45 protein-coding genes (1 of these 45 running past the window's edge) are annotated in these 56,828 nt (G+C 73.3%); 21 read left to right on the top strand and 24 right to left on the bottom strand.

Annotation, left to right across the window (positions count from 1 at the left end; all coding sequences use genetic code 11):
- Both Q8791_RS25225 and Q8791_RS25220 read right to left on the bottom strand, forming a co-directional pair.
- Window positions 1–552: the 5' portion of an aminotransferase class V-fold PLP-dependent enzyme gene (locus Q8791_RS25225; protein ID WP_330094294.1), read on the bottom strand. The gene continues 504 nt to the left of window position 1, outside the view; 552 of the gene's 1,056 nt are visible here — the first part of the coding sequence; it begins with the start codon at window positions 550–552; the stop codon falls past the left edge of the window.
- Between the two features lie 120 nt (window positions 553–672).
- A complete protein-coding gene (locus Q8791_RS25220) occupies window positions 673–1,212 on the bottom strand; it encodes a MarR family winged helix-turn-helix transcriptional regulator (protein ID WP_330094293.1) in 540 nt (179 codons plus the stop codon).
- Between the two features lie 429 nt (window positions 1,213–1,641).
- Between Q8791_RS25220 and Q8791_RS25215 the strand changes: the two genes are divergently transcribed.
- The 6 genes from Q8791_RS25215 to Q8791_RS25190 all read left to right on the top strand — a co-directional run bounded on the left by Q8791_RS25215 (window position 1,642) and on the right by Q8791_RS25190 (window position 8,764).
- Window positions 1,642–2,604 (top strand): MBL fold metallo-hydrolase, encoded by a 963-nt coding sequence (locus Q8791_RS25215; RefSeq protein ID WP_330094292.1) that lies wholly within the window; start codon window positions 1,642–1,644, stop codon window positions 2,602–2,604.
- Between the two features lie 114 nt (window positions 2,605–2,718).
- On the top strand, window positions 2,719–4,440 hold the full coding sequence (locus Q8791_RS25210) for an FAD-dependent monooxygenase (protein ID WP_330094291.1): 1,722 nt from the start codon (window positions 2,719–2,721) through the stop codon (window positions 4,438–4,440).
- A 145-nt stretch (window positions 4,441–4,585) separates the two neighbouring features.
- Window positions 4,586–5,794 carry a homogentisate 1,2-dioxygenase gene (locus Q8791_RS25205; RefSeq protein ID WP_330094290.1) on the top strand — a complete coding sequence of 403 codons (1,209 nt, stop codon included), beginning with the start codon at window positions 4,586–4,588 and terminating at the stop codon, window positions 5,792–5,794.
- Complete coding sequence (locus Q8791_RS25200) at window positions 5,791–6,687, top strand: hypothetical protein (protein WP_330094289.1); 897 nt, start codon at window positions 5,791–5,793, stop codon at window positions 6,685–6,687. Before Q8791_RS25205 ends, Q8791_RS25200 begins: the two co-directional genes overlap by 4 nt.
- Window positions 6,688–6,784: 97 nt before the next feature.
- Complete coding sequence (fahA, locus tag Q8791_RS25195) at window positions 6,785–7,999, top strand: fumarylacetoacetase (RefSeq protein ID WP_330094288.1); 1,215 nt, start codon at window positions 6,785–6,787, stop codon at window positions 7,997–7,999.
- Window positions 8,000–8,125: 126 nt separating this feature from the next.
- Entirely contained in the window at window positions 8,126–8,764 is a 639-nt protein-coding gene (locus tag Q8791_RS25190) for an HAD-IA family hydrolase (RefSeq protein ID WP_330094287.1), read from the top strand.
- Window positions 8,765–8,840: 76 nt separating this feature from the next.
- Here Q8791_RS25190 and Q8791_RS25185 read toward each other — a convergent pair whose 3' ends face one another.
- The 5 genes from Q8791_RS25185 to Q8791_RS25165 form a co-directional block, all read right to left on the bottom strand.
- Window positions 8,841–10,187: an MFS transporter gene (locus Q8791_RS25185; RefSeq protein ID WP_330094286.1), complete on the bottom strand. Its 1,347-nt coding sequence runs from the start codon at window positions 10,185–10,187 to the stop codon at window positions 8,841–8,843.
- A 294-nt stretch (window positions 10,188–10,481) separates the two neighbouring features.
- Complete coding sequence (locus tag Q8791_RS25180; RefSeq protein ID WP_330094285.1) at window positions 10,482–11,138, bottom strand: nucleoside/nucleotide kinase family protein; 657 nt, start codon at window positions 11,136–11,138, stop codon at window positions 10,482–10,484.
- A gap of 10 nt (window positions 11,139–11,148) precedes the next feature.
- Window positions 11,149–11,850, bottom strand: a complete 702-nt coding sequence (locus Q8791_RS25175; protein ID WP_330094284.1) for a TetR/AcrR family transcriptional regulator — start codon at window positions 11,848–11,850, stop codon at window positions 11,149–11,151.
- A complete protein-coding gene (locus tag Q8791_RS25170) occupies window positions 11,813–12,502 on the bottom strand; it encodes a hypothetical protein (protein WP_330094283.1) in 690 nt (229 codons plus the stop codon). The genes Q8791_RS25175 and Q8791_RS25170 overlap by 38 nt, the downstream gene beginning before the upstream one ends.
- A 144-nt stretch (window positions 12,503–12,646) precedes the next feature.
- The gene (locus tag Q8791_RS25165) at window positions 12,647–13,183 is read right to left on the bottom strand and encodes an NUDIX hydrolase family protein (protein ID WP_330094282.1); all 537 of its coding nucleotides are present in this window, start codon (window positions 13,181–13,183) and stop codon (window positions 12,647–12,649) included.
- A gap of 451 nt (window positions 13,184–13,634) precedes the next feature.
- Here Q8791_RS25165 and Q8791_RS25160 point away from each other — a divergent pair, with 451 nt between their 5' ends.
- On the top strand, window positions 13,635–13,994 hold the full coding sequence (locus tag Q8791_RS25160; protein ID WP_330094281.1) for an STAS domain-containing protein: 360 nt from the start codon (window positions 13,635–13,637) through the stop codon (window positions 13,992–13,994).
- A 54-nt stretch (window positions 13,995–14,048) separates the two neighbouring features.
- Here the strand turns inward: Q8791_RS25160 and Q8791_RS25155 are convergent, their stop codons facing one another.
- Together Q8791_RS25155 and Q8791_RS25150 are read right to left on the bottom strand one after the other, a co-directional pair.
- Window positions 14,049–15,896 carry a PH domain-containing protein gene (locus tag Q8791_RS25155; RefSeq protein WP_330094280.1) on the bottom strand — a complete coding sequence of 616 codons (1,848 nt, stop codon included), beginning with the start codon at window positions 15,894–15,896 and terminating at the stop codon, window positions 14,049–14,051.
- Window positions 15,893–16,390: a PH domain-containing protein gene (locus Q8791_RS25150; RefSeq protein ID WP_330094279.1), complete on the bottom strand. Its 498-nt coding sequence runs from the start codon at window positions 16,388–16,390 to the stop codon at window positions 15,893–15,895. Before Q8791_RS25150 ends, Q8791_RS25155 begins: the two co-directional genes overlap by 4 nt.
- A gap of 105 nt (window positions 16,391–16,495) precedes the next feature.
- On the opposite strand from Q8791_RS25150, the gene Q8791_RS25145 reads away from it, so the two are divergent.
- Window positions 16,496–17,404, top strand: a complete 909-nt coding sequence (locus Q8791_RS25145) for an SPFH domain-containing protein (RefSeq protein ID WP_330094278.1) — start codon at window positions 16,496–16,498, stop codon at window positions 17,402–17,404.
- A 16-nt stretch (window positions 17,405–17,420) separates the two neighbouring features.
- The gene (locus Q8791_RS25140) at window positions 17,421–17,681 is read left to right on the top strand and encodes a hypothetical protein (protein ID WP_330094277.1); all 261 of its coding nucleotides are present in this window, start codon (window positions 17,421–17,423) and stop codon (window positions 17,679–17,681) included.
- A 62-nt stretch (window positions 17,682–17,743) separates the two neighbouring features.
- Here Q8791_RS25140 and Q8791_RS25135 read toward each other — a convergent pair whose 3' ends face one another.
- From Q8791_RS25135 to Q8791_RS25125, 3 genes are all read right to left on the bottom strand, one after another.
- A complete protein-coding gene (locus Q8791_RS25135; RefSeq protein ID WP_330094276.1) occupies window positions 17,744–18,367 on the bottom strand; it encodes a Uma2 family endonuclease in 624 nt (207 codons plus the stop codon).
- A 166-nt stretch (window positions 18,368–18,533) separates the two neighbouring features.
- Window positions 18,534–20,198 (bottom strand): FAD-binding dehydrogenase, encoded by a 1,665-nt coding sequence (locus tag Q8791_RS25130; RefSeq protein ID WP_330094275.1) that lies wholly within the window; start codon window positions 20,196–20,198, stop codon window positions 18,534–18,536.
- 220 nt (window positions 20,199–20,418) lie between these two features.
- Window positions 20,419–21,513, bottom strand: coding sequence for an alcohol dehydrogenase catalytic domain-containing protein (locus Q8791_RS25125; RefSeq protein ID WP_330094274.1), 1,095 nt, complete (start codon window positions 21,511–21,513; stop codon window positions 20,419–20,421).
- A gap of 211 nt (window positions 21,514–21,724) precedes the next feature.
- On the opposite strand from Q8791_RS25125, the gene ku reads away from it, so the two are divergent.
- The 3 genes from ku to Q8791_RS25110 all read left to right on the top strand — a co-directional run bounded on the left by ku (window position 21,725) and on the right by Q8791_RS25110 (window position 24,604).
- Window positions 21,725–22,702, top strand: a complete 978-nt coding sequence (ku, locus tag Q8791_RS25120; protein ID WP_330094273.1) for a non-homologous end joining protein Ku — start codon at window positions 21,725–21,727, stop codon at window positions 22,700–22,702.
- Between the two features lie 233 nt (window positions 22,703–22,935).
- A complete protein-coding gene (ddaH, locus tag Q8791_RS25115; protein ID WP_330094272.1) occupies window positions 22,936–23,772 on the top strand; it encodes a dimethylargininase in 837 nt (278 codons plus the stop codon).
- A 205-nt stretch (window positions 23,773–23,977) separates the two neighbouring features.
- Window positions 23,978–24,604, top strand: coding sequence for a TetR/AcrR family transcriptional regulator (locus tag Q8791_RS25110; RefSeq protein WP_330094271.1), 627 nt, complete (start codon window positions 23,978–23,980; stop codon window positions 24,602–24,604).
- 37 nt (window positions 24,605–24,641) lie between these two features.
- Here the strand turns inward: Q8791_RS25110 and Q8791_RS25105 are convergent, their stop codons facing one another.
- The 4 genes from Q8791_RS25105 to Q8791_RS25090 all read right to left on the bottom strand — a co-directional run bounded on the left by Q8791_RS25105 (window position 24,642) and on the right by Q8791_RS25090 (window position 30,398).
- A complete protein-coding gene (locus Q8791_RS25105; protein ID WP_330094270.1) occupies window positions 24,642–26,084 on the bottom strand; it encodes an aminobutyraldehyde dehydrogenase in 1,443 nt (480 codons plus the stop codon).
- 145 nt (window positions 26,085–26,229) lie between these two features.
- A complete protein-coding gene (locus tag Q8791_RS25100) occupies window positions 26,230–27,855 on the bottom strand; it encodes a thiamine pyrophosphate-binding protein (protein WP_330094269.1) in 1,626 nt (541 codons plus the stop codon).
- 4 nt (window positions 27,856–27,859) lie between these two features.
- Window positions 27,860–28,813 carry an agmatinase gene (gene speB, locus Q8791_RS25095; protein WP_330094268.1) on the bottom strand — a complete coding sequence of 318 codons (954 nt, stop codon included), beginning with the start codon at window positions 28,811–28,813 and terminating at the stop codon, window positions 27,860–27,862.
- A gap of 73 nt (window positions 28,814–28,886) precedes the next feature.
- The gene (locus Q8791_RS25090) at window positions 28,887–30,398 is read right to left on the bottom strand and encodes a sodium:solute symporter (protein WP_330094267.1); all 1,512 of its coding nucleotides are present in this window, start codon (window positions 30,396–30,398) and stop codon (window positions 28,887–28,889) included.
- 249 nt (window positions 30,399–30,647) lie between these two features.
- Between Q8791_RS25090 and Q8791_RS25085 the strand changes: the two genes are divergently transcribed.
- Window positions 30,648–32,249, top strand: coding sequence for a PucR family transcriptional regulator (locus Q8791_RS25085; RefSeq protein WP_330094266.1), 1,602 nt, complete (start codon window positions 30,648–30,650; stop codon window positions 32,247–32,249).
- Window positions 32,250–32,367: 118 nt separating this feature from the next.
- Here Q8791_RS25085 and Q8791_RS25080 read toward each other — a convergent pair whose 3' ends face one another.
- Together Q8791_RS25080 and Q8791_RS25075 are read right to left on the bottom strand one after the other, a co-directional pair.
- A complete protein-coding gene (locus Q8791_RS25080; RefSeq protein ID WP_330094265.1) occupies window positions 32,368–34,017 on the bottom strand; it encodes a type 1 periplasmic-binding domain-containing protein in 1,650 nt (549 codons plus the stop codon).
- A 12-nt stretch (window positions 34,018–34,029) separates the two neighbouring features.
- Complete coding sequence (locus Q8791_RS25075; RefSeq protein ID WP_330094264.1) at window positions 34,030–35,994, bottom strand: P-loop NTPase family protein; 1,965 nt, start codon at window positions 35,992–35,994, stop codon at window positions 34,030–34,032.
- A gap of 989 nt (window positions 35,995–36,983) precedes the next feature.
- Between Q8791_RS25075 and Q8791_RS25070 the strand changes: the two genes are divergently transcribed.
- From Q8791_RS25070 to Q8791_RS25055, 4 genes are all read left to right on the top strand, one after another.
- Window positions 36,984–38,513, top strand: a complete 1,530-nt coding sequence (locus Q8791_RS25070) for a fatty acyl-CoA synthetase (RefSeq protein WP_330094263.1) — start codon at window positions 36,984–36,986, stop codon at window positions 38,511–38,513.
- 871 nt (window positions 38,514–39,384) lie between these two features.
- Entirely contained in the window at window positions 39,385–39,867 is a 483-nt protein-coding gene (locus tag Q8791_RS25065; RefSeq protein ID WP_330094262.1) for a DUF4352 domain-containing protein, read from the top strand.
- Window positions 39,868–40,362: 495 nt separating this feature from the next.
- Complete coding sequence (locus tag Q8791_RS25060) at window positions 40,363–40,989, top strand: transcriptional regulator (RefSeq protein ID WP_330094261.1); 627 nt, start codon at window positions 40,363–40,365, stop codon at window positions 40,987–40,989.
- A complete protein-coding gene (locus Q8791_RS25055) occupies window positions 40,986–42,620 on the top strand; it encodes a pyruvate, phosphate dikinase (RefSeq protein WP_330094260.1) in 1,635 nt (544 codons plus the stop codon). Before Q8791_RS25060 ends, Q8791_RS25055 begins: the two co-directional genes overlap by 4 nt.
- Before the next feature lie 39 nt (window positions 42,621–42,659).
- On the opposite strand, the gene Q8791_RS25050 is transcribed toward Q8791_RS25055, so the two are convergent.
- The gene (locus Q8791_RS25050; RefSeq protein WP_330094259.1) at window positions 42,660–43,247 is read right to left on the bottom strand and encodes a histidine phosphatase family protein; all 588 of its coding nucleotides are present in this window, start codon (window positions 43,245–43,247) and stop codon (window positions 42,660–42,662) included.
- Between the two features lie 411 nt (window positions 43,248–43,658).
- On the opposite strand from Q8791_RS25050, the gene Q8791_RS25045 reads away from it, so the two are divergent.
- Window positions 43,659–44,276 (top strand): YHS domain protein, encoded by a 618-nt coding sequence (locus Q8791_RS25045; protein WP_330094258.1) that lies wholly within the window; start codon window positions 43,659–43,661, stop codon window positions 44,274–44,276.
- Here Q8791_RS25045 and Q8791_RS25040 read toward each other — a convergent pair.
- Complete coding sequence (locus Q8791_RS25040; protein ID WP_330094257.1) at window positions 44,179–47,517, bottom strand: ATP-binding protein; 3,339 nt, start codon at window positions 47,515–47,517, stop codon at window positions 44,179–44,181. The two genes, Q8791_RS25045 and Q8791_RS25040, sit on opposite strands and share 98 nt — an antisense overlap.
- A gap of 273 nt (window positions 47,518–47,790) precedes the next feature.
- Between Q8791_RS25040 and Q8791_RS25035 the strand changes: the two genes are divergently transcribed.
- Both Q8791_RS25035 and Q8791_RS25030 read left to right on the top strand, forming a co-directional pair.
- Window positions 47,791–48,960 (top strand): glycosyltransferase family protein, encoded by a 1,170-nt coding sequence (locus Q8791_RS25035; protein WP_330094256.1) that lies wholly within the window; start codon window positions 47,791–47,793, stop codon window positions 48,958–48,960.
- A gap of 10 nt (window positions 48,961–48,970) precedes the next feature.
- Entirely contained in the window at window positions 48,971–49,438 is a 468-nt protein-coding gene (locus Q8791_RS25030; RefSeq protein WP_330094255.1) for a GNAT family N-acetyltransferase, read from the top strand.
- A gap of 90 nt (window positions 49,439–49,528) precedes the next feature.
- Here the strand turns inward: Q8791_RS25030 and Q8791_RS25025 are convergent, their stop codons facing one another.
- The 4 genes from Q8791_RS25025 to Q8791_RS25010 form a co-directional block, all read right to left on the bottom strand.
- Window positions 49,529–50,161, bottom strand: a complete 633-nt coding sequence (locus Q8791_RS25025; protein WP_330094254.1) for an MBL fold metallo-hydrolase — start codon at window positions 50,159–50,161, stop codon at window positions 49,529–49,531.
- Window positions 50,158–51,243 carry an S-(hydroxymethyl)mycothiol dehydrogenase gene (locus Q8791_RS25020; protein ID WP_330094253.1) on the bottom strand — a complete coding sequence of 362 codons (1,086 nt, stop codon included), beginning with the start codon at window positions 51,241–51,243 and terminating at the stop codon, window positions 50,158–50,160. The genes Q8791_RS25025 and Q8791_RS25020 overlap by 4 nt, the downstream gene beginning before the upstream one ends.
- A gap of 103 nt (window positions 51,244–51,346) precedes the next feature.
- Complete coding sequence (locus Q8791_RS25015) at window positions 51,347–52,237, bottom strand: LysR family transcriptional regulator (RefSeq protein WP_330094252.1); 891 nt, start codon at window positions 52,235–52,237, stop codon at window positions 51,347–51,349.
- 345 nt (window positions 52,238–52,582) lie between these two features.
- Window positions 52,583–53,344: an SDR family oxidoreductase gene (locus Q8791_RS25010; RefSeq protein WP_330094251.1), complete on the bottom strand. Its 762-nt coding sequence runs from the start codon at window positions 53,342–53,344 to the stop codon at window positions 52,583–52,585.
- Window positions 53,345–53,452: 108 nt separating this feature from the next.
- On the opposite strand from Q8791_RS25010, the gene Q8791_RS25005 reads away from it, so the two are divergent.
- Complete coding sequence (locus tag Q8791_RS25005; RefSeq protein ID WP_330094250.1) at window positions 53,453–56,668, top strand: BTAD domain-containing putative transcriptional regulator; 3,216 nt, start codon at window positions 53,453–53,455, stop codon at window positions 56,666–56,668.
- Window positions 56,669–56,828 lie beyond the last annotated feature (160 nt).

Below are 56,828 nucleotides of genomic sequence, written 5' to 3'. Positions count from 1 at the left end.
AGGCAGCCATCCCGCCTGGGTGGTGTCCAGCATCAGCCGGGCCCCGTGCCCGGCGCAGGCGGCGAGCAGGTCCTCCAGCGGGGCGACGGCGCCGTCGGAGGACTGCACCGCCGAGACGGCGACCAGGGTCGTACCCGGGCCCACCTCGTCGGCCAGCCGGTCGAGCGGCACCTCGCGGACCCGGACGCCGTACGGCTCGCGGGCGAGGAAGGGGTGGACGACCGAGCTGAACTCCCGGGCGGCGGTCAGGACCTCGGAGCCCGGCGGCAGGCTCGCGGCGATCGTCCCGACGAACTGGGAGGCGTGGGCGCCGATCGCGACCCGTTCCACGGGGACGCCGGTGAGGCGGGCGTAGGCGCCGCGGGCCGCCGCGATACCGGGATCCGCGTCCCCGGGGGAGAAGCGCCCGGCGCCCACCGCGCGCAGGTGCCGTTCCAGGTCGTGGAGGGCCGTCCGCGGGGTCAGCCCGTGGGTGGCGGTGTTGAGGTACGTGGTCTCGGGAGAGAACTGCTGCTGCGCCGAGCGCAGGCGGTCGCGGCTGGAATCGTGCATGGTCCGATGCTCGCCGTCCCGGGGACCGCGCTCAAGGGCCAATCCGGGCCGGAACGGACTCCGCGGCGCCGCGGGGGCCGCCGCGGGCGTGCGGTGGGCCGGGAGGGGCCCGGGGCGCGGTCAGCTGCGGAACTTGGCCTTGGCCTCGGTGGACCCGGCCATGAGCTTGTTGAGCAGCCGGACGAGCTCCGTGCGCTCCTCGGGTTCGAGGGCCGCCGCCCAGGCGGTCTCGCGCCGGTTGTGCGCGCGGAACCCGCCGAGGATCGCCCCGTACCCGGCCTCGGTGAGGGTGAGCTGGAGGGCGCGCCGGTCGTGGGTGGCGCGTTCGCGGACGATCAGCCCGTCGCGTTCGAGGGTGTTGAGGAGCGCGGACAGGGCCGCCCGGCTCATGCCGGAGATCTCGGCCGTGGTCTTGGCCTCCATGGGGCCCGCCAGCCACAGGGCGAATATCACCCTGAACCCGGGCCAGGTGAGTCCCCGCGGGCGGTGGACGGAGGACTCCAGGTCGTAGATGACCATGCTCGTGGCCCTGTTGAGGGTGAGGACCATGCGCATGGCGTCGGCGTTGACGGAGGGGAGTTCCTCCTCGGCCTTCTGCACCGCGTAGTCCACGAATGACCAGAAGGTGAGATCGCTTGGGGGTGCGGTGTCATGGGTCACGCCGCCAAGCCTAGACCCTGGAGGGCCGCAGGGCCGTGGCCCGGGGAATTCCCGGCCCCGCGTCCGGTCCGCGTCCGCCTCCGTGTCGCGTCGACCCGGAGGGTCGCTTTGACGCCCCGGGCCGCGGTTCCCGCACCGCCGGACGGGGTGCTCCGCGCTCGTCCGCGCGGGGAGCCGGGAGGGCGGCGGGGCGCCCCGTCGCTCCGACGGGGCGGTGAGCGGTGCGTGAGGGAAGGGCGGGTGCGCGGCGTCGCCGGCGGTGGTGCGCGGCGGATCTCTGGGTAGCCTGGGGGTGTGATCTGTATCACGGGCCAGGCGGCCCCACGTCTCTTGGTCCTGTGGCGTGGCGCACGTTAGGGTCAGAATCATCAAACCTTTGATCAATTGGGTGGCCGCGGTCATCCTGAGCGAGTGAAGGGTCCTCAGACCATGGCAGCCAAGCCGTTCGCCTCATCCGCCGACACCGAGGCCAAGCCGCAGACCCTGGAGGTCCTGGCCGACGGGGTCTACGCGCTCACCGCGGAGGGCGACCCCAACGTCGGCGCCATCGAGGGCGAGGACTTCGTCGTCGCCTTCGAGGCCCTCGCCACCCCCGCCGCCGCGCGCGACTGGCTGAAGATCCTGCGCGAGCAGACCGACAAGCCCGTCCGCTACCTGGTGCTCTCGCACTACCACGCGGTCCGCGTCCTCGGGGCGAGCGCCTTCGACGCCGAGATCATCCTCACCCACGAGAAGACCCACGAGCTCATCCGCGAGCGGGGCGAGGAGGACTGGGCCAGCGAGTTCGGCCGCATGCCACGCCTCGCCAAGGACGCCGACTCCGTGCCCGGCCTGACCTGGCCCACCCAGACCTTCGCCGACCGCACCACCATCGACCTGGGCGGCGACAGGGGAGAGCTCGTCCTGGAGTACTTCGGCCGCGGCCACACCGAGGGCGACATCGTCGCCTGGCTGCCCCGGCAGAAGATCCTCTTCGCCGGCGACCTCGTCGAGGCGCAGGCCGCCCTCTACACCGGCGACGCCTTCCACAAGGACTGGGCCGGGACGACCCTGGACCGGGTCAAGGCCCTCGGCGCGGAGATGCTCGTCGGCGGACGCGGCGCGGTCAGCCGGGGCCGCGACGAGGTCGACGCCGCCATCGAGCAGACCCGCAACTTCCTCGACGTGATGATCCGCGAGGTCGGCGCCGTCCACGAGCGCGGCGGCACCCTCAAGGAGGCCTTCACCGCCACGCACGCGGCCCTGGAGGACGACTACGGCCACTGGCCCATCTTCGAGCACTGCCTGCCCTTCGACGTCTCGCGACTGTGGGACGAGTTCCGGGGCATCGAGCGGCCCGTCATCTGGACGGCCGACCGCGACCGCGAGGTGTGGGCCCAGCTCCAGGGCTGACCGCCGGCCCGGGTCCCCGGCCCGGGCCGTGCCGCGTCCCGCCGGGGCCGGCCCCGACCACCACCCACCGACTCCGCGCCCGGACCGGGGCGCCCACGCCGATCGGAGCCCGACATGCGACCTCCTGCTCCACGCGCCCCCGCCGACGCCGGCACCGATCCCGTCCTGGTGCTCGGAGCGGGACCGGTCGGCCAGACCGCGGCACTGCTGCTGGCCCGGAGGGGCGTCCCCGTCCTGCTCGTGGACGGCCGACCCGAGCGCGACGCCGTCGGCTCCAAAGCCATCTGCCAGCAGCGGGACGTCCTCGACGTGTGGGACTGGCTGGGGGCGGGCGGGCTCGTGGAGGAGGGGCTGACCTGGGACACGGCCCGCACGTTCTACCGCGAGCACGAACTGTTCAGCGTCCACCTCGCCGACCCGGGTGCCTCGCCACTTCCCCCGTTCGTCAACATCTCCCAGTCCCGGACCGAGGAGGTCCTGGACGAGCGCCTGGCCGCGGCCGGGGTGCGCACCCGCTGGAACCACCGCGTCACCGGCATCGCCCAGGACGAGCAGGGCGTCACCGTCGAGTGCGACACCCCCGAGGGGCCCGCCCTCCTGCGCGGCTCCCACGCCCTGTCCTGCCTCGGCGCCCACGGCGGCGTGGTCCGCGACGCGCTCGGGCTGTCCTTCGACGGCACCACCTTCGAGGACCGCTTCCTCATCTGCGACATCCGCGCCGACCTGCCCGGTTGGGAACGCGAACGCCGCTTCTACTTCGACCCCGAGTGGAACCCCGGCCGCCAGGTCCTCATCCACCCCTGCCCCGACTCGGTGTACCGCATCGACTGGCAGGTCCCGGCCGACTTCGACCTGGAGGCGGAGGAGGCCGACGGGAGCCTGGACAGGCGCATCCGCCAGATCATCGGGGACACGCCCTACGAGATCGTGTGGCGCTCGGTGTACCGGTTCCACACCCGCGTCGTCGAACGCATGCGCTCGGGACGCGTCCTGCTGCTCGGCGACAACGCCCACCTCGTGGCGCCCTTCGGCGCGCGCGGGCTCAACTCCGGCGTCCAGGACGCCGAGAACGCCGCCTGGAAGCTCGCCTACGTCCTCGCCGGGTGGGCGGACGAGGAGCTCCTGGAGAGCTACCACGCCGAACGCCACGCCGCCGCGCAGGAGAACGCCGAGGTCACCAGCGCCACCATGCGCTTCCTCGTCCCCCATGACGACGACGAGCACCACACCCGCGTCACCGTGCTCGAACGCGCCCTCACCGAGGACTCCGCCCGGGCCCTGGTCGACTCCGGCCGACTCGCCGAACCCTTCTGGTACACCGAGTCCGCCCTGACCACGCCCTGCCCCGAACGCCCCTTCGGCGGACGGCCGCCGCGGGGGACGACGCCCTCCCCGTGCCCGGGCGTGATCCTCCCCGACGCCCCGGTCGGCGCCCCCGGAGCCGCACCGCCCGGCACGGGTGCGGTGGAGCGCATCCGGCCGCTGCTGCGCGAGGGGCTGACCCTGCTCCTGGGCCCGGCGCCGGACGGCCTCGACCCGGACGGGTTCCTGGAAGGCGCGCGCGCCGCCGCGACGCAGGCCACCCGCGCCCCCGTCACCGCCCTGTACCTGGACGCCGTCGACACCACGGGCGCGCTCGCCGCGGCCCTGGCGCCCGAACCCGGCCAGGTGTGGCTGGTCCGCCCCGACGCCCACGTCGCCGCCGTCGTCCCCGGCCACGACCCCGGAGCCGTCGGCGCCGCCGTCCGCACCTGCCTCGGTCTCACTGCCGCGGACGGACCCGCGGCGGGCGGGGCGCCGCGGTCCCGGCGCGAACGCCCCGCCCCGACAGCCTGACTCGGCCGCCCGCCACCGGGCACGGTCCCGGCACGGGCCGGGGGACCGCAGACCAGCTCCGACCAGCACCCGAACCAGAACCGGACAGCACGGGTACGACCACCGTCGTGACCGTCTCAGCCCACGGTGAGGAGAGAACACCGCCATGGCCCACTACCGCCAGATCGGCGAGGTGCCGCGCACCCGCCACACCCAGCACCGCAACCCCGAGGGCGGCCTGTACTACGAGGAGCTGATGGGGGAGGAGGGGTTCTCCGCCGACTCCTCGCTCCTCTACCACCGGGCCATCCCCTCCGCCATCGTCGACGCCGCCGAGTGGGAGGTGCCCGACCAGGCCCGCGTCCGCAACGCGCCCATGGTCCCGCGCCACCTCCGGCTCCACGACCTTTTCACCGGTGAGGACTGGAAGGCCGCCGACGTGGTCGAGTCGCGCCGCCTCGTCCTGGGCAACGACGACGTGCGCATCTCCTACGTGGTCGCGGGCGCGCCCTCCGAGCTGTACCGCAACGGCATCGGCGACGAGTGCGTGTACGTGGAGTCCGGCACCGCCCGGGTGGAGACCGTGTTCGGCCTCCTGGAGGTCGGCCAGGGCGACTACGTCATCCTGCCCCGCGCCACCACCCACCGCTGGGTGCCCACCGGCGACCAGCCGCTCCGCGCCTACGTGGTGGAGGCCAACAGCCACATCGCCCCGCCCAAGCGCTACCTGTCCAGGTACGGGCAGCTCCTGGAGCACTCGCCCTACTGCGAACGGGACCTGCGCGGCCCCTCGGAGCCGCTGCTGGCCGAGGGCCGGAACGTCGACGTGCTCATCAAGCACAGGGGCGACGGCCCCGGCGGCATCTCCGGGACCCGGTACACCTACCCCGAGCACCCGTTCGACGTCGTCGGCTGGGACGGCTGCCTGTACCCGTACGTCCTCAACATCGCCGACTTCCAGCCCATCACCGGCCGCGTCCACCAGCCGCCGCCCGTCCACCAGGTGTTCGAGGGCCACAACTTCGTCATCTGCAACTTCGTCCCCCGCAAGGTGGACTACCACCCGGGGGCCATCCCGGTGCCCTACTACCACTCGAACGTGGACTCCGACGAGGTCATGTTCTACTGCGGCGGGAACTACGAGGCCCGCAAGGGGTCCGGCATCGGCCAGGGGTCCATCTCCCTGCACCCCGGCGGACACTCCCACGGACCGCAGCCCGGCGCGTACGAGCGCAGCATCGGCGCCGAGTTCTTCGACGAGCTCGCCGTCATGGTGGACACCTTCCGCCCGCTCGACCTGGGCGAGGGGGGCACGGCTGGCGACGACGGCGGATACGCGTGGACCTGGGCCGGAGGAAAGAGGGAGCGGTCGTGAGCGGTGTCCTGTACCGGAAGCTGTTCGACGACGCCGCGCTGTTCCCGCCCGGCAACGCGCCGATGGGCGAGGCGCTGCCCGCCCACCGGGCCCACCTGGCGGGCCCACGGGCCGCGTACGTCGGACCCTTCCTGGTCTCCGACGCCCGCGTGGCCGAACTGCGCACCGTCCTGGGCAGGGAGCGCAGGGACGGGGACGACCGGCACGCGAACCCCGGGGACCCCGGGCGGGAGGACTCCCTCGCCCCCCTCGCGGTGATCGTCACCGTCCCGGGCGGCGCGGAGGAGGTGGGGACGGCGGTCGCCGCCGTCCGCGCCGATCCGGCGCTGCGCCTGGCCGGAGTCGAGGTCGCCGCAGCACCCGGCACCACGCGCGAGGCGGCGGAGGCGCTGCGCACCCACCTGCCCGACGGCGCCGAGGGGTTCGTGGAGGTCTCCCGCGAGGGCGACGTGCGCGCCGACCTGGTGTCGCTGGTCGGCACCGGCCACAACGCCAAGTTCCGCACCGGGGGACTCACCCCCGAGGCCCACCCGGGCGAGCACGAGCTCGCGGCGTCCCTGTACACGGCGGTCGAGCTGGGCGTGCCCTTCAAGTGCACCGCCGGACTCCACCACGCCGTCCGCCACACGACCCGGGAGGGGTTCGAACAGCACGGTTTCCTCAACGTGCTGCTCGCGACCCACGTCCTCCTCGGCGGCGGCGGCGCCGAGGACGCCGCCGGCGTCCTGGCCGAACGCGACGGGGCGACCGTGGCCGGGCTCGCCGCCAAGCTCACCGACGAGGAGGCCGAGAACGTGCGCGGAGGATTCCGTTCCTTCGGCACGTGCAGCGTCACCGAGCCCCTGGAGGACCTGGTCGTCCTGGGGGCCCTGCCCGCCTCCCGGCCCCGGTGAGCCGCCCGTTCCCGACCGGTCCCTGACCGCTCCCGGGGCGGTCCGGTCCCTGACCGCCCCCGAACCACCGACCGTCCACTCCCAGAAAGCACCGCTCATGCCCGACAGCTGGCTCGACCTCGACCCGGACGCGCAGTTCGGCCTGGCCACCCTGCCCTACGGGGTGTTCAGCACCGGCCCCGACACCGAACCGCGCGTGGGCGTGGCCGTCGGAGGACACGTCCTGGACCTCGGCGGCGCGTCCCGCGCCCTGGACGCCCCGTTCACGGACACCGTGGACCGGCCCAGCCTGGACACCCTGCTGGCGGCCGGGCGACCGGTGTGGGACCAGGTGCGGTCCGCCCTCACCCGGTGGCTGACCGACCCCGCCCACGCCGACGCCGTCCGCCCGCACCTGGTGGACCGGTCGACGGTGCGCCTGCACCTGCCGTTCACCGTGGCCGACTACGTCGACTTCTACGCCTCGGAGTACCACGCCACCAACGTGGGCCGGATCTTCCGCCCCGACCAGGAGCCCCTCACCCCGAACTGGAAGCACCTGCCGATCGGGTACCACGGCCGCTCCGGCACCATCGTGGTGTCGGGCACCGACGTCGTGCGCCCCACCGGCCAGCGCAAGCCGCCGACCGAGCCCGCCCCGGTGTTCGGGCCGTCGGTACGCCTGGACATCGAGGCCGAGGTCGGCTTCGTGGTGGGCACGCCCAGCCCCATGGGCGAGCGCGTGGAGGTGGACTCCTTCCCCGACCACGTGTTCGGCGTGTTCCTGCTCAACGACTGGTCCTCGCGCGACCTCCAGGCCTGGGAGTACGTGCCGCTGGGGCCGTTCCTGGGCAAGTCCTTCGCCACGTCCGTCTCCCCGTGGGTCGTCCCCGTCGCCGCCCTGGAGGCGGCCCGGGTCGAGCAGCCCGCCCAGGACCCCGAGCCGATGCCCTACCTCCGAGGGACCCGGCCCTGGGGGCTGGACCTGTGTCTGGAGGTCCGGCTCAACGGGCACGTGGTGTCGAACCCGCCGTTCGCCCAGATGTACTGGACGGCCGCGCAGCAGCTCGCCCACATGACCGTCAACGGCGCCTCACTGCGCACCGGGGACGTCTTCGCCTCCGGCACCGTCAGCGGCCCGGAGGCCGGCCAGCGCGGCTCCTTCCTGGAGCTGACCTGGAGCGGGAAGGAACCGCTGCGGCTGCCCGACGGCACCGAGCGGGCCTTCCTGGAGGACGGCGACGAGGTGGTCATCACCGCGACCGCCCCCGGGCCGGACGGGACCCTGGTCCACTTCGGAGAGGTGGCGGGGCGCATCCTCCCCGCCCGGTAACCCGCAGGCACCGCGTCCACGGTCGCGCCGACCGCAGGCCCGGCGCGGCCGTTCGCGTGTGGACGGGGCCGCCTCGCGCCCCGGGCCGCGTTGTCCGGGCGGACGGCGGTCGGGTTCACTGGCGGCATGGTGAACTCCGAACAGCCCCGGCAGAACCCCGACATCGTGCTCTTCGACCTCTTCGACCTCTTCGGCGTCATCGCGTGCCACCAGTCGGCGGAGGGCAAGGACCGGCTGGTGGAGGCGGCGGACGCCCCCGGGCCCGCCTCCGCCTTCTGGAAGGCGTACTGGGACCTGCGGCCCGACTACGACCGTGGCGACGTGGACGGTCCGGGCTACTGGGGGCGGATGGCCCGGGCCCTGGGGGCCCGCTTCGACGACCGGCGGGTCGCCGCCCTGGTGGAGGCCGACATCGCCAGTTGGAGCGCTGTCGACGCCGCCATGGTCTCGCTGGTCGCGGAGCTGGCGGACTCGGGCCGGACCGTGGCGCTGCTCTCCAACATCCCCGAGGAGCTCGCGGCCCACTACGAGGCGGAGCAGCCCTGGTTCGGGCGCTTCCGGGTGCGGGGCCTCTCCTGCCGCATCGGCCACGCCAAACCCGAGGAGGGCGCCTACCTCTGGTGCAGGGAGGCCCTGGGAGCGGACGCGGGGCGCATCCTCTTCGTGGACGACCGGGAGGAGAACGTCCGCGCGGCGGAGGGGACCGGCATGCGCGGCCACGTCTTCACGTCGCGCGACCGTCTGGTGCGGGCCCTCGGCCGGTAGCGGCCGTACGGCGAACGGGCCGGACGGCAGCAGCTGCCGTCCGGCCCGTTCGCGGGGGAGCGGGGGTCCTCGCCGCCTACCCGGCGGACGTCACCCGGCCGGTGATGGCGTCCAGGTCGTCGTCCCGGGTCTCACGGCTGATCAGCAGGGCCACGAGGGTGATCACGCCGACCAGGACGAGGTAGCCGCCGACCCAGGCCAGGCCGAAGGTGCCCGCGAGCCAGGTCGCGATGTAGGGGGCGAACGAGGCTCCGAGCAGGCCCGCCATGTTGTACGCGACCGAGGCGCCGGTGTAGCGGACGTTGGTCGGGAACAGCTCCGGCAGGACCGCCGCCATGGGGCCGAAGGTCAGGCCCATCAGGGACAGGCCGATGATCAGGAAGGCCATGACCCCGACCGTGCCGCCGCTGCCCATCATCGGACCCATCGCGAAGCCGAAGACGATGATCGCGACGGTGACCACGATGAGGGTGGGCTTGCGGCCGAACCGGTCCGCCAGGAGTCCGGAGATCGGTGTGAACAGCGCGAAGAACACCACGCCGATCATCAGGAAGACCAGGAAGTGCGAGCGCTCGTAGCCCAGGCCGGCCTCGGGGTCGGTGCCGAAGCCCAGGGAGAACACGGTCATCAGGTAGAACAGCACGTAGGTCGCGACCATGATCAGGGTGCCCAGGACGACCGCCCGCCAGCTGGTGCGGAACAGTTCGACGATGGGGGTCTTGACCCGCTCGCCGGACGCGACGACCTTCGCGAACGCGGGGGTCTCGTGCAGGGTCAGTCGCACCCAGAGGCCGACGACGATCAGCAGCGTCGAGAGCAGGAACGGCACCCGCCAGCCCCAGGCCAGGAACGTCTCGTCGCTCATGGTCTGGGTCAGGATCAGGAACACGCCGTTGGCCAGGAAGAACCCGATCGGTGCGCCCAGCTGCGGGAACGTGCCGTAGAAGCCTCGCTTGCCGGCGGGGGCGTTCTCGGTGGCCAGCAGCGCCGCGCCACCCCACTCACCGCCCAGGCCGAGCCCCTGGCCGAACCGGCAGATCGCCAGCAGGACGGGGGCGAGGACGCCCACCTGCGCGTAGGTGGGCAGTACGCCGATGCCGACGGTCGCGATGCCCATGGTGAGCAGGGACGCCACCAGCGTGGCCTTGCGGCCGATCCGGTCGCCGAAGTGTCCGAACACCCAGGAGCCGATGGGGCGGGCGACGAACGCGATCGCGAAGGTGGCCAGCGACTGGAGCCGCGCCGCCAGCATGTCGCCCTCGGGGAAGAACAGCAGCGGGAAGACCAGGACCGCGGCCGTCGCGTAGATGTAGAAGTCGTAGAACTCGATGGACGTGCCCACGAGGCTGGCCGTGAGGACCTTGCGCTTGGGGTTGGTCGGTGGTTCGGCCAGGTCTGGTGAGCGTGGGGCGACGTCCGTCATGGGACTTCTTTCCAGGTCAGTGCGGTGTTGATGGCTGGATGCTAGTCGCGGTGGACACTATGTGAAACATTTGTCTCGCTATGTGGACAATGGGAGTGCTTGCGTCCACCCGTCGGCACGGGCGTGGAGCGTGCGCGGGCCGCTCGTTCCGGGCGTTGCCGTCCCGCTGGGTGAGACGTGTCACGCGGGGCCGGCGCGCCCTCCCGTGCGCCGGGAGGGGCGGAGTCGCAGCGGGCCGCGGTCCGCGGCGCACGCGCGGCGTGGAGGCGTTCGGCGGAAGACGCGTCCCCCGCCTCACCCGCGGGGCACGGTCCCCGTGGACACCACCCGCGTACAGTTCGCCCGGAACCGCTTGACCAGCTCGCCGTTGGGGCGGTCACTGCGCTCCACCCACTCCCGGGCGGCCTCCTCGGTCGCCCCGCCCGACACCTGGCGCCGGTGCAGCCTGCGCTCGCGCAGCCCGTCGTCGGCCTCCACGTACCAGAGCTCGGCGAACAGCCCCCGCAGCGCCGCCCAGGGCTCGTCGTCGCTCGCGAGGTAGTTGCCCTCGGTCACTACCAGGAAGGTGTGCGGATCGACCACGTGCCGGGCGGCCACCGGCTCGTGCAGGGCCCGGTCGTAGTCCGGGACGTAGACCGGATGGTCCGTCTCGGTCAGCAGCCGGCGCACCAGCGCCGCGTACCCGTGCGCGTCGAAGGTGTCCGGCGCCCCCTTGCGGTCGAGCCGGCCCAGGCGGTCGAGCTGGGCGTTGGACAGGTGGAAACCGTCCATGGGCAGGTAACCGGCGGTGCCGGGCCCCAGGACGCGGCCGATCTCGGCCACCAGGTGGCGGGCGAGCGTCGACTTCCCCGCGGCGGGAGGGCCGGTCAGGCCGAGCACGGCCCTGCGGTCCCCGCCCGCGGCGGCCTCCCGGGCCAGGGCGAGAGCGTCGGCGACGAGCTGTTCGGGCATGGGCACGAGCCTATGCTCCGGAGGGCCCCTGCGTCCGCCCCGCCCCCGGACCGTTTCCGGTGTCCGTCACCGGGACGGGCGCGGCTGGGAGGGGGCACGGCGGGGAGGCCGCGCCGTCCGACCGCAGGCCCGACAGGCACACCCCGACCACGGTGTCGGCGAGTCCGGCCAGGGGGACGGCGGGATCCATGAGCCACTGGACGAGGCAGCCCTCGATCGCACCGACCACCACGGTCGCCTCGGGTTCTCCGATCCCGGGGCGCAGGTCGCCCTCACCGGCGGCCTCGCGCAGCAGGCCGGCGACCGCGCCCCGGTACTCGCGGTAGACCGTCGCCATGTCCAGGGGGGCGGCGTCCCCTCTGTGGCGGCCCGCCGCCCAGAGGTCGACCATCACGCGGGTGAGCTCGGGTTCGTCCGCGAGCATGGCGACCGCCGAGCGCACGAGGCGGGTGAGCCTTTCGACGGCCGGGACCCCCTCCGCGGTGGTGTGTCCGAGCACGCCGGCGGAGCGGTCGGCCAGCCGTGCGAAAGCGGCGGCCAGCAGGTCGTCTCTGCTGCTGAAGGAGAGGTAGACGCTGCCCTTGGCGATCCCCGCCTCGGCGGCGACGTCCTCGATCCGGGTGGCGGCGAACCCCTGCCGTGCGAAGACGCGCACGGCCGCGGACAGGATCTCCTCACGCCGCGCCGACCGGTCGACCCTCTTCGGTGCCATGGGCTCCCCTCTCCGCCTCCCCCTGTGCCGCTCCGGGGAGCATATGGCCCAACAGGAGCTTGACGAGCATGACGGGGGCCAGCCACGCCAGGGCGTCGGGCGCCGGCAGGAACAGCAGCGCGGCGGCCGAACCGGTCCCGGTGGCGCAGAACGCGACGGGCACGCGCAGGGGGAGCGGTGTGAGGCCGACGGCCACCGCGCAGGCCAGGGCGTACAGGTACAGGGCGGCGGCGGCCCACCAGGCGAAGCCGGGCACGAACAGGGCCAGGGCGAAGGGCTGGAGGTGGAGGGCCACGAACCCCGCGTGGTGGCGGAGGCCGCGTCCGGGCGCGTGGTGGCGACGTTTGGCCGCCGAGGTCGAGGTGGCCGCGGCGCCGCCGAAGAAGTCGAAGGCGACGAGCCCGGTGACCGCGGTCGCCGCCGGGGGCAGGCCCGCGGCCAGGCAGGCGCCCACGGCCAGGGCGGTGCCCGCCAGGGCTGAGACCAGGGTGGCGGCGACCTCGCCGGGGGAGGGGTCGGAGCCGACCAGGGCCGCCGTGGCCCGCCGCCGGGTACGGGCGAGGGGGCCGGGGCGTGACGTTCTCCGGGGGGTGGCGCGCGGCCCGTGTCCGGGTGCGGCGGGCGCGAGGGGGCGGGGGCGGTCGGTCGTCACGGCGTCTCCGATCCTTGAATGACTGACTGGTCAGTCATAATAACGTTTGGAGAGCCGCATGAGAAGGGGCCGGCGCCGGAGGATCTCCGGCGCCGGCCCCCCGCAGGTCGTACGGGACACGACCGCGGCTGTCGGGAGTACGGCTCAGGGGGCGTGGCCCACGTAGGCCAGGGCCTGGCGCAGCAGCACCCCCTGGCCGCCCGTCATCTCCTCGCGCAGCTGCGCGCTGGTCGCCTCCTCCGGGGTGAACCACTCCAGGTCCAGTGCGTCCTGCCGCGGCTCGCAGTCTCCCGAGACCGGGACGATGTAGGCCAGTGCCACCGCGTGCTGGCGCGCGTCGTGGAACGGGGTGACGCCCGGGGTGGGAAAGTACTCGGCGACCGTGAACGGCTGCGGCGAACCGGGGATGCGCGGCAGGGCGACCGGGCCCAGGTCCTTCTCCAGGTGCCGGAGAAGGGCGTCGCGCACCCGCTCGTGGTACAGCACGCGGCCGGAGACGACCGAGCGCTGGAAGCTTCCGTCGGGGGTGGCGCGCAGGAGCAGGCCGACATGGGTCACCTGGCCCGCCTCGTCCACCCGGACGGGTACCGCCTGGACGTAGAGGACGGGCATCCGGCCCCGGACGCTCTCCAGTTCCTCGGGGGCGAGCCAGCCGGGCTGTGTGTCGGCGGTTTCGGTCATCGGGTGCGCGGTGGGTGCCCCCCGGCCGCGGGGCCGGGCTGCGGTCACCGCTCCCTCCCTTCGTCTTGCTGTCCCTGAGGTCGGCCCGGGGGTCCCGCCCGTGGGCGCGGACACCGGGTGTCACATGTACTGCTTCTACCGCATTCACGACCGTAAAGCACGGTGCGGAGCGGGTTTCGGGAGTGTCCGAGAGAGATGAGGAAGGGTCCGGAGTCGCGGACCCCGCCGCCGCGCGACCCGGCATCTCAGGACAGGGTGACACCAACCTGTCCGGGTGGCTACATCGGCGAGATTTCGCGGGTTTTTCTCATGGAAAGCCTCCCAGGGCTTCTCTGTAGAGGCTACGATCTCGTACGCGGTTGCGTAGTGGAAAGGTTACGTCCGGTGAGAGGTGGCCCGAGTGGTGATGGATGCCCGGTTCTCTGCCCAGGAGCGTTTCCGCTGTACAGGTGTGACGGTCGTACCCGTCCACGGCGAGGTCGACCTCGCCACCGCCGACCGCATGCGCGATCGGCTGCTCCAGGCCGCGCACGCCTCACGGTGCGACTGCCTGGTCGTGGACATGTCAGGGCTCGACTTCTTCGACGCGAGCGGTGTGAGCGCCCTCGTGTCGGTCTTCAGGACCCTCACCGCTGAAGGGCGCCACGTGGTGCTCGCCGAACCCGCGCCCATCGCCGCGCGCGTGCTCGAGGCACTCGGCATGGGGCGCCTGTTCGAGATCTACCCGATCCTGGAGATGGCACTGACCCACACCAGCGGACTTCGGGTCAACGGCGACCCGATCGGCGACACCGTCCCCGGCGGACAGTGAGCCGACACAGGCCCGGGGCCCCGTGACACGGGGCCCCGGACCGGTGCACGACGGTCAGAGCGGGCCCGGGGCGCCGTCCCCGCCCTCCGGGCCCCCGTCGCCGCCACGCACCAGGAACGGCGCCAGGAGTCCGGGGACCGCCTCGTCGGCCCAGGCCAGTCCCTCGCCCAGCCCCACGTCCACCGCCGCGTACGTCCCCGCGCCGGCGGCCGTCGTCGCCGCCACGTCCGCCAGGCCCAGCCTCCGCTGGAACGGCGACCGGGTGATCCGCCAGCCGATCACCGCCGACCGCTCCAGCGTCACCGTCCTGCGCACCGCCATTCCCTGCCGGACCACCAGGTAGCGCGGGTGCAGCCCGTGGCCGAGCCCCCGGTAGGAGCCGAGCGCGTACCAGAACGCCGCCGCGCCGGCCAGGACCGCGGCCACCGCCCAGCCCCAGGTCGGCGCGGTCTCCGCGGCGCGGACGGCCAGCGGCACGGGCATGATGTACTCCTCGATCCTGCGCGCGGCCTCCCACCACGCCGCGGACGCGAGTGTGTGCAGCCAGGCCAGGGCGCCCGCCAGCACCAGAGCGAGCACGGTGACGTATCCCGCACGCGTGAACCGGCGGCGCAGCGCCGCCCTCGGGTGGGCGTTCAGGGGGGCGTCCAGGGGCGAGTCCTGCGTCTGCATCAGGTCGGCGGCCAGCCCGCGCGCCAGCCGGCGCGGCATCGACGGGGACAGGCGGCTCTTGGCCTTGGCCGCCTCGTCGTCGGCGGAGCCCAGCCCGGTCGCGACCGCCCGCACGTCCGCGCCCCCCGCCGAGCGCAGCAGGAACGGTTCGTGCAGGGTGACACCGTTGAGGCGGCGCCCCTCCACCGACAGGGACACGCTGGTGAGCAGGCCGCGGCGCAGCCGCACGGTGCCGTCGGCATCACGGGTGAGCCGGTAGTCCCACCAGGTCTCCACCGCCACGGCGGTCACGATGAGCACTCCGGAGACCAACAGGCCCAGCAGGGCCAGGGGCGCCACGAGCAGGACCTGGGACACGACGAACGAGGCCATCTCCTCACCGCTGGGCAGGTTCGCCCGGTCGGAGATCCACCGCCAGGGCGCACCGTTGGCCTGGGCGTTCGCGCCCAGGAGCGTGACGATGACACCGAGGCCGATGCCCACGGTCGCGGTGGTCACGGGGGCGAAGGCGAACCAGCGCCGGTCGAGCCTGGCCAATTCGACCTCGAACTCCCCGTCCTCCGCGGAGGGGCTCCCGCCGTCGGCGGCGGTGCTCCCGGCGGGCCGGGGGGCGCCCCGGTACAGGAGTTCGCGGCGGAGCGACTCGCCCTGCCCCGCGGTGACGTAGGTCAGTTGGAACTGCTCGGCGCCCTCCGCGACCTTCTCACCGGTACCGACCGTCACCGAGCACAGTCCGAGGACCCGCGCGTAGAGGGGCGCAGCGACGTCCACGCTGCGCACGCGCTCGCGGGGGACGGAGCGGTACGCCTTGGCGATGATGCCGGACCGCATCTCGATGCGCTCGGCGGTGACCCGGTAGCGGGTCGCGCGCAGTCCCAGCAGGTCGAGGTAGGTCAGGAGCCCGAACAGGGCGAGCGTTCCGCCGAACACCGCGAGGCCCCACAGGGCCTGTCCCACGACCACCAGGACCACAATGGCGACGATCGCCGCGAAGAACAGGAACGCGCCCACGACGAGGGCGTTCGCCCACACGCTCAGCGGGTGCAGCCCCTGCCAGCCCTCCGACTCCGGGGTGTCCGCGCCGTCGGCACCGGCGGGGGAGCGGGTCTGCGCTCCGGCGGCCTGCCCCGCGTCGGGGGAGCCGTCGTGCGCCGGGAGGTCCGCGGGTGGGGGCGGGGGCCCCGGGGCGTTCTCCCGCGGGGGGCGTCCGTTGTCGTCGGGGGGGTTCATGTCGCGTCTCCCGGGGTCGCCTGGGTGGTCTCGGTGAGCCGTTCGGCCACCTCGGTCGCCTGGGCGTGGTCCAGTCCGGCGATCTCGATCGGACCGGCCGCCGACGCGGTGGTCACGGTGATGCTGGACAGGCCGAACATCCGCTGGAGGGGCCCCCGGGCGGTGTCGACGGTCTGGATGCGCGACATCGGCGCGACGCGCCACTCCTGCCAGATCCACCCGCTGGAGGTGTAGACGGCGGTGTCGGTGACCTCCCACCGGTGGACGCGGTAGCGCCACTGCGGCATGAGGAAGGTGATCAGCAGCCCGATCCCCCCGACCACGCCGGCGGCGACCAGGAACCAGATCCGCGGAGCCTCCCAGATGACCGCGGGAACCACGAGGGGCGCGGTGAGGCCGACGGTCACGGCCAGTGACCGCGTCGTCCACCACCGGATCGCCCGTCTGTCCACGCGGTGGTGCGGCGGGCGGAGGCGCGGGGCGTCTGTGCTCATCGCGTCCATGTCTCCTCTCATCAGGGCCCTGGAGGCCGTTCGCTATTAAAAGTGATATCACAATGCTATGCTCGAGTCATCACCTTGAAGAGAACGGAAGATGAGATGGCCGAAACCAGCCAGCCGGTCGTACCGGCGCCCCAGTACCGAGAGAACACCGCGAAGAGCCGCGACGGGATCCTGTTCGCCGTGATCAGCGTCGTGCTGATCCTGGTCGGGGCGGGTGTCGCCCTGTCGCCGGTCATCGGGCTGCCCGGCCCCCTGGTCGCGGTCGGCGTCGTCGTCGGCCTGGTCGGCCTCGGCCTCCTGTTCGGGCTGACGATGGTCGCGCCCAACGAGGCCCAGGTCGTCCAGCTGTTCGGCCGCTACGTCGGCAGCATCCGCACCGACGGCCTGCGCTGGGTCAACCCCTTCACCCTGCGGAAGGGGATCTCCACCCGCATCCGCAACCACGAGACCTCCGTCATGAAGGTCAACGACGCCTCCGGCAGCCCCATCGAGATCGCCGCCGTCATCGTCTGGCAGGTCGAGGACACCGCGCGGGCCTCCTTCGAGGTGGACGACTTCGTCGAGTTCGTCTCCATCCAGACCGAGGCGGCGGTCCGCCACATCGCGGGCCACTACCCGTACGACTCCTATGACACCGACACCAGCCGCTCCCTGCGCGGCAGCGCGGACCTCATCACGGAGGAGCTCTCCAAGGAGGTCGGTGAGCGGGTCGAGGCCGCGGGCGTCAAGATCGTCGAGTCCCGGTTCACCCACCTGGCCTACGCGTCGGAGATCGCCCAGGCGATGCTCCAGCGCCAGCAGGCCAGCGCGCTGATCGCGGCCCGGCAGGAGATCGTCGAGGGCGCCGTCGGCATGGTGGACCGCGCACTCGCCCGCCTGTCGGCGGAGAATGTGGTCGAGCTGGACGAGGAGCGCAAGGCCGCCATGGTCAGCAACCTGCTCGTGGTGCTGTGCTCCGACCGTCCCGCCAGCCCCGTCGTCAACACCGGGACCCTGTACCAGTAAACCGGGTGAGGTGGCCGTGCCCGATCGTAAGAAGGTGCTGCTGCGGCTCGACCCCGCCGTCCACGACGCGCTCGCGCGGTGGGCCGGGCAGGAGCTGCGGAGCACCAACGCACAGATCGAGTTCCTCCTGCGTCGGGCGTTGGACGACGCGGGACGGATGCCGAAGGAGGCCGGGGTCATCCCCCGTCGCGGCCGACCGCGCAGGTCCAGGCCGGAGGAGGACGATTCCGCGGAGGAACCCCGTGACGGGGGAACCCCCGGCCCTGCCGAGGAGTGACACCCCCCGCGAACGGCGGCGCCGGGCACCCCAGGGTGCCCGGCGCCGCTCGCTGTGGACCGTCAGTCCTCGGCCGGGGGCTCCTCGGCGCCGCCGATGTGCGCGCGCCAGTCGCCGTCGAGCCTGAGCAGCCACTGGGGGACGATCCGGACCGGGAACGGTGCGTCCGTCTCGAAGACCTCCTCGCCGAACGTCGCCGAGACCTCCGTGTACTCGCCGTTCTCCAGCCGCAGTTCGATGATGCTCGCCTTGTCACTGTCGGGCGTGATGACCCAGTACGAGGGGATGCCGAACTCCGCGTACTCGCGGCGCTTGGTGTGGTGGTCCCGGAAGACGCTCTCGGGGGAGACGACCTCGACGGCCAGTACCGGAGGCTTCGTCGTGTAGGGCATCTGGAAGTCCTCGTTCCGGATCACGGCCACATCCGGGATCCGGTGCCGTGTCCGCTCCGAGTCGAGGGTCACCCCCGGACCGTCCATCACGAGCATCCCCACGGGGGCTGCGTAGCTCAGGTGGGCGGTGAGGCGACCGGTGGTCAGAGTGTGCAGGCTGGCGGGTGCGGGAGACACGTCAAGCCGCCCGTCGACCAGCTCGTAGCGCCGCCCGTCGTCCGGCGTGTGCTGTAGGTCGTCCACGGTGAGCGGCCCTGGCCCGAGGTGGGTCTTGCCGATAGTCATAACTGCCATCATGCCTCCTCATTCGCATGAGGACCAGGATCCTGGAGAAGGGGGCGGGTGTGGGCGGGAACGTCGAAACCCGTGAATAGCAGCCCCCTTCTCTCGGCTTCCGTGGTCGGCCGTAACCCCGGAGCGGAACCGGGCCCCGCGCCCCGTCCCGCGACCGACGGCCCGCCTAGCCGAGGGCGGACGCGGCCGCCCGGCCCGCGATCCGGCCGGAGAAGAGGCAGCCGCCCAGGAACGTGCCCTCCAGGGCCCGGTAGCCGTGCACCCCGCCTCCGCCGAACCCGGCGACCTCCCCGGCCGCGTACAGGCCCGGCAGCGGCGTGCCGTCCGCCCGCAGCACCCGCGAGTCCAGGTCGGTGTGCAGACCGCCGAGTGTCTTGCGGGTGAGGATGTGCAGGCGCACCGCGATCAGCGGACCTGCCTTCGGGTCCAGGATCTGGTGCGGGGCGGCCACCCGGGCCAGCCTGTCGCCCCGGTAGGTGCGCGCCGAGTGGATGCTCATGACCTGGAGGTCCTTGGTGAAGGTGTTGGCCATCTCGCGGTCGCGCGCCACCACCTCGCGGGTGACGGTGTCGGCGTCGAGCACCCCGTCCCCGGCGACCTCCCGCATCTTCCGGATGAGCGCGGGCAGCTTGTCGGCGACGACGAAGTCCGCGCCGTTCTCCTTGAACGCCTCCACCGGGCCGGGTGCGCCGGGGAGCACCCGCTTCAGGACGAGCTTGAGGTCCTTGCCGGTCAGGTCGGGGTTCTGCTCCGATCCCGACAGGCCGAACTCCTTCTCGATGATCTTCTGGGAGAGCACGAACCACGTGTAGTCGTGGCCGCTCCGCATGATGTGGTCCAGGGTGCCCAGGGTGTCGAACCCGGGGAAGTAGGGCGCGGGGAGGCGTTTGCCGGTCGCGTCCAGCCACAGCGACGAGGGGCCCGGCAGGATGCGGATCCCGTGCCTGGACCAGATCGGGTCCCAGTTCTGGATGCCCTCGGTGTAGTGCCACATGCGGTCCGGGTTGATGATCTGCCCGCCCGCTCGCTCGGTGATGCCGAGCATGCGCCCGTCCACGTGCTCGGGCACGCCCGACAGCATGTGCTTCGGAGGGGCGCCCAGGCGCTCGGGCCAGCTCCTGCGGACCAGGTCGTGGTTGGCGCCGATCCCCCCGGAGGTGACGACGACCGCCTGCGCGGACACCTCGAAGTCGCCGACCGCGTCACGGTTGCTCGCCTGGCCGCGCGCGATGTCGCTGGGGGCGAGGACGGCGCCGCGCACCCCGGTGACGGTCCCGTCGGTCACCACCAGCTCGTCCACCCGGTGCCGGAAGCGCAGCGAGACCAGGCCCCGTTCGGCCGCAGCGCGCACCCGGCGCTCGAAGGGCGCGACCACGCCGGGGCCGGTGCCCCAGGTGATGTGGAAGCGGGGGACCGAGTTCCCGTGACCGTCGGCCAGGTAGCCGCCGCGCTCGGCCCAGCCCACGATGGGGAAGATCCGCAGCCCCTGCGCGTGCAGCCAGGAGCGCTTCTCCCCGGCGGCGAAGTCCACGTAGGCCTCGGCCCACCTGCGGGGCCACTCGTCCTCGGGGCGGTCGAAGGCGGCGGTGCCCATCCAGTCCTGGAGGGCGAGTTCGCGGGAGTCCTTGACGCCCATGCGCCGCTGCTCGGGGGAGTCCACGAAGAACAGGCCGCCGAAGGACCAGAAGGCCTGGCCGCCGAGGGACTGCTCGGGCTCCTGGTCGAACAGGACCACCTTCTTGCCCGCGTCGGCCAGTTCGGCGGCGGCGACCAGCCCCGCCAGCCCGGCTCCGACGACGATCGCGTCGGCTTGGTCGGCTCCGCTGCTCATCTGGTTCCTTCCCCTCGGGTGGTCCGCGCCCGGAGGGCGGGCACGGCGTGCGCGATGGTGACGACTGTGCCCGGCCGGGCCGCCACCGACAAGGGCGCCGTGTGTCCCGCGCCACATCATTTGTCACCCTGTGACAAACGGGGAGCGGCTTCCGCGGTGTCGTGGCCGAGCGCCTCCGGTCACGGCACCGCGGCGGGCCGGCGGGCGCGGGCCCGCGGTGTCAGGCGCCGAAGCGGACCAGGGACCGCCCGCCCCGGCCGCGGCGCATGCGCTCGAAGGCCTCCGGCACCCCCTCCAGGGGGATCTCGTCGGTGACCATCGCGGCGAGCTTCAGCTGCCCGGAACGCACGTGTTCGGCGATCAGCGGGATGTCGCGCCCGGGGTCGCTGGAGCCGTAGACGCATCCGCGCAGGGTGCGCCCCTGGTGGAACAGCTCCAGCGCGTTGAACGACACCTCGTCGTCCAGTGCGCCCACACCCACCACCGTGACCGTGCCGCCGCGCCGGGTCGCGTCCCACGCCGAGCGCACCACCCGTGCGGAGCCGACCACCTCGAACGCGTGGTCCGCTCCCCGGCGCCCCGTCAGCCCGCGCACGGCCCGGGTCAGCGTTTCGTCGGCGACCAGGAAGTCGGTCGCGCCCAGCGACCGGGCCAGTTCCTCCTTGTCGGGGGAGACGTCCACGGCGATCACCGGGTCCGCCCCGGCCAGGCGGGCGGCCTGCACCACCGAGAGCCCGACCCCTCCCAGGCCGAGGACCACGGCCGACTGCCCCACACGCACGGAGGCGGAGTTGTTGACGGCGCCCCAGCCGGTGAGAAGCGCGCACCCCAGCACGGCGGCGACCGCGGGATCGATCCCGTCGGGCAGCGGGACGACTGCGCGGGCGGGGACGACGGTGGCCTCGGCGAAGGCTCCGCAGCCCAGGCCCGGGTGGACGGGGGTGCCGTCGGTCAGTTCGGCGTACGGCCGGGCCGCGCCGTCGAGGGCGTGCTCGCACAGGTGGGGCTCGCCCTGGAGGCAGAACCAGCACTCCCGGCAGGCGGGGGCCCAGTTGAGGATGACGTGCTGGCCGGGCACGACGCCGGTGACGCCCTCGCCCACGGCCTCGACGGTTCCGGCGCCCTCGTGACCGAGGACCGCCGGCCACTTCTGCGCCAGGGTCCCGTCGGACAGGGACAGGTCGGAGTGGCACACGCCCGCCGCGGCGATGCGCACCCGGACCTGGCCGGGGCCGGGGTCGGGAAGGACCAGGTCGCGGATCTCGGGGGGCGCGCCCTGGGCGGAGAAGACAGCGGCCTTGACGGTCGTACTCATGGGAGGAACTCCAATCGAGGATTGCCGCGAGAGTAGCAATACCGACCGGTCGGTCCGAGCTCTGGGGGCGCGTGTTGGACGCCTCCGCGCCGCCGGTGCTGGCGCGGCCGGGCCGCTGACGGCCCCGCCGCGTCGGCCTGACCCCTCCTTTGCCTCCTGTGGGAGGCGTCTTGCCAGGTGGGAGTGATGATGGGAGGCAGAGGGAGGGATCATGGTCAATCCGGTTTGGGTGGGGACCCTGATGTTCGGTCGGGTGCCGATCGGCATCCGCCTCTACAGCGCCCGCGAGCGCAGGGGACCCGTGCTGCACCAGTTCCAGAGGGGCACCGCCGACCGCATCCGCTACCTGCGCGTCAACGAGCGCACGGGGGAGGAGGTCGCCGTCGAGGAGGTCGTGCGCGGGGCCCGGACCGGGGTCGAGGACGAGTACGTGATCCTCGAACCCGAGGAGCTGGAGGAGATCCTGCCGAGCGGCTCGCGCACCATGGAGATGGGCGAGTTCCTGCCGGAGGGGGCCGTGGACCCGCTCTGGTACGCCTCCACCTACTACGCGGCACCCCGCGGGGCCGCCGACACCGAGCCCTACCAGCTGCTCTACGCCGCACTGGACAGGACCCGGCGTGTGGGGGCGGCCACCGTCGTCCTGCGCGACCGCGAGTACCCGGTCCTCATCCAACCCCACCGCGGGGTGCTGTCGGCCTCCACCCTGTGGTGGCCCGACGAGGTCCGGGCCCCGGACGACGTGATGCCGCCCGTCGCCCGCGCCGAACTCGGCAAGGGCGAGCTGAAACTGGCGGAGGAACTGGTCAGGGCCCTGTCCGCGGAGTGGGACCCCGACGACTACGAGGACAGCTACGGCCGGCGGCTCACCGAACTGGTGCGGGCCAAGGCACGGGGGACCACGTTCTCCCACCGCCCCGACCGCACGGACGGCCGCGGGGGCGTCGGCGCGATCGGCGAGGCACTGCGGCAGAGCCTGCCGACCCGCCCCCACAAGCGGGGGCGCGCCCCCGTGCCGCGCACGCCCACCACCGTCCGGGCCGAGGCCAGGAGCACCTCCGAGGGCCGCAGGACCAAGCGCGAACTCCTCCAGCGGGCCTCGGAACTGGATGTGCCGGGCCGCTCGAAGATGAACAGGGACGAACTGGAGGCGGCCGTCGGCAGGGCGGGCTCCGGCGGACGCCGCTGACCGGCGCCCCGCCGTCCCGGTGGGGCGCCACAGCCCTCACCGCGTCGCCGGGCACACTTCCGAACGGGCGCCACCGAAAGGGGGAGGGCCTGTGGAGCACTTTGGGGAAACCCGTCTGTTGACCGAACTCCGCTGCGGGTATCTCCTCTTCATCCGTGCGGGAACCACGATGTGGTAAATGCCTGTACCACCGAGGGCTGAACAGCGTTCCGCGCGATTCACTGGGAGGTCCCATGGCTCGACCGGTTCCACCGGCACCGGCTCCGCGGCACTACCTGATGTGTCGGCCGACCTATTTCGCCGTCGAATACGCGATCAACCCCTGGATGGACCCGGACGCGGGAGTGGACAGGGAAAAGGCGATTCGGCAGTGGGAGGGCCTGCGCGACCTCTACCTCGGACTCGGGCACCGGGTCAGCGAGATCGAACCCGTCGACGGCCTGCCGGACATGGTCTTCGCCGCCAACGGGGCCCTGGTCGTCGACGGCCGGGTCTACGGCGCGCGCTTCGCCAGCGCCGAGCGCACGCCCGAGGGGCCGGCCTACCTGGACTGGTTCCGCAAGGCGGGCTACTCCGAGACCCGCGAACCCAAGCACGTCAACGAGGGCGAGGGGGACTTCATCACCCTGGACGACGTGGTCCTGGCCGCCACCGGGTTCCGGACCGAGGCCGCCGCGCACCAGGAGGCCGAGCGCTTCCTCGGCCGCCCCGTCGTCACCCTGCAACTGGTGGACCCGCGCTTCTACCACCTGGACACAGCGCTGTTCCCGCTCTCCGGCAGCCAGGTCGCCTACTACCCGGGCGCCTTCTCCGAGGGGAGCCGCAGGGTGCTGCGCGCCCTCTACCCGGAGGCGCTGCTGGCCACGGAGGAGGACGCCGCCGTCCTCGGCCTCAACGCCGTCTGCGCGGGCGACGACATCGTCGTCGCCGCGGAGGCGACCGCTCTCGCCGACCGCCTGCGCGCACTCGGCCGTACCGTCCACCCGGTCGAACTGGACGAGTTGCGCAAAGCCGGGGGCGGCGCCAAGTGCTGCACCCTGGAACTGCGCGAGGCACCCTCCCCTGTGTGAGGGGGAGCATCCGGGTTCCGTGCACCCGTCACGGAACCCGGACACCCGAAACGGCACGGATGTGGGAAATGCCACCGGGGCCCGGGGGCGGTCCACCCGTCGCCACAGGTCACGCCCGCGGGAGCGCCCGGCCTCCCGCGGCGGAGGGGCGACGCGTGACAACGGACCCTGGCCAAACACCCCGGCCGCCATAAAGTCTGGGTTCGTGAAGACCACACAGCGCAGACTTCCGCGCCGGATCAGGGAACAGCAGATGATCGACGCCGCGGTGACGGCGTTCTCCCGTGGTGACTACCACTCGGTCAGGGTGGAGGAGATCGCCGAGGCGGCAGGGACCTCCAAACCGACGGTCTACCACTACCTCGGGTCGAAGGAGGGCATCTTCACGGCCTGCGTGCGCCGGGAGGGGGAGCGGCTCATCGCCGCCATCCGGGAGGCGGTCCACGACCCGAGGGCCGCCGCCGGCGACGACCCGCTGCGCCGGGGCATGCACGCCTTCTTCACCTTCGTGACCGGGAACCGGGAGAGCTGGACCGTCCTGTACCGGCGCGCAGCCGTACAGGGGGAGCCCTTCGCGGCCGAGGCCAGCCGTATGAGGGACCGGGTCATGGACGAGGTCGGCGACCTCATCACCAGCTGCACCGGCGGCCTCCTGGGCGAGCACGACACCAAGGACGCGCAGCTCCTGGCGCGCATCGCCGTCAGCACCGCGGACGCCTTCGCCGACTGGCTCCTCGACCACCCGGAGGAGAGCCCCGACGCCATGGCCGGGCACGTCACCGAGCTGACCTGGTCCCACCTGCGGTCCCGCCGGACGGCCACCGCGCTCTGACGGCGGCCCCGAGCCCGCGGCCCGGGACCGCCGGGTGTCAGCGCAGCGCACTCATCACGTGCTTGACACGGGTGTAGTCCTCCAGGCTGTACGCCGACAGGTCCTTGCCGTAGCCCGAGTGCTTGAACCCGCCGTGGGGCATCTCCGACGCCAGTTCTCCGTGGCTGTTGATCCACACCGCGCCGAAGTCCAGTTCGGCGCTGACACGCAGGGCGCGTCCGTGGTCGGCTGTCCACACGGACGAGGCCAGCCCCTGCTCGACGCCGTTGGCCAGCTCGACCGCCTCCTCCTCGGTGGCGAACCTCTGCACGGTCACCACCGGGCCGAAGACCTCCTCGCGCACGATCTCGTCGTCGGCGCGCAGCCCGGACACCACGGTGGGCGCCAGGAAGAACCCCTCCCCGCCCACGCGGTGCCCGCCCGTCTCCACGACCGCGTGCGCCGGCAGGCGCTCCAGGAGCCCGGTGACCCGGGCGAACTGGTCGGCGTTGTTGAGCGGGCCGAAGTCGGAGGACCGGTCGCTGGGCCGCCCGGTGACCTGCGCTGCCGCCCGCGCGGCCAGTGCGGCCACGAACTCGTCGTGGACGCCCTCGTGCACCAGCACCCGGGTGGCGGCGGTGCAGTCCTGGCCGGCGTTGAGGAACGCGCCCGCCACCACCCCGGCGGCGGTGCCGGCCGGGTCGGCGTCGTCGAAGACCAGGACCGGTGCGTTGCCGCCCAGCTCCAGGTGCAGCAGCTTCAGGTCGGCCGAGGCCGCCCGGGCCACCTGCACACCCGCGCGGGTGGAACCGGTGATCGACACCAGCCGTGCCGCGGGGTGCTCCACCAGCAGGCGGCCGGTGTCCCGGTCGCCCACGACCGTGTTGAGCACGCCCGCCGGCAGCACCTCCGCGGCGATCTCGGCGAGCATGACCGTGGTGGTCGGTGTGGTCTCGGCGGGCTTGAGCACGACGGTGTTCCCCGCGGCCAGGGCGGGGCCGATCTTCCACACCGCCATCATCAGCGGATAGTTCCACGGGGTGATGCCCACGCACACGCCCACCGGCTCGCGCCGGATCCACGAGGTGTGACCCTCCAGGTACTCGGCCGCCGCGCGCCCCTCCAGGTGGCGTGCGGCCCCGGCGAAGAACCGCAGGGTGTCCACGCAGAAGGGGATCTCCTCGTCGAGCACGGACGCGCGCGGCTTCCCGGTCTCGCGGCACTCGGCGTCGGCGAACTCCTCGGCGCGCGCGGCCAGGGCGTCCGCGATCGCGAGGAGGGCGTCCTGGCGCCGGGCGGGGGTGCCGCCCCGGCGCCAGCCCCGGAAGGCGCGCGCGGAGGAGGCCATGGCCGCGCCGACCTCGTCGGGGCCGAAGATCCCGGCCCTGCCGGCGGCCCTCCCCGTCACCGGGTCGACCAGGTCCTGGGTGCGCCCGTCCGCGGGCGTCAGGGGCCGTCCGTCGACGAAGCCGGGCAGCGTGTCGAACTCGTTGATGCGCATGGGGTCCTCGTGTCGCTCGGGGTGGTGTCGGTCGGTGTGCGGGCCGGTCGGAGGGGGCGTCCCCCCGCTCGGCCCGGGCATGGCCGGAAGCCCGCGGGCCCGGCCGCGGGCCGGGGCCAGGGGCCGGCGGGGTGCGTCGTGCGCGCTACCCGCCCAGGTGGGTGGGGGCGAACAACCCCAGCACCATGGGCAGCACGACCACGTGCGGGCCTGGCCGGGACAGGGCGGCGGCCAGGTCCTCGCGCAGCCGGTCCGGGGAGGTCGCCGTGGCGGGCACACCGAACGCCTCGGCGAGAGCCACGAAGTCCGGGCGGGCCAGCTCGGTGTGGGTGGCCTCCCCGAACGACGACTCCATGTACTCCCGCAGGATGCCGTAGCCGCCGTCGTCCACGACCAGCCACGTCACGTCCAGGTCGTGCTGGCGGGCCGTGGCGAGCTCGGCGATCGAGTACATGGCGCCCCCGTCCCCGGAGACCGCCAGGACCGGGCCGCGCCCGGCCGCCGCGGCGCCCAGGGCGGCGGGCAGCCCGTATCCCAGGCCCCCCGAGCCCTGGGCGGAGTGCGCCTGGCCGCCGCGCGGGTCCCACGCCGACCACGCCCAGTAGGCCAGCATCGTCATGTCCCAGAAGCTGGGCGCTCCGTCGGGCAGGGCCTCCCGCACCGCGGCCAGCACCGCGCGCTCCGCGCCCAGGTCCTGGGCGTCCAGGCGGGCGGCCACCGCGGCCTTCACGGCCGCCACCTCGGCGGTCGCGGCCGGGTCGGCCGGGCGGCGCGCCACCGCCTCCGCGAGACCGGCCAGGGTCAGGGCTGCGTCGCCGTGCACACCCAGCGCCGGATGGTTGGACTCCAGCTTGCCCAGGTCGGCCTCGACCTGGACCACGCGGCCCCGGGGCGCGAACGTGTGGTAGTTGCTGGACAGTTCGCCCAGTCCCGACCCGACCACCAGCAGGACGTCGGCGGCCTCCATGTAGTCGGTGGTGTGCCGGTCCTCGATCCACGACTGGAGCGAGAGCGGGTGCTCCCACGGGAAGGCGTCCTTGCCGCCGAACGTGGTGGCCACCGGTGCCTGGAGCGCCTCGGCCAGGGCGACGAGGGCGTCCCGCCCTCCCGCGCGGCTCACCCCGCCCCCGGCCAGCACCACGGGCCGACGGGCCCCGTCGAGCAGCCGGGCGGCCTCGGCCACCACCTCCGCGCGGGGGGCGAGCGGCGCCGGGGCCGGGTCCACGTCCCGCACCGGGGGCACCCCGGTCGGCTCCAGCAGCACGTCCTGGGGGATCTCCACCAGCACCGGGCCCGCCGGGGCGCTCGCGGCGACCCGCCAGGCCTCGGCCAGGGCCGAGGGGATCTGCGAGGCGTGCCGCACCGTGAACGCCGACTTGGTCACGTTGGCGAAGCTCGCGGACTGCTCGGGCAGCTCGTGCAGATAGCCGTGGCGGCCCCCGCCCAGTCCCGCACGCGGGATCTGGCTGCTGACCACCAGCACCGGGGCGCTGGAGGCCCTGGACTCCTGGAGCGAGGCCAGGGTGAGCAGCGCCCCGGGCCCGGTGGAGACCAGGAGCGGGGTCACCTCCCCGGTGAGCCGGGCGTGCCCGTCGGCGGCGAAGGCCGCGTTGTTCTCGACCCGGCTGGAGACGAACCTCAGCCGCGGCGCCCGGCGCAGCGCGTCGAACAGCCCGAGCGCGTGCTGGCCGGGGATGCCGAAGGCCACCCGTGCGCCGAGCGCGGTGAGCGTCTCGGTGACCAGGTCCCCGCCGTTGCGCGGCGCTCCCATGGGGTCAGGCCCCCGTCTGCTGGTTGAGGGCCAGGACGCTGACCAGGTCGTAGGCCACGTGCGAGGCCGCGGTGGCGGTGATCTGCGCGTGGTCGTAGGCGGGGGCGACCTCCACCACGTCCGCGCCCACCAGACGGCATCCGGCCAGTCCGCGCAGGATCTCCAGCAGTTCGCGGCTGGTCAGGCCGCCCGCCTCCGGGGTGCCGGTACCGGGCGCGTGCGCGGGGTCGAGCACGTCGATGTCCACCGACACGTACAGGGGCCGGTTGCCGATGCGCTGGCGCAGGGAGTCGGCGATCTCGTCCACGCCCTTGCGCATCACGTCGGCCGAGGTGACGATGCCGAACCCGAAGCGGCGGTCGTCCTCCAGGTCCTTCTTGCCGTAGAGGGGGCCGCGGGTGCCCACGTGGCAGATCGCCTCGGTGTCGAGGAGGCCCTCCTCGACCGCGCGGCGGAACGGGGTGCCGTGGGTGTAGGGCTCGCCGAAGTAGGTGTCCCAGGTGTCCAGGTGGGCGTCGAAGTGCACCATCGCGATCGGCCCGTGGACGCGGTGCAGCGAGCGCAGCAGGGGGAGGGCGATGGTGTGGTCGCCGCCCAGGGTGACCAGGCGCGTGCCCGCGCGCACGAACCGGGAGGCTCCCTCGTCGAGGGTCTCCACGGCGTCGCCGATGGAGAACGGGTTGACCGCGATGTCCCCGGCGTCGACCACCTGCGCGGTGGCGAACGGGGACACGTCCAGGCCGGGGTTGTAGGGGCGCAGCAGGCGGCTGGCCTCACGGATGGCGGAGGGCCCGAAGCGGGCGCCGGGACGGTAGGAGACCCCGGTGTCGAAGGGCACGCCGACCACGGCGATGTCGGCCTTCTCCACCTGGTCGATACGGGGGAGGCGGGCGAAGGTCGCCGGTCCGGCGAAGCGCGGTACGAGGCTGGAGTCGGTGGGGCCGATCGGTGTGTTCATCGCGTGGTCGTCCTTCTCTTCGTGGGTGCGGCCGGTGCGGTCCGCGGTGGTGCGGGCGGGTGTCGGATCCGGGTCAGTCCTCCCGGGACGCGGGTGCCTCCGCGGCGGCGGGGGCGTCCCCGGCCTCCGTGCGGGCCTGCGCCGGCGGTGCGTCCTCACCGCGCAGGCGGCTCTGCCACGCGGTCAGGACGGCCGGGTCGGTGGGCCGGGTCAGCAGGCTGACGGCCACGTACACCACCAGTGCGGTGCCCAGCCCCACGTAGATGGGCTCGTTGGCGAGCATCCCGGTCAGGGCCATGGTGACGATGACGGCCACCGACCCCGCGAGCATGGAGGCCAGGGCGCCCGCCCGGGTGCCGCGCCTCCACAGCAGGCCGCCGAGGATCGCGATCAGCAGGCCGCCCACGAGCAGGTTGTAGGCCAGGGTCAGCGCGGCGACGACGTTGTCGACGGCCAGGGCCACGCCGATGGTGGCCGCGCCCAGGACCAGGGTGAAGACGCGGTTGGAGGCGACCTCGTCGCCCCCTTCCTCGGCGGGTGCGGCGCCGCGTCCGAACAGGCGGCGTACCTGGGGCCACAGGTCGGTGGAGGTCACCGCGGAGCAGGCGATGAGGGCGCCGCTGGCGGTGGACATCACGGCGGACAGGGCGGCGGCGATCACCAGCCCGGCCAGGCCGACGGGCAGGGTCGCGTCGACCATGACGGTGAACGCCTCGTCCGGGTTGGCCAGGTCCGGGAAGAGCACGGCCGCCGCGGTGCCGATGAGCGCCCCGCACACGCCGTAGACAAGGCAGTAGACCCCCGCTCCGATGCCGCCGGCCCTGGCGACCCGGTCGTCGCGGCCCGTGAACACGCGCTGCCAGATGTCCTGGCCGATGAGCAGGCCCAGCGAGTAGATGACGAAGTAGGTCAGGATCGTCTCCCCGCCGATGGCGGTGGGACTGAAGTGGGAGGGGTCCAGCGCCTCCCTCATCCCGGAGAAGCCGCCCGCCGACCAGATCGCCACCGGCGTCAGGATGAGGATGAGACCGATGGTCTTGATGACGAACTGCGCCATGTCGGTCATGGTCACCGACCACATGCCGCCCATCGTGGAGTAGAGGACCACGATGGACCCGCCCAGGATGATCGCCACCGCGCGCGGGAGCTCGAACAGGCCGCTGAAGATGGTGGAGAACGCCAGGGTGGAGGGCACCGTCAGCATGAAGGTGTAACCCCACATGACCAGCCCCGACACCACCCGCGAGTTGCCGCCGTAGCGCAGGTCCAGCATCTCGGACACGGTGAAGACCCGCAGCCGCGAGATGCGCTTGGCGAAGAACAGGTGCAGCGCGAGGATGCCGACGCCGATGGCGACGACCAGCCAGGCGCCGGAGATGCCGTAGGTGTAGCCGAGGCCGATGCCGCCGACGGTGGAGGCGCCGCCGAGGACGACGGCGGCCATGGTGCCCGCGTACATCAGCGGCCCCAGGCGGCGCCCGGCGACCAGGTAGTCGGACTTGCTGGTGGCGCGGCGCATGCCCCACCAGCCGAGGGCGACCATACCCAGGAGGTAGGCGGCGATCACCGCGAGGTCGACGGTCATGGCACTCCAAGTGTGGACGCGGGGGTGCGGGGGCGTGAACGGCGGCGGCTTTGACGCAGGTCACACGGGCTTCGGTCAGATTAGGCAGCGTCTCGGCTACGCTCCAGTGGACGAACCGCACCGTGGAGCCCCCACAGATGGACGAATCATCCACACGGAGCGGGCGGCGCACCCCCGCACGCAACACGGGGGACACGAGGCGTCCGCGGTCGTGCCCGGCCGCGCCGACGCGAGGAGGAAGGGGACAGCATGGCCGGAGGAACGCGCCGCACCGACGTCCACACCGTGCCGCTCACCGTGGTCACCGGCCGCCGCGACCTGGCGCTGACCACGGTCGTCGACGCGGGCGACCCGGGGATCACCTGGGCCGTGGTCAGCGAGCTGACGGATCCGTCCGCCTACCTGCGCGGCGGGGAACTCCTGCTCACCGCAGGGGTCAACCTGCCCCGGACCTCCGCCGGACTGCGCGCCTACGTGGACGCCGTGGCCGGCGCGGGGGTCAGTGCGATCGGCTTCGGCGTCACCCCCGTCCACGACACAGTCCCCGCGGGCCTGGTCGAGCAGTGCCACGCGCGCGGGCTGCCCCTGGTCGCGGTGCCCCGCCCCACCCCGTTCGCCGCCGTCAGCCAGGCTGTCGGCGCGGAGCTGGAGGAGCGGCGACTGCGCGACCTGCGCCGCCTCGGGGAGGCGCACCAGGCCCTCGCCCTCGCCGTCACCGCCGACACCCCCGTGGACCGCGTCCTGCGCGTACTCGCCGAGGCCCTGGGCGGATGGGCGCTGCTGGCCCACCCCCCGGCGGTGCCGTCGGCGCCCGGGGGACGCTCCGCGCCGGAGGAGGGCGGCGGTCCCCGCGACGGGGCCGGGGCCGCCTCCGCCGGGCGGCACGCGACCCAGGGAGCCCCGCGCGACCCGGACCCCGAACTCCTGGAGCTCGTCGCCCGGCTCACCCTGCCGCACGGGCCGCGCAGCGCCAAGGCGCGGTCGGGCGCGGACGAGGTCTTCCTGCACACCGTCGGCTCGCCGCCCGACGACCACGGGGTGGTCCTGGTCGGGCGCCCGGACCCCCTCGGCATCACCGACCGCGCGGTCCTGCGCACCGCGACGGCCCTGCTCGACCTGCTCGCCCGCACCGACCGGGGCGCTCCGCCCGCCCCGGGGCGCCTCCTCACCGGGCTGCTCCTGGACGGAGGGGTGACCGGGGACGCCCTCCCGCTGCTGGCCGAGCTCACCGGGGGCGACAGCGGGGACGGGGGAGCGGGAGCCTACCGGGTCCTGCACGCCCTCCCCGCCGACCGGGGGCGCCACACCGCGCCCGCCGGGCTGCCCCTGGACACCCGGGTCCTGGACGCCGACCCCGGCCCCCCGGGGCTGCTCCGCGCGGTCCTCGCGGACCGCGGCGACGCCGACCACCGGGAAGGACTGGAACGGCTCCTGCTGCACGGGTGGATCGGCGCCCTCAGCGGCCCGGTGCCCCCCGACGAGCTGTCCGGGGCCGACCGCACGGCGGCGTCCCTGCTCTCCCGCGCCCGCGCGGCCGGCGGACCCCTGCTCTGGGGGGAGGACACCGACCCCTTCGAGGCCCTTCTGGCCCCGGCAGGAGCCGACGTCCTCGCGCGCGGTGTCCTGGGACCGCTCGCGGACGATACCGAGCCCGCACGCCTCCTTCGACGCACCCTTCGCGCCTGGCTCACCCGGCACGGCAACTGGGACCGGGCCGCAGCCGACCTCGGCGCCCACCGCAACAGCGTCCGCTACCGCATCGGCCGGATCGAGCGCGACCTCGGCGTGGACCTCGGCGACGCCGAGCAGCGCATGCGCCTGTGGTTCGCGCTGACCCGCCGGCGGTCGTGAACACCGGCAGGTGGACGGCGTCGCTTCGACGGCGCGTGCGGGTTCGGGATACCGGAACCGGCGTCTGCGGGTTCGGGATACCGGAACCGGCGTCGAGGGACGCAGGGGGTGGGGCCGCTCAGTTCGCCAGGTCCGGGTACAGCTCGTTGTAGGGGACGTCAGGCGTCCGGAACGGATCGGCGTCCACCGAGCAGTCGGAACTGAGGATCGGAATGTGCCGGCCCGCCCCCCGGCCCTCCAACTCCTCCAGATAGTCCAGATGCCCGCTGCCAGTCGGTTCGCGGGTGACCCGGAACAGGTGGTTCCGGACGCTCGCGGCCAGGGTGCTCTCGTCGCTCGCCTCGAAGCCCAGCAGCGTTGCGCGGGCCGCGATCGTGGCCGCGTCGTAGTAGATCAGGCTGTAGCCGCTGTAGAAGTCCTCCGGAACGGAGGTGCTTTCCGTCTCGGCCCTCACCGTCGTGGTGACGGCCGCCTCGTAGTCGTCGAACCCCTCCGGGCTCCAAGCACCCTCCTCCAGCCAGGAGGGATCGAAGGCGCTCGCCTGGACGAGGCGGTAGTGCTCCCCGGCCGAGTCGTCGTCGGCGGGCTCGCACTCCGTGCCGGAGTAGGACCTGATCATGTCCGGAAGCAGCCCGAGCTCTATGGAGTACACCGTGATCGGGACGCCGGATTCGGCCCTGCAACCGCGCAGTTCCAGGGATCGCAGGAAGGTTCCCAGGTCGGAGAACCGTCCGGCGAAGAACACCGAGTTGGTCCCCGGGTTCGCGCAGATCTCGTTGGCTATGTGATCGAAGTAGACAGTCGTGTTCTCCGAGCCGGCGCTGCCCTGGAACGTCAGCGAGTTCTGGACGAGATAGGGGTCGAGATACCGGCGGAACTGATCGGCCAGATCCAGTGAGAAGGTATCGGCCTCGTTCTCGTCGGCGAGCAGCAGACCCCTGGCCGGTTCCTGGTCCGACTCGGCCCGACGGTCCAGGTGGTCGCGCAGAGCCGCCGCGAAGTCCTCGTTGTTGGGGGCCGCTCGGATGAGCCCGGGCGAGTGCACATTGTTGATCGTGGTGGAGGTCGAGGAGCCGGCGACCATGGGAATCCCGAGCTCGGACAGTTCCCGGGCGACTGCCTCTGTCTCGGTGGTGGTCGAGGACTTCCCGATGACCACGGACAGGGGAATGTCGTCGTCGACCATCGATTCGAGGTCGTCGACGACCGCATCGGTGCCTTGCTGCACACTCCCCTCGTTGGCCAAGTAGAGCTGGAAGATCCGGCTCCCCTCGGCGACCACCTCAACTCCGGAACCGGTCTCCGCGAATCCGTTCTGTCGCATGAGTGCGACATAGGTCCCCTCGACGGCGCGGACGATCTGCTCCTCGCTCAGGTCCGCGCTCCCGTCGAGTGAGAACGACGTCATCATCACGATACGGAAGGCCTCGACGTCGTCCCGGGAGGCGGCGAGCTCCTCGACCTCGGTGTTCATGCTGTGGATCCGGCTGGTGAGCCATTCGAGATCCGCCTCGAAGGAATAGGAGCCGTCGTTGACGCCGACGCATTCGCCTTCGATCTGTTGGAGGCCCGTCCCGCAGACCAGGTGCGGCCAGCCGAACACGCCCCCGACCACGGTGGCGACGAGCGCCACCACCGTCGAGAGGACCACTGCCGCCCGGGTTCGCCTGAACCGCCGCCGTTGGAGCGGTGGACCGATCCTGCGCACGAGTTCGGATCGGGTGAGCGGGAACTCGAGGTCCCCGATGGAGGATCGGCCGTGTTCCATGCGTCCTCCTTCTCAGAAGTCGATATCGGAGTCGAGTGGGTTCACCGGGCGTTCCAGCGAGATGCTCTCGTGGAACTCGGCCTCGGACTGGAACGGGTGGGAGTCCTCGCAGACGGCTCCCAGCTCGTGGAACGCGGTCCTCACGCGCAGGTGCACGTCCCTGGTGTACATGCTCTCGAAGGGGTCCTCGATGACCCATTTGCCGGCGACGATGCGGAGGATCCTCGACAGCCGGTGGTCCAGCGGAGCTCCGTCCGACCGACGAGGACCCCGGTTCCGGACGAGGAACCCGTAGCGCTGCAACGGAGTGAAGCCGTCCGCGCCGGGGTCGTCGATCGGCGGCTGCGGTACCGACGTGGTGTGTCGGATGAGGTCGAGCACCTCGGACTCACGGCCGGGCAGGTCGAGCAGCGCGTCGAGCTCCCGGCACACCGCCATGAGGTCGCCGGACCCGAGCGTGTAGTAGTACCAGTTCGGGGTGTGGCCGCTCGCCTCCTTGTCGGACCGCGTCGCGAGCCGCCGGAAGGCTTCGTCGCGGTCGCAGCGCACCCATGTCGGTTCCTTCTGCCAGCGGCGAAGCAGCAACCGCATCATCAGCGCCCGGGCCGAGCGTGCCGCTCCCGAGTTCTCGTTCCATGCCAGCCAGTGGCGGTCGTCGAGTCCGGTGAGGTCCTCGCCGAGGTCGTAGGTCCGGATGAGGTGATCGACGTCCTGGAGGTCCTTGGCGAGCGAGCAGATCGTCAGCGCTTCGAGCGTCCGGCTCTTGAGGTCGAGCTCGGAGTGTTTCAGCAGGGCCTTGATGAGGGTGTCGCCCAGGTGCTCCTTCAGCGTCGGGGCGTCCTCGGCGCCGCCGCGCTTCTGGCGGAGCAGGTGCTGGAGTCCGTTGTAGGCGCGCAGTCCGTCGATCGCCGGATCCTGGAGCAGATAGCTGGTGGCGGCCACGTATCCCCCGGTAAGTCCGAAGATGAGCCCGGGGAAGTAGTCGTCGATGCGGTGCGGTGTGCGGTCCGCCAGCTCGCGTGCTTCGGAGGGACTGAAGTCCGGGGCCGGGATCGCTTTCACCCTGCTCAGGAGAGGCTTCTCGGGAGTGCTGCTCACCAGCAGCAGTGGTAGCCGGCCGGCCCCCTGGTGGGCGGGCGAGGACTGCGCGGACCGGAACAGTGCGAGCAGCCCGCCGCCCCTGCTGGTCGGCTGCTTCAACGCGTCGACGTCGTCCAGGAAGACCACGCGCCGGTACTGGTCGGCGTCTTCGGCCTGATCGCGCAGATCGGCGAGGAAGGCGTGGACGAGCCACTCGTTGTGACTGGTCTGGATCATCCACTCTGTCTCGCGGTCCCGCTCCGCCTTCTCGGTTCCGGCCTGTTCCGGATAGGGGTTGATGAGCGAGCCCCAGGCCCGGGTCTTGAACCACTGCTCCACGGCGGCGCCGATCTTCCTGCGCGGCAGCGCGAGGGCGTGGCCGATCGGACGGACGGCGCCGATCTGGAACTTGAGGAAGAGTAGATTCACCTCCACCACGACGGTGACGGACGTGGCGGCATCGTCACGACGCTCGGGTCGTGCTTCGCGGTCGGAACGTGCCTGCCGCCTCCAGTGTCTGACCAGTTCGGGCCAGAATCTGGTGTAGTCGCTGACGGGGGTGAGGCCGTCGAGCAAGGCGGTGAGCACCAGGTCCAGCCTCGGGAAGTGGCAACGTGGCAGTCCCGGTATCCTGGCGCTCAACTGGTCCCGAATATCGCGGAAGAGGTCCGGCACGGTCTCCGGGCGGTATTCGTTGCAGTTGACGAACGCGGTAGGGGTGATCAGCCGCATGATCTCGTTGGACTGGGTGAGCAGGGTGGTCTTGCCGCTCCCGGAGGGACCGTGGACGATGAGGCTCCCGGACTCGTCCGAGTCGTCCCGGCAGGAATCGAGAATTTCGTCCAGGGGGCGGTCGCGGAGAATGGTCGATCCGGACACGTCGACCTGAGTGGACATGGGACGAAGTTTCATCTGGGAGTGATCTCCTGGATCGGCTTCGACCGAGGGTACTCCACGGGGGCGTGATTCGCTGGCCGCAATTCAGATTACGCGAGGACGGTGCCCCCGTGCCCCTTCGTGCAATTTCTTCGAAATCCCTGGTCGAGGTGAGGGGATTGGTCTGTTGAACTCCTAGGCATCGGCAGGGATTGATCCGCGGAGTTCGCGCAGGACGGCATCAGGGCCCTTGGCGCGGCAGACCCTCGGTAGTAGAATATTCTGCCGTGGATTCTTTGTATCATGGCTTGTTCGCTATCGCCCGCTGTGCGGATGTGACCGCGCGGGACGGCGAAGACCTCCACGGGCCTCCCGGTGGACTCGACCCGTTCACCGCTGTCGGTGCCTCAGTCGTGTCGGCTCTCCAGGCCAAGAATGGTTGCGCGTCGAGGTGGCTTTGCGAGCCGGTGCTGAGGCTTCCCTTTCGCTGCACGGGTGGGCCGACCGAGGAGCTTTGCGTCTTCTGTGCTTCCCCGGAACATGAGGATTCGAGCCCGTGTCCTTAAATTTTCTGTTCTTACCAGAGTGAAGTGCTCTCCGTCTTCAAACCTTGGTTCTCGGCCTTGATCGGCCATCCCGAGGACCCTGTCACTCCTGTCGGAGGTGCTCTTCGGTGTGAGACGCGGTTGCATCGGAGAAAGTGAGGAATTGGCCCGCGCGGCTCCCAACAGCGGTCCGGTCCCGACCATGTCCGAGGCCGCGTACACGTCGTACTGGAGGGCGCCGGCGTCGGCGGGGCGGGCGGCGCTGTTCGTGGAGCCGAGGGCGGTGGACGAGCAGGGTCGGGACGTGGAGCCGGGGGAGCTGGGCGAGGTGGTGTACCGGTCGCCGTGCTTCCCGGGCCCGTCCCCGAGAACCCCCGGGACGGTTGCCCCGGCCCCCGCCACCCTCCAGGATGGGGCGTACCGGAGGCCCCGGGGCCTTACCGACCGACGGGAGCACAGGGGCACATGAACGGTTCGACGACATCCAGCACCGTCGACGGCATCCTGCGGCGCAGCGCCGCCCGCTCGCCCGGCGCCACCGCGCTGACCTTCGAGGACCGCGCCTGGACCTACGCCGACCTGGACGCGGCCGTTACACGGGCTGCCGCCCGGCTCCTCGGTTTCGGCGCGGTCAAGGGGGACCGCGTCGCCGCCTACGGGCGCAACTCCGACGCCTACCTGATCGGCTTCCTGGCCTGTGCCCGGTCCGGACTGGTCCACGTCCCGGTCAACTACGCGCTCCGGGGAGAGGAGCTCGCCTACCTCCTGGGGCAGTCCGGCAGCACGATCGCCCTGGTCGACCCCGCCCTGCGGTCGGTCGTCGACGACCTGCGAGCCGAGACCGGGGTCGAGCAGGTCCTGGAACTGCGCGGCGGGCCGGACTCCCTGCTCGCCGACTGCCTGGACGGGCCGGTGCCCGAGTTCGACGCGGAGGTCGATGACACCGACCTGGTGCAGCTCCTGTACACGTCCGGCACCACCTCCCGCCCCAAGGGCGCGATGATGACCCACCGGGCGCTGGTCCACGAGTACCTCTCCTGCGTCGCCGGCCTGGACCTGCGGGCTGATGACGCACCGCTGCACGCGATGCCGCTCTACCACAGCGCCCAGATGCACGTGTTCCTCATGCCGTGGCTGGCGGTCGGCGCGGCCAACACGCTGGTGGAGGCGCCCGACCCGGCGGACCTGCTGCGCCGGATCGAGGCCGGGCGGCACGGGGCGTTCTTCGCGGCGCCGACCCTGTGGGTGGCGCTGGCCAACCACCCGGACTTCGACGTGCGGGACCTGTCCAGCCTGCGCAAGGCGTACTACGGGGCGTCTGTCATGCCGGGGCCGGTGCTGGAGAGACTGCGGGGCGCCCTGCCCGGACTGGGGTTGTACAACTGCTTCGGGCAGAGCGAGATCGGTCCGCTGGCCACGGTGCTGAGACCGGAGGAGCACGCCGAGCGGCCGGCGTCGGCGGGGCGGGCGGCGCTGTTCGTGGAGCTGAGGGTGGTGGACGAGCAGGGTCGGGACGTGGAGCCGGGGGAGTTGGGCGAGGTGGTGTACCGGTCGCCGCAGCTGTGCCAGGGGTACTGGGACAAGCCGGAGGAGACGGCGGAGGCGTTCCGGGACGGGTGGTTCCACTCCGGCGACCTGGTCCGCGCCGACGCCGGGGGATACATCGAGGTCGTGGACCGGATCAAGGACGTGATCAACACGGGCGGCGTGCTGGTGGCCTCCCGGGAGATCGAGGACGTGCTGTTCGCGCACCCGGGGGTGGCCGAGGCCGCGGTGGTGGGGGTGGCCGACGAGACGTGGATCGAGGCGGTGACGGCCTACGTGGTCCCCGCGCCGGGGGCGGACGCGGACGCGCTGCCGGGGCTGTTGGTGGAGCATGTCCGTCAGCGCCTGGCGCCGTTCAAGGCGCCCAAGGCGGTGCGGCTGGTGGAGGAGCTGCCGCGCAACGCCTCGGGCAAGATCCTCAAGCGCGAGCTCCGCGCCCGCCCCGTCTGAACGCCCTGCCGGCCCGGTGGAAGCGTTTCGACAGCTCAGGGCCGCTCAACGGCGCTGTGGTGTGAAGGGGGTGGACGCGGACGGGGCTGTTCGGACTCCACACCACCCGTGCCGCACAGCGTCGCCGGGGCGCGGCCGTGGACGGTATACGGCCCTGCGCCAGGATCCGCCATCTGCCCTCCCCTCCAGTTCCGCACACCAGCCGGCCTCTCGGATGGCCGTCGCCGACTCCAGCTTGAGCAGGTGGTGCTCGACGGACTCGTTCGACAGTCGGCACTCGGCAGTCCGTTTGGCGTTGTGGGTGGTTCACCGAGCTCGGCGACGGTGTCGCCGTCGAGCAGGCCTACTCCGCGGACGGGCCCCTGGTCGCCGGGCACTGGCGTGCGGGCGCCACCGGCGCGGGCGGCCAGGACGCCGCGGCCGGGCACGCGTCCCTGGTCAGCGGAGTCGCGGACCGGGGCGCGTCCGTGGTGCTGTTGGGCACCGAACCGCTGTTCCGCAACCACCCGAAGGGTTTGTTCGGCCAGGTCGCCCAGGCCGTCTACCGGAGTTCGGTCGCGCAGGAGAGCTGACCGGCCCTGCCCCGGACCGCCCCGGAGTTCTCCTCCGGGGCGGTTCCGGTTGCCGCGGGGGCTCGGACTTGCCCGCGAATTGTCGGTCCTTCGATTCCCGTACGGGAATCCTTTGACGGATCGTTCCCTGATTCCCCGCCCGGGTGAGCGACCCTGGAGGAAAGGGATTCCGCCTGTCCGGGGCGGGCTTTCACGTGGGGGAGTGGTGTGCCGTGCACGAACAACCGCCGGGTGGCCCCCAGTACCCCCAGCAGCCGCCGCCGGGGCGGCCTCCGTCGAGGAGGAGGGCGTGGCCCTGGGTGCTGCTCGGCTGCGGCGGGGCCGCCCTGCTGGTCCTCATCCTGGGTGTCGCGTGCACGGTGGCGCTGTTCGCCGGAGGGCCCGTCGAGGAGGAGTCGGGTGAGAGCGTCGGTATGGGTGAGCCCGGCACGGTCGGGCAGTGGGTGGTCACCGTGACCGACGTGGAGGAGGCCGCCACCTCGGGTGACGCGCCCGAGGAGGAGGCGCAGGGCGAGTTCGTCCTCGTGAACGTCACCGTGGAGAACTCCGGGACCGAGGCCGCGGTCTTCGACGATTCCGCTGTCAGCCTCATCGACGCCGACGGGAACACGTACTCCTCGAGCGGGACGGGGGACGACCCCCTGTTCGGGGAACAGATCGATCCGGGGGACCAGGTGTCGGGCTCCGTCACCGTCGACGTGCCGGAGGGGGCCGAGATCACGGCTGTCGAGGTGCGGAACGCGCAGTCGGGGGAGGGTCCGCTGCTGGTCCAGCTCGACTGACGGCCCGGCCGATCCGGCCCGTCCGACCACCCCGGACGCCTGCGAGGACGGCGGGCGTCCGGGGTTCGCATGCCGGGGCGGGGCCGGCGTCATCCGGGCGGCGCGGCGCCACGCGCCCGTCCTCCGCGCGACGGGGGAACGGTCGCCCGGCACAGGGGGCGTCGTGGTCGGCGCGGGTCCCACTGTCGCTCCTCTCCGGTCCCAGCCGTACCGAAATCCAGATGTTCAGAACATCCAGATTGTGAGAGTATCCTGATGTCGTTGGTCCAGGAGAGGAGTGGTGATGGTCCGGTTGACCCGGGTGCCGCGGCTGGAGCGCCCACGTGCGCCCGTGCCGGTGGCGGCGGTCGGACCGGCGGAGGCCGGTGAGGGGGCGGTGGGCGCCGTGGGCGTCCGGGGCGGCGGGGTCGTCCCCCGGCCCGACTGGCGCGGATCCGCCTGTGCGGCTTCGGCCGCCGGTCTCCCCACCGTCGCGCGACCACGGGGAGGCGGGACATGACCGGGGCAGGGACGCCAGCGGCCGACACCGGCCTCCTGGTGCTGCACGCCCTGCGCTGCGGCGGCCACTCCGGCCTCGCCCGCGTGGCCGCGGCCACCGGACTCGGTGAGTCCGACGCCGAGTCCGCGCTGATCGACCTGGCCGTCGCCGGTCTCGTCACGCATGAGGCCGGTGGCTTCGGCGGGTGGGGCCTGACCGCAGACGGACGTCTCGCGGACGCGGAGCGGATCACCGGCGAACTGGAGGCGGCGGGCGCCCGGACCGCCGTGACAGCGGCGTACGACGGCTTTCTCGTGCTCAACCCGGAGCTGCTCGACCTCTGCACGGCGTGGCAGCTCCGATCCGTCGACGGCGTCATGACCGTCAACGACCACAGCGACCCGTCCTACGACGCCCGCGTCCTCGACCGGTTCGCCGGGTTCGACCGAAGGGCCGCCGTCGTCGGAGCCGACCTGTCCGCGGCACTGCCCCGGTTCGGCCGCTACCGGACCCGCCTCGCCGGAGCCCTCGACCGCGCCGCCTCGGGCGAGTTGGAGCACGTGGCCGACAGCACCGTGTCGTACCACACCGTGTGGGCGGAGCTTCACGAGGACCTGCTGGCCACACTCGGGATCCCCCGATGAAGTGGATCCGCCCGCTCTCCGCGCAGACCACGGGGACGGCAGGGACACTGGGCGGCAAGGCGCACGGCCTCGTGGCGCTCCACCGCCTCGGGCTGCGGGTGCCCGCCGGGTTCGTCGTCACCACGGACGCGTGTCGCGCGTTCCTGCGCGAGGGACGCCTTCCGGAGGACCTCGACGGCGAACTCGCGACGGCCGTCACCGCGCTCGAAGCCTCCACCGGGCGCCGGTTCGGGGGACCACGGGCGCCGCTGGCGGTCTCCGTCCGCTCCGGGGCCGGTGTGTCGATGCCGGGCATGATGGACACGATCCTCAACCTCGGCCTCACGGACGCGGCCACAGCCGGGTTGGCGGCGGAGACGGGCGACCGGCGGTTCGCGCTGCACGCTCGGCTGCGGTTCCTGTCCGGTTTCGCCTCCGCCCTCACGGGCTCGGACTCCGGCGGCGGGGGAGTCCTTTTCGGCGGGGTGCCCGGGCAGGGGGACGGCGCGGACGAGGTCCGCGCCGCCGAGGCGATCGGAGCGGTCCAGAACCGCGTCCGGCAGCGGATCGGTCGGACGATCCCGGACGACGCGGCCCGCCAGTTGGAGCTGGCGGTCGGAACCGTGTTCTCGTCATGGGACACACCGCGCGCACGGACCTACCGTGAACTGCACGACGTCTCGCACGACCTCGGCACGGCCGTGATCGTGCAGGAGATGGTGTTCGGGAACCGCGACGGGCACAGCGGCACCGGGGTCGCGTTCAGCCGCGATCCCAACACCGGGGAGAACGCCCCGTTCGGCGAGGTCCTGTTCGGACACCAGGGCGAGGACGTCGTCTCCGGCAGAGCACTGACCCGGCCCCTGGGTGAACTCGCCGAAAGGGAACCGGCCGTGTGGAGCGGTCTGCTCGACGCGCTGGACCGGATCGAGGGGCACTACCGGGACGCGTGCTACGTCGAGTTCACCTTCCAGACCGGCGAACTGTGGATGCTGCAGGTGCGCCCCGGCCGGTTCGTCGGGGGCGCCGCCGTCCGCGTCGCGACCGACCTGGCCGACGAGGGTGTGATCGGGCGTCGGGAGGCGCTGCTCAGGGTCTCACCGCACCATCTCCGGCACGTTCGCACACCCCGCATGGAGACGGCGGGAACGGTCGACATCCTGGCCAGAGGGCTGGGCGCCTGTCCCGGGGTTGCGGTCGGCAGGGTGGCGACGACGGCCGACGGGGCGGTGCGCATGGCCGCGGACGGCCCGGTCGTCCTGGTGCGCCCGGAGACCTCCCCGCACGACATGCGGGGCCTGGCCGCAGCCACCGGGATCGTCACCGCCCGCGGCGGGCCGGCCAGCCACGCCGCGGTCGTCGCACGGGCGATGGGAAAGCCCGCCGTCGTGGGGGTCACTGGACTGGAGGTCGACGCCGCCGGCGCCACGGTGACCGCCGGCGGCCGCACCGTCGGCGAGGGAGCCCTCGTCACCATCGACGGGACCGGCGGCGAAGTCGCCCTCGGCCGCCCCCGCGTCGTCACGACCGGGGCCGACGCCCACCTGCGCCGACTGCTCGCCTGGGCCGACGACGTGTCGGGAGACCGCTCCGAACGCGATGAGGCCCGGCGTCTCGGTGACGCCCAGGCCGTACTCCGTCACGGCGGCTAGACCGGCCCGGCGCGTCGGTTCGACGCGCCGGACCGGCGCTCACGGCCGGGTGCCGGGCCCGAACCCCGTCCAACGCAGTTCGGGCGGGAGGTGGCCCATGTCGTTGTACGACAGCACCGTCGGGTCCGCGCCGTCGCGGTACTCGATCGCGGTCAGCGCCGTGTTCCCGCAGTTCAGCCCGAGCCACCGCGCCGGTGGCGCGTCCAGTGCGTGCCGCAGCAGCCAGGCCGCCTGGTAGGCGTGGGTGACCAGGACCTCGTGTGTCCCGGTCTCGGCGGGGCGGGCGAACCTGCGGATCAGCGCGTCCGCGAGGGCACTGCCCGCAGCGGCCTCCGCCGCGTCGTACCCGTCGAAGAACCCCGCCCACGCGGGGGGCATCTCGTCCGGTACGTACGGCACGTGGTCCGCCAGTTCGGCCGCCGCCCGCACGGCGACGCCGGGCAGGTGTCCGCCGATGATCCGGGCGGAGCCCACCGCCCGGGTGAGGGGCGAGTGCCACACGGTGTCGACCGGAAGGCCGGCCAGGCGCTCCCCGACCAGTTCCGACTGCCGCCTCCCGACGTCGGTCAACTCCCCGAAGGGGTCCGCCGCGCCGTGGCGCACCACGTACAGGCGCCGAGTCGCCATGGTCAGACCGCCCTTCCGGCCCGCGCCGAGGACCGCGCGGGGCGACCGGGTCCCCGTGCGGCTCCGCCCGCCCCGCGGGGCGGGCCCTGACACCTGTCCCCGCCCCCCGGCGCGGGTCCGCTAGGAGGGGGCGGGCGCACCGCGTTCCGCGTCGGACGAACCATCGCTGCTCCCCACCTGGACAACCGTAGTGAGATGTTCACATCATTCGGATGATTCTAACATCTGAAAGTATCCCGGGGGTCGGCGGAGCCCGACGTCCGTGCTGAGGCTCCGCCGACGCCGATCGGGCGGTTGACGGCACGGACGGCGCCCGCGCCCTTCGCCCGACCGGGCCGGAGCCCTCTGGCAGCCGTTCGGCAGGCGTCCGACAGGCGGGTCCGGCAACGTGCGGGGTGGAGGTGTTCACCGATGATCTTCATCGAACTTTTCGTGCCCCGGGGCTCCCTCGGCGCCGAGCCGCGCCGCCGTCTGGCCGAGCGGTTGGGCAACGTGGTCGAACTGACCCACGGCGAGGAGACGCAGGAGGGGTGGGAGGCGGTTCTGGGCTCCCTGCTCCAGGTGGTCGTCCACGAACCGGAGCTGTGGGTGGTCGACCAGCGGCTCCTGGAGTCCGGGGCGGCTCCCCGGTACCTCGTGCGGATCCATGTTCCGGCGCCGTGGCGCAAGGCCATGAGCGAGCACATGATCACCTACGTCACCAAGGTGATCTCCGAGGTCGAGTCCGACGCGCGACGCCCCTACCTGGAGCCCGTCGTGCAGGTCCAGGTGCTGGGAGTCACCGAGGGCAGCTACGGGCTGCTCGGCAGGGCGACCGACTCGGACGGCATCGTCGAGCTCATGAACGAGCCCTACCGGGAGGAGTACGAGCGGGGACGGGCGGTCCTCGATCCGATCTGCAAGATGTACGTGCCGCTGAACGACACGGCCATCACCCTGGAGTGGGAGGGGACCCTCCACGGGTTCTGCTGCACGGCCTGTCGTGAGGAGTTCCTGGAGAAGCGGCAGAAGGCCGCCGCGCGGGGGTGAGCGCCGTGCCTCGGGAGACCGGGGCCGGTACGGGAGGGGTGGACCGAGCGGCCTGGACGGGGTCCCGGTCCGCCCCCTCGCCTCCGGCCAGGGCGTCTGCCACCCCCTTGGCCAGTGCCAGGGCCCCCGTCGGGGACAGGGCTCCGCCGCGTTCCACGGCGGCGCGGTGCGTGCGCAGGTCCCGGGTCACCCGCGCCACGTCGGGGTGGCTGCCTCCCGGGCCGCCTCGCAGCACGCGGGCGGCGCCCAGCACCTCCGCCGCGCGCTCAGGGGCTCCTCGGAGCCGGAGGAGGTCGGCCAGGCCCACGCACACGTGGGCGAGCATCGGCATGTCCGGTACGGCCTCGACCAGGCCGAACACCCCGGTGAGGTGGCGTGCCGCCGCGTCGGGACGGCCGGAGGCCACGGCGAGGAACCCGGCGGCGGTCCCGTACAGGGCGCGGTCCGGGATCTCCTCGTCCTGCTCCAGACGCGCGGTGAGCCCCAGCAGGCGCCGGGCCTCCGCCAGGTCGCCGTCCGCGCGGGCCAGGTCGGCCAGGCACACGCGGGCCCGTGCCACCAGGCGGGTGGACGCGGACTCGGCGACCACGCCCAGCAGCTCGGCCCTGGCCCCCTCGGCGTCACCGGCGTCGACGCGCACCATCGCCAACCACACCTGCTGCCCGTCGTGGGTGCCCAGTTCACGGGTCAGGGATCGGGCCTCCTCCAGCAGGGCGACGGCCGCGTCGGTCTCGCCCGAGGCGGTCCGCGCGGTCGCCAGGCACATCAGGGCGAACGACAGGCCCCACCGCTCCCCGGCCTCGCGGAACCCCGCCACGGCCCGGGTGAGGTCGCGGACCCCCGCCGGACTGTTCCCGGATGCGGCGTCGAGGAAGGAGCGGACCAGCCACAGCATCGCCCGCGTCCACGGGTCGGGGTGCTCCAGGTGGGGTTCCAGGGAGGACAGGCCGCTTGCGGGGGATCCGTCGGCCAGGTCAAGGATCGCCGCGACGAAGGCCTCGACGGCGGTGCCGGTGCCCGCCGGTGCGGGCGCGTCGCGCGCCCCCGACAGCTCCCCGGCGAGCAGGGCGTTGAGGAGGTAGGCGGCGACGGCGCGCTGGAGGGGGTCCTCGTCCCCTGCCGGAAGGGGCTCCTTCGCACGGCCGGGGACGTCTCTCCCGGTCCCCGTGCCCCGGGCCCCGGTGCGGGGCGCGTCCCCCGCGCCGGCGGCCGCGACCGGCGCGGCGAGCAGAACCGGCCGGAGCTGACGCGCCGCCGTGGCGTGGTCGCCCCTGACGGCCCAGAACATGCCCATCACCGACCCCAGGCGCACGGCGGTGTCGGCATCCCCGCTGTCGCGGGCGAAGCCCAGTGCGGCCACGAGGTTGTCGCGGTCGTCGGACAGCCGGGACAGCCACTCCACCTGTCCGTGCCCCCGCAACCGGGGCTCGGCGCGCCCGGCCAGGTCCAGGAAGTGCGCGGCGTGGGCGGACCTGGCGCCGTGGACGCCGTCGGCCCCGTCCAGGCGTTCGAGGCCGAACTCGCGGATGGTGTCCAGCATGCGGTAGCGGTCGCCGTCCGCCACGAGCAGGGACCGGTCGACCAGCGAGTACAGGATCTCCTCCTCGACCCCGACGGCCTCGGCCGCCTCCGCGGTCAGGGCGGAGGCGAACACCGACAGTCGTTCGGCCGCGCGGCGTTCGGCCCCGGTGAGCAGGTCCCAGCTCCACGCGACCACCCCGCGCAGGGTCCGGTGGTGGGGCAGGGCGGTGCGGCTGCCGCCGGTCAGCAGCCGGAACCGGTCGTCCAGCCGGGCGGCGAGCACGGGGAGGGGCATCGACCGGAGGCGGGCCGCGGCCAACTCGATCGCCAGGGGCAGGCCGTCCAGGCGCCTGCAGATCCGGTCGACGCCCTCGGTGGGGGTGAAGTCGGGGCTGGCCTCCCCGGCCCTGTCGGTGAACAGCCGGACGGCGTCCCCCGGCGGGAGGGGGGACACCGGGCACAGCGCTTCCCCCGTGACCCCCAGCGGCTCGCGGCTGGTGGCCAGCACGCGCAACCGGGGGCAGCGTCCGAGCAGCTCCTCGGCGAGCCGGGCGGCGCCGTCGACCACGTGCTCGCAGTCGTCGAGGACGAGCAGGGTGTCGGTGGCCGCCAGCTCCGCGGCCAGGAGGGCGACGGGGTCGGAGGACACCCGCAGGCCGAGCGTCCGGGCGGTCGCGTGCGGGACGTCGCCGGGGTCGGCGACCGCGGTGAGTCCGACCAGCCAGACCCGTTCAGCACGTACGCCCGCGCCGTGACCCGCACCGGGTACGTCGGGGGCGCCGGCGTCGGGCAGGGCGTCGTCGGCGGCGACCGACGCGAGCCGGGACTTGCCCACCCCTCCCGGGCCCACCAGCGTCACCAACCGGTGTTCGGCCAGCCGTCGCGCCACGAGCCGCCGGTCGTCCCCGCGGCCGACGAAGCTGGTCAGGGCGGACCTGAGGTTGCCCCTCGTCGCCGCGGGCCCGGCCGGGCGCCCGCCGCGCAGCACCCGCAGGTGCAGTTCCCGGAGCCGCGGCCCCGGATCGGTGCCCAGCTCCTCGGCCAGGCGGGCGCGGTAGGACTCGTAGGCGTCGAGGGCTTCGGCGCGCCTGCCGTCGGCGTCCAGGGCGGCGACGAGCAGTGCGTGCGGGCGTTCCCTCAGCGGATGGTCGACGACGAGCCGTTCGAGCTCGTCGACGCGCGCGCCCGGGGCGGTGCCGGAGAGCGCGAGCTCGGCCTCGACCCGGTCCTCGACCGCGCCCAGTCGGAGCCGGCCCAGGCGGATCGCCGCCCCGACGGCGAAGGGCAGGTGCGCGGTGTCGGCCAGCGGGTCGCCGCGCCACAGCGAGAGGGCCAGTGACAGGTGCTCGGCCGCCGCGGAGGGACGGCCGTCCCGCAGGGCGTCCCGCCCCTCACCGGCCAGGCGCTCGAAGCGCAGGACGTCGACGGCGTCGGCGGCGAGGTCGAGGACGTACCCGGCGGGTTCGGAGCGCAGGACACCGGGAACGGGGAGTGCGCGGCGCAGCCGGGACACCAGGGAGTGCAGCGCGGACGCCGGGTTCTCCGGTTCCCGAGCCGTGGCGGACTCGGGCCAGATCGACTCCGACAAGGCGCCGTGGCCGACCGGGCGGCCCGCGTCCAGCGCGAGGCGGGTGAGGAGCGCACGCAGCAGGGCGCCGCCGACGTCCGTGGTCCGGCCGTCGGCGACCACCCGGAGGGGACCCAGGATTCCGACACGCATACCCGCATTGTCCCCGAGGGCCGGGCGGCCCCGTGAGGGCCCCGCGGGTTCGCGGCAGCGGCACCGCCCCGGGCGATGTGCCGCCCTCGCGGAGAGGGGGCCGGCGAGGGCCCGGGCGCCTCCGGGCCGGGTTTCCCGGGCCCCTTCGGGAGAGAAAAGGAAAATGGAAATCCATGGAAATCCTGTGTTACTCTGGCCGGGTCGGCGGCAGAAAAAGGAATTCCATTCTTTTCTCGTGCTTGCCTTTTCGGGTTTTTCTTGTAGTGTCCCGGCATGCCGATCAGCCCCTCTTCCCCTTCCGTCGTGCTGTCCGCCGCCGTGATGTCCCACCCGGACCGGCGGGCCTGCGCCCAGCGCGTCCTCGACGCCCTGGCGCTCCCGGGGGCCGCCCTGGCCCTCGACCCCGATCCGGACGGTCCGCCCAGCTCGCTGCGCAGCTCACAGGTGGCGTTCTCGCTGGCGGGTGCGGCCGAGAGCACGCACCACCTCGTCCTCCAGGACGACGTCCGCCTGTCCGACGACTTCCTGGAATCGGTGCGCAGCGCGGTGGAGAGCCACCCGGACGCGGCCCTCGCCCTTTTCGTCGAATGGGGTTCGCGGACCGCCTGCCTGGCCCGGTGGGCGGTATTCGCCGGAGCCGGAGCGGTTCCGGTGATCAACCCGTACATGCCCACCCTGGGAATGGTCCTTCCCCGGGAGCTCGCGGTGGAGATGGGCGCGTTCATGCAGGGCGCTGACGGCAGGTCCGACGACCGGGCAGCCCTCGCCTTCCTGCGCGGCAGGGGGATCCGGACCCTGGCGACGGTCCCCAACCTGGTGGAGCACCGCGAGCTGGCGAGCCTCAAGGGCAACGGGGAACACGGGGCCCGGCACGCGGTCTGCTTCGCGCGGGAGGGCGCCCGGTTCGGCGCGGAGGTGCTGGAGGTGCCGCCGCTCCTGCCGTTCCTGCGCTGGAACACCGGAACGGCTGTCGCCGTCGATCCCGCCGACGACGTGCCCGAGTCCCACCGGCCCCTGCTGGAGGTCCTCGTCGAGTGGGGCGCGACCGAACCTGAGCTGCGCCGGGAGTTCCGCGAGGGCGGGTTCCCCGGAGCCGTCGGGGAGATCGCGGCGGACGGCGCGTCCGCGGGGGAGGGCGCCGACCCCCTCTTCGACACCTGGCTCACCGCCGTCGCCTGCGGTGCGGTGCAGGAGCGGCACTGGCCCGGCACGGTGGCGTGGCTGCGTGACAGGTGGGACGAGCCCTGGGTGGTGCGGGCGCTGGGCACGTTTGCACCCGGGGCGCTGCGGCTCTTCGCCGACACGGAACGACTGGTGGCGCGGGCGGAGGAGTCGGCCCCGGCGGTGCTCGCGGCCATGGAGTACGGGACCCGGTTCGAGGGGGTCGGCCCACCCGCCCGGCCTGCCGGAAAACCCGTGGTGCCGCACGGTCCCCGACCGTAGGCTGCCTGCCATGACCACACCCCACCCCTTGCTCCGCACTGCGGAGATCACCCCCGAGAACGTCGACGCCGCCCTCGGGGTCAGGGTCCGTGAGGACCAGAACGCCTTCGTGGCCCCCGTCGTCCGCTCCCTGGCCGAGGCCTACGCCTCCCGCGCCACCGCCTGGCCCCGGCTGATCCTGGACGGGGACGGGGCCGTCGGCTTCGTCATGGCCAACTTCGCACCGGGGGAGGAGGACCCGGACTTCCGCTGCGGCATCTGGCGCCTCAACATCGCCGAGGGTGCGCAGCGGAGGGGCTACGGCCGGTTCGCGGTCGGGGCCGTCGTCGAGGAGGCGCGCAGGCGCGGGAACCGGCGGCTCACGGTGATGTGGGTGCCGGGGGAGGGGAGTCCTGAGGACTTCTACCTCGGACTGGGGTTCCGGCCCACCGGGCGGGTGGTGGAGGGCGAGGCGGTCGCGGAGATGCTCCTCGACTGAAGGAGCCCCCGCCCCCGCCCCCGGCGCGTGGCGGGGGCGGGAGCAGTCGGCGTGGAGGCGGGCCCGGGTGCCCGGGCCCGCCGTCGCGGCCTAGTGGCCCCGGTCGAGCCACTCCTGGAGGTGGGGTGCCTCCGCGCCGACCGTCGTCGAGTCGCCGTGCCCGGTGTGCACCACCGTGTCCGGGGGCAGGGTGAGCAGCCGGTCGCGGATGGATCCGACGATCGTCGGGAAGTCCGAGTAGGACCGCCCGGTCGCCCCCGGTCCTCCCTGGAACAGGGTGTCCCCGCTGAACAGGGCGCCCAGCGCGGGCGCGTACAGGCACACCGCTCCCGGCGCGTGGCCCGGGGTGTGCAGCACGGTCAGGTCGGTTCCGGCCACGGTCACCGGCAGCCCGTCGGACAGCTCCCCGTCGGGGGCCCGGTCCGGGTGGGTCATGTCCCACAGCACCCGGTCGTCGGGGTGCAGCAGGATGGGCGCGCCGACGGCGTCGGCCACCGCGGGGGCGGCGTTGACGTGGTCGTTGTGCGCGTGCGTGCACACCACGGCCACGACCCGGCGCCCGCCCACAGCGGCGACGATCGCGTCGGCGTCGTGGGCGGCGTCGACGACCACGACCTCCTCGTCGTCACCGACCAGCCAGACGTTGTTGTCGACCTCCCACTCGCCGCCGTCCAGGGCGAACACCCCGGAGGTGGTCAGGTGCTCCACGCGCGCGCCGCTCACAGCCGCACCACCGAACGCAGGACGTCGCCGCGCTCCATGCGGGCGAAGGCCTCCTCGATGTCCCCGAGGCCGATCTCCTCGCTGACGAAGCCGTCCAGGTCCAGGCGGCCCTGGAGGTAGAGGTCGACGAGCATGGGGAAGTCGCGGGAGGGCAGGCAGTCGCCGTACCACGACGACTTCAGGGAGCCCCCGCGGCCGAACACGTCCAGCAGGGGCAGCTCCAGGCGCATCTCCGGGGTGGGCACGCCCACCAGGACCACGGTGCCCGCCAGGTCGCGGGCGTAGAACGCCTGCTCGTAGGTCGAGGGCAGGCCGACGGCGTCGATGACCACGTCCGCGCCGAAACCGCCGGTCAGCTCGCGGATCGCCTCGACGGGGTCGGCGGCGGAGGCGTTGACCGTGTGGGTGGCGCCGAACCCGCGCGCCTGGTCGAGCTTGCGGTCCTCCAGGTCCACGGCGATGATCCGGTTCGCCCCGGCGAGGCGGGCCCCGGCGACGGCGGCGCAGCCCACGCCTCCGCAGCCGATGACCGCGACCGAGTCGCCGCGGGTCACGCCGCCGGTGTTGACGGCGGCGCCGATCCCGGCCATGATCCCGCAGCCGAGCAGCCCGGCGGCGGCCGGTGAGGCCTTCGGGTCGACCTTGGTGCACTGCCCGGCGGCCACGAGGGTCTTCTCGGCGAACGCGCCGATGCCCAGGGCCGGGGAGAGCTCGGTGCCGTCCTCCAACGTCATCTTCCGGGTGGCGTTGTGCGTGTCGAAACAGTACTGGGGCCGTCCCCGCCGACAGGCGCGGCACTCACCGCACACCGCCCGCCAGTTCAGGACCACGTAGTCGCCGGGCCGGACGTTCGTGACGCCCTCGCCGACGGACTCCACCACGCCCGCGGCCTCGTGGCCGAGCAGGAACGGGTACTCGTCGTTGATGCCGCCCTCGCGGTAGTGCAGGTCGGTGTGGCAGACCCCGCACGCCTGCACCTTGACCACGGCCTCCCCGGGGCCCGGATCGGGCACGACGATCGTGGTCAGTTCGACGGGTGCTCCCTTGGCACGGGAGATCACACCCTGTACCCGCTGAGACATCTCTGCTCCCAAGACGTGGCTGTTCGGCGGAGCCGGAGGGCTTCGCTCCCGCCACCATGCCCCACCGGGATCACACATGTCCAACATGTGAGATGTGTGGGATTCACGCGTGGGAGTCATCAATCGGGTGCTCGTCGCGCAGCAGGTCGAGGAAGGCCCGCGTCGCGCTGGAGGGGTGGGCCCCGCGGGGCGTCGCCAGCCCGACCCGCCACCGGGTGCCGCCGGGCAGGGGTGCGCTCAGCAGCCCCGCCGCCTGCGGCTTGTCCACGACCGGGCGCGGTACGACCGCGACCCCCATCCGCCGGCGCACCAGGTCCAGGAGGGTGTACACGTCGTTGACCTGGAGGGCCACCCTGCGGGTGATGCCGAACTCCGCGAACGCGAGGTCCGCGCAGTCCCGCGCGCCCCAGCCCGGGTGCAGGTCCACGTAGTCCTCCCGCGCCAGCTGGTCCAGCACGTCCCCGGCGTCGATCGCGTGGTCGGGGCCTGCCAGCAGCATCAGCGGCTCCTCCGTGATGTGCAGCAGGTCCACGCCCTCCTCGCCGTCGAGCGTGCCCGCCACCAGGGCCGCGTCCAGCCGCCCGGCCCGCACCTGGTCCATCAGCTGCCCCGTCGCCGCCTGCTGGAGGTTGATGGCCACCTCCGGGTGCAGTGAGCGGTAGGCGTGCAGCAGGGGCGCCGCCTCCACCACTCCCATGCACTGCTCGGTGCCCAGCGCCAGGGCGCCGCGTACCCCGTGGCGGTCGGCGACCAGGTCCCTGAGGCCGTCGGCGGCGGAGAGGATGCGCTGGGCCTCGGCCCACAGCATCCGACCGGTCGGGGTGGGGGTCACGCGCCGGGTGGTGCGCAGCAGGAGTTGGGTGTCGAGGTCCTTCTCCAGCGCGCGAATGGACGCGGACAGACCTGACTGGGTGATGCCGAGGTACTCGGCGGCGCGGGTGAAGTGCTGCTCCTCGCACACCGCGGCGAAGTGTCTCAACTGTCGAAGCTCCACTGCGACAGCCTAGCCAGCGGCGTTGACCGCGTTGACCGGATCGACGGGACCGCTGCGGACCGCCGGGCCGGCCCCCGCAGCGTTCCCGTGCCCGTGGCGGGTCGGGCGCCGGGGCCGGTATCGAGCACCAGCGCACCCGCCCCTACCGGCCCCGGACCAACGGCACGGTGGAGCGGACCCACCCCACCCCGGCCGAGGGGCTGGCCCACGCCCGCCACTGCGCCGGCGAGGCCGAACGCTCAGAGGCGTTCACGGGGTGGTCGCACCACGACGGTCACCACCGGTTCCACACGGCGATCAGCGGCACTCCCGCCACCCGCGTCACCAACCTCTCCGGTCAGCACACTAGAGGGACGTGCTCAGGCCCAGGCCGAGACCGCCGTCCACGGGGATCTCGGCGCCGGACGTGAAGGTGGCCTCGAACCCCAGGAACAGGACGGCCCGCGCGACCTCGGCGATGGTGCCGTGGCGGCCCATGGGGGTCGCCTCGTCCCCGACCCGCATGAACTCTCCCCTGGTCTCCTCCGTGAGGCCCAGGACCCCCATGGAAGGGGTGTCGACGAAGCCCGGCGCCACCGTGTTCACCCGGATCCGGCGCGGCAGCAGCTCGGAGGCGAGCACCCGCGAGAAGCCCAGCACGGCCGCCTTCGTGCCGGTGTACACGCTCATACCCGGAACCCCGCCCACGTTGGTGACCGACGTGGTGAACACGATGGACCCCCCGTCGGCGACCAGCGGCAGGAGCCGCTGCACCGTGAAGAACGCCCCCTTCGTGTTGACCGCGAACATCCGGTCGTAGGACTCCTCGGTGACCTCCGTGAACGGGGAGAACTCCGAGGTGCCCACGTTGACGTGCAGGAAGTCGATCCCGCCCAGGGCCGACTCCACGATCTCGGCCAGCGCCTCGGTGTCGGCCAGGTCCGCGGCGTCGGCGCGCACCACGTGCACCTCCGGCCCCAGCCTGCCGCGAGCCTCCTCCAGGTTCTTCTCGTTGCGCCCGGTCAGCAGGACCCGTGCCCCTCCGGCGACCAGGTCCTCGACCACGCCCAGGCCCATGCCGTGCGTCCCACCGATCACCACGGCCCGCTTGCCGCTGTACTCGCTCATGTTTCCCACCAGGTGTCTCCCCGTGGGGAGGCCCGGCGGCCTCCCCGTGTGAGCACCACGATGGCCGCGGCCGCCACGGGTCCCCCACGGGGACACTACGGTTGGGGCATGCGATTCGGGGTGCTGGGTCCGCTGGCCGTGTGGACCGACGAGGACGAGCCCGTCAGGATCGGCGACGCCAAGGTCCGCGCGCTGCTCGTGTCCCTGCTGCTGGCCCGGGGAAGGCTGGTGCCCGCCGACCGCCTCGTCCGCGACCTGTGGGGGGAGCACCCGCCGACCCGCCCCACCGCCGTCCTCCAGGCCCGGGTCTCCCAGCTGCGCGGCGACCTGGAGCGCGCCGAGCCGGGGGCGCGCTCCCTGGTCCGCCACCGCGCCCCCGGCTACCTGCTGGAGGCGGACGACGTCGACGCCGCCCGGTTCGAGGACCTCCTGAGGCGGGCGGGCGCGGCAGCCGACCCCCGCACCAGGGCGGACCTGCTCACCGGTGCTCTCGACCTGTGGCGCGGCCCGGTCCTCCCCGAGTCCGCGGACGCCGAACCCGTCCTGTCCGCCGCCGCGCGGTGGGACGAACTGCGGGTGACCGCACTCGAGGAGCGCGCCCTGGCCCGCCTCGACCTGGGCGAGCACTCCGCCCTCGTGGCCGAGCTCGCCGACGAGGCGCCCCGGCACCCCTACCGCGAACGCCTCCACGCGGCCCACATCCGCGCCCTCTACGGCGCGGGCCGCCAGGGCGAGGCGCTCGCCGCCTACGAACGCCTCCGCGCGCGGCTCACCGGAGAACTGGGGATCGACCCGGGTCCCGAGCTGACGGACCTGCACCGCGCCGTCCTGGCCCAGGACCCCGCCCTGGGTCCGGTGCGCGGCCGGGAGCAGGCCGCCCAGCCGGGGTCCCGGCCCCCGGAGCAGCGGCACACCGCGTCCCCGGGGGCCGGTCTCCCGCCGGCCCCCCTCGGGGACCTGGTCGGACGCGACGCCCACCTCCGCGCCCTGCGCTCCCTGACCGGGGACCGGCGCCTGGTCACCCTCACGGGCCCCGGAGGGGTCGGCAAGACCCGGCTGGCCCTGGCGGTGGCGGCCGGGGAGCCGGCCGGCGGTGTGCGGTTCGTGGAACTCGCGGGCCTTCCACCGGGAGGCGACCCCGTCCCCGTCCTGGCCGCCGCCCTCGGGGCGCGCGACGACGGCGCCGCCTCCGGCCCGGGGCTCCTGGACAGAGTGGCCGAACTCCTGCGCGGCGCACACCCCCTCCTGGTCCTCGACAACTGCGAACACGTCGTGGACCCCGTCGCCGCCGCGGTCTCCCGGCTGCTGCGCGCGGTCCCGGGACTGCGCGTCCTGGTGACCAGCCAGGTGCCCCTCGACGTCACCGGCGAGCACCTGTACGCGGTTCCCCCGCTGGACCTCCCGGAGCCCGGAGCCGACACCCCCGAGGACCTCGCCGCCTCAGGCGCCGTCCGGCTCTTCACCGCCCGGGCCCGGGCCGCCGTCGCGGGGTTCGTGCTCGACGCCGACACCGCACCCGCCGTGGCCACGGTGTGCCGCCGCCTGGACGGGATCCCCCTCGCCCTCGAACTGGCCGCCACCCGGCTGCGCCACATGCGGGCGGCCGACCTCGCCGCCCGCCTGGACGACCGCTTCGCGCTCCTCGGGGTGGGGCGCCGCGACGCGCCCGCACGCCAGCGCACCCTGCGGGCGGTGATCGACTGGAGCTGGGAACCCCTCGCCGCCCCGGAGCGCGCCGTGCTCTCCCGCCTGGCGGTCCACGCGGACGGCTGCGACCTGGCCACCGCCGAGGAGGTCTGCTCCGACGCGGACGACGTCGCCCCGGCACAGGTGCTGGACCTGGTCGGCTCCCTCGTCGACCGGTCGCTCGTCGTAGCCGCCCACCACCCCGCGGGAACCCGCTACCACCTCCTGGAGTCGGTGGCCGCGTACGCGCTCGAACGCCTGCGTGAGGCCGGGGAGGAGGGTAGGGCCCGGGCACGCCACGCGGCGCACTTCGCCGACCTGGCCGAACGCGCCGACTCCCTCCTGCGGGGCGCCGACCAGGGGTACTGGTTGGGGCGCCTGGACCGCGAGAACGCGAACATGCGCGCGGCCCTGGAGTTCGCGGTCGGCGAGGGCGACGCAGTCCTGGCCGCCCGTCTGGCGAGCGCCCTGTGCTGGTACCGGTACCTGCGCGGGCGCACCGGGGAGGCGCGCGCGGCCCTGGACGCCGTGCTGTCCGTGCTCCCCGACCTGTCCGCGGACGCACAGGCCCCGGAGGCAGAGGACCAGGACGGTCGAGCCCGGCGTGCCGGGGCCGCGCGCGCCGAGGTCTCCGTGTGGCGGACGGCCCTGTCCGTTCCCGCGTCCGAGGACGACCGCGCCAGGCGTGCCACAGTCACCGACGACCTCGCCCGGGTCCCGGACCCCGCCGTCCGCGCCCGGCTGGCCTGGTTCGTGGAGCTCACCCGCTGGGGGCTCGGAGACCTGGACCGCTCGACGCGGCGGACCGAGGAGGCCCACGCCGCGGCACGGGAGGCGGGCGACCCCTGGGGTGCGGCCGTCTGCCAGGTGGCCCTCGCCCAGACCGCGTTCGTCCGGGGCTCCCTCGAGGAGGCCCTGCGCCTGGCGTCCGAGGGCGAGCGGGTCCTGCGCGACCTGGGGGACCGGTGGGGCGTCCTCCAGGCCTCCGACGTCCTCGCCCAGACGGTGGAGGCGCTCGGGGACCTCGCGGGTGCGGCCGAACGGCACACGGAGGGGCTGAGGATCGCCGAGGAGCTGCGGCTGTGGCACACGGTCTCCCTCACACTGTCCGGCCTGGGCAGGATCGCGTTCCTGGACGGCGACCTGGACCGCGCCGACGCCCTGCACACCCGCGCGCTGCGTGTGGCGCAGGAGCACTCCGACGCGCCGGCCGAGCAGTTCGCCGACGCCGGGATCGCGCTGACGGCGCGCCGCAGGGGCGACCTGGACCTGGCGGAGCGGTCGCTGCGCCACCGCCTGGAGTGGAACCGGCGTGCGGACGGCAGGATCGGGACCGCGTTCATCCTCACCCAGCTGGGGTTCGTCGCCGAGCAGCGCGGCGACGCCGCCGGGGCGCTCGACCTGCACCGGGAGGGACTCGCGGAGGCCGAGCGCAGCGGGGACCCCCGGGCCGTCGCCCTCGCCCTGGAGGGGCTGGCCGGGGCGCGCTCCCTGTCGGGGGAGTACGACGGCGCAGCCGCACTCCTGGAACGCGCCCACGCCCTGCGCGACGGGGTCGGCACCCCGCTGCCCGCCGCCGAGCGCTGGGACGTCGACCGGATCACCGGGCGGATCCGGGCGGGCTCCCGCTCCGGCTGAGCGGGGTGCCAGGACGCCGGACCGGCCCGGGACACGGTGTCGTGGAGACGGGGACGCCCGGCCGCGACCGGTGCCGCCCGTGGCACGGGCAGGGCCGGTCGCGGCCGGGCGGAGGGGACGGCGGGAAGGGGAGAGGCGGTGCCCGCCGGGGGACGGCGGG

This window comes from Nocardiopsis codii (assembly GCF_036327455.1).
GTDB classification, from domain to species: domain Bacteria; phylum Actinomycetota; class Actinomycetes; order Streptosporangiales; family Streptosporangiaceae; genus Nocardiopsis; species Nocardiopsis codii.
This window is presented reverse-complemented; position numbering and strand designations above follow the sequence as displayed.

Excerpts from the sequence above, each read along its gene's own strand:
- Q8791_RS25215 (WP_330094292.1), top strand. The coding sequence starts at position 1,642 with ATGGCAGCCAAGCCGTTCGCCTCATCCGCCGACACCGAGGCCAAGCCG.
- Q8791_RS25210 (WP_330094291.1), top strand. The coding sequence starts at position 2,719 with ATGCGACCTCCTGCTCCACGCGCCCCCGCCGACGCCGGCACCGATCCC.
- Q8791_RS25205 (WP_330094290.1), top strand. The coding sequence starts at position 4,586 with ATGGCCCACTACCGCCAGATCGGCGAGGTGCCGCGCACCCGCCACACC.
- fahA (WP_330094288.1), top strand. The coding sequence starts at position 6,785 with ATGCCCGACAGCTGGCTCGACCTCGACCCGGACGCGCAGTTCGGCCTG.
- Q8791_RS25190 (WP_330094287.1), top strand. The coding sequence starts at position 8,126 with ATGGTGAACTCCGAACAGCCCCGGCAGAACCCCGACATCGTGCTCTTC.
- Q8791_RS25185 (WP_330094286.1), bottom strand. The coding sequence starts at position 10,187 with ATGACGGACGTCGCCCCACGCTCACCAGACCTGGCCGAACCACCGACC.
- Q8791_RS25180 (WP_330094285.1), bottom strand. The coding sequence starts at position 11,138 with ATGCCCGAACAGCTCGTCGCCGACGCTCTCGCCCTGGCCCGGGAGGCC.
- Q8791_RS25175 (WP_330094284.1), bottom strand. The coding sequence starts at position 11,850 with ATGGCACCGAAGAGGGTCGACCGGTCGGCGCGGCGTGAGGAGATCCTG.
- Q8791_RS25165 (WP_330094282.1), bottom strand. The coding sequence starts at position 13,183 with ATGACCGAAACCGCCGACACACAGCCCGGCTGGCTCGCCCCCGAGGAA.
- Q8791_RS25155 (WP_330094280.1), bottom strand. The coding sequence starts at position 15,896 with ATGAACCCCCCCGACGACAACGGACGCCCCCCGCGGGAGAACGCCCCG.
- Q8791_RS25150 (WP_330094279.1), bottom strand. The coding sequence starts at position 16,390 with ATGAGCACAGACGCCCCGCGCCTCCGCCCGCCGCACCACCGCGTGGAC.
- Q8791_RS25145 (WP_330094278.1), top strand. The coding sequence starts at position 16,496 with ATGGCCGAAACCAGCCAGCCGGTCGTACCGGCGCCCCAGTACCGAGAG.
- Q8791_RS25135 (WP_330094276.1), bottom strand. The coding sequence starts at position 18,367 with ATGGCAGTTATGACTATCGGCAAGACCCACCTCGGGCCAGGGCCGCTC.
- Q8791_RS25130 (WP_330094275.1), bottom strand. The coding sequence starts at position 20,198 with ATGAGCAGCGGAGCCGACCAAGCCGACGCGATCGTCGTCGGAGCCGGG.
- Q8791_RS25125 (WP_330094274.1), bottom strand. The coding sequence starts at position 21,513 with ATGAGTACGACCGTCAAGGCCGCTGTCTTCTCCGCCCAGGGCGCGCCC.
- ku (WP_330094273.1), top strand. The coding sequence starts at position 21,725 with ATGGTCAATCCGGTTTGGGTGGGGACCCTGATGTTCGGTCGGGTGCCG.
- ddaH (WP_330094272.1), top strand. The coding sequence starts at position 22,936 with ATGGCTCGACCGGTTCCACCGGCACCGGCTCCGCGGCACTACCTGATG.
- Q8791_RS25105 (WP_330094270.1), bottom strand. The coding sequence starts at position 26,084 with ATGCGCATCAACGAGTTCGACACGCTGCCCGGCTTCGTCGACGGACGG.
- Q8791_RS25100 (WP_330094269.1), bottom strand. The coding sequence starts at position 27,855 with ATGGGAGCGCCGCGCAACGGCGGGGACCTGGTCACCGAGACGCTCACC.
- speB (WP_330094268.1), bottom strand. The coding sequence starts at position 28,813 with ATGAACACACCGATCGGCCCCACCGACTCCAGCCTCGTACCGCGCTTC.
- Q8791_RS25090 (WP_330094267.1), bottom strand. The coding sequence starts at position 30,398 with ATGACCGTCGACCTCGCGGTGATCGCCGCCTACCTCCTGGGTATGGTC.
- Q8791_RS25085 (WP_330094266.1), top strand. The coding sequence starts at position 30,648 with ATGGCCGGAGGAACGCGCCGCACCGACGTCCACACCGTGCCGCTCACC.
- Q8791_RS25080 (WP_330094265.1), bottom strand. The coding sequence starts at position 34,017 with ATGGAACACGGCCGATCCTCCATCGGGGACCTCGAGTTCCCGCTCACC.
- Q8791_RS25075 (WP_330094264.1), bottom strand. The coding sequence starts at position 35,994 with ATGTCCACTCAGGTCGACGTGTCCGGATCGACCATTCTCCGCGACCGC.
- Q8791_RS25070 (WP_330094263.1), top strand. The coding sequence starts at position 36,984 with ATGAACGGTTCGACGACATCCAGCACCGTCGACGGCATCCTGCGGCGC.
- Q8791_RS25060 (WP_330094261.1), top strand. The coding sequence starts at position 40,363 with ATGACCGGGGCAGGGACGCCAGCGGCCGACACCGGCCTCCTGGTGCTG.
- Q8791_RS25055 (WP_330094260.1), top strand. The coding sequence starts at position 40,986 with ATGAAGTGGATCCGCCCGCTCTCCGCGCAGACCACGGGGACGGCAGGG.
- Q8791_RS25050 (WP_330094259.1), bottom strand. The coding sequence starts at position 43,247 with ATGGCGACTCGGCGCCTGTACGTGGTGCGCCACGGCGCGGCGGACCCC.
- Q8791_RS25045 (WP_330094258.1), top strand. The coding sequence starts at position 43,659 with ATGATCTTCATCGAACTTTTCGTGCCCCGGGGCTCCCTCGGCGCCGAG.
- Q8791_RS25040 (WP_330094257.1), bottom strand. The coding sequence starts at position 47,517 with ATGCGTGTCGGAATCCTGGGTCCCCTCCGGGTGGTCGCCGACGGCCGG.
- Q8791_RS25035 (WP_330094256.1), top strand. The coding sequence starts at position 47,791 with ATGCCGATCAGCCCCTCTTCCCCTTCCGTCGTGCTGTCCGCCGCCGTG.
- Q8791_RS25030 (WP_330094255.1), top strand. The coding sequence starts at position 48,971 with ATGACCACACCCCACCCCTTGCTCCGCACTGCGGAGATCACCCCCGAG.
- Q8791_RS25020 (WP_330094253.1), bottom strand. The coding sequence starts at position 51,243 with ATGTCTCAGCGGGTACAGGGTGTGATCTCCCGTGCCAAGGGAGCACCC.
- Q8791_RS25010 (WP_330094251.1), bottom strand. The coding sequence starts at position 53,344 with ATGAGCGAGTACAGCGGCAAGCGGGCCGTGGTGATCGGTGGGACGCAC.
- Q8791_RS25005 (WP_330094250.1), top strand. The coding sequence starts at position 53,453 with ATGCGATTCGGGGTGCTGGGTCCGCTGGCCGTGTGGACCGACGAGGAC.